Annotated in this window: 56 protein-coding genes, 1 tRNA gene and 1 pseudogene (1 of these 58 running past the window's edge); 34 read left to right on the forward strand and 24 right to left on the reverse strand. The window is 66.9% G+C overall.

Going from position 1 to position 54,830, the window contains the following annotated elements:
* Positions 1-481 (reverse strand): annotated as a pseudogene (gene fliI / locus ACE3P6_RS01295) (flagellum-specific ATP synthase FliI); the annotation flags it as partial.
* A gap of 84 nt (positions 482-565) precedes the next feature.
* On the opposite strand from fliI, the gene ACE3P6_RS01300 reads away from it, so the two are divergent.
* Genes ACE3P6_RS01300 through ACE3P6_RS01340 form a run of 9 tightly spaced genes read left to right on the forward strand, consistent with a single transcriptional unit; the run spans position 566 to position 5,087 of the window.
* A complete protein-coding gene (locus ACE3P6_RS01300) occupies positions 566-949 on the forward strand; it encodes a FlgB family protein (protein ID WP_374391166.1) in 384 nt (127 codons plus the stop codon).
* A gap of 8 nt (positions 950-957) precedes the next feature.
* Positions 958-1,341 (forward strand): flagellar basal body rod protein FlgC, encoded by a 384-nt coding sequence (gene flgC / locus ACE3P6_RS01305; RefSeq protein WP_374391167.1) that lies wholly within the window; start codon positions 958-960, stop codon positions 1,339-1,341.
* A 12-nt stretch (positions 1,342-1,353) separates the two neighbouring features.
* The gene (gene fliE / locus ACE3P6_RS01310) at positions 1,354-1,644 is read left to right on the forward strand and encodes a flagellar hook-basal body complex protein FliE (RefSeq protein ID WP_374391168.1); all 291 of its coding nucleotides are present in this window, start codon (positions 1,354-1,356) and stop codon (positions 1,642-1,644) included.
* Entirely contained in the window at positions 1,641-1,907 is a 267-nt protein-coding gene (locus ACE3P6_RS01315) for a flagellar biosynthetic protein FliQ (protein ID WP_333816094.1), read from the forward strand. Before fliE ends, ACE3P6_RS01315 begins: the two co-directional genes overlap by 4 nt.
* A 1-nt stretch (position 1,908) precedes the next feature.
* Positions 1,909-2,619 carry a flagellar hook-basal body complex protein gene (locus ACE3P6_RS01320; protein ID WP_374391169.1) on the forward strand — a complete coding sequence of 237 codons (711 nt, stop codon included), beginning with the start codon at positions 1,909-1,911 and terminating at the stop codon, positions 2,617-2,619.
* 9 nt (positions 2,620-2,628) lie between these two features.
* Positions 2,629-3,414 (forward strand): flagellar basal-body rod protein FlgG, encoded by a 786-nt coding sequence (flgG, locus tag ACE3P6_RS01325; RefSeq protein WP_374391170.1) that lies wholly within the window; start codon positions 2,629-2,631, stop codon positions 3,412-3,414.
* Positions 3,414-3,833 (forward strand): flagellar basal body P-ring formation chaperone FlgA, encoded by a 420-nt coding sequence (gene flgA, locus ACE3P6_RS01330; RefSeq protein WP_374371978.1) that lies wholly within the window; start codon positions 3,414-3,416, stop codon positions 3,831-3,833. Before flgG ends, flgA begins: the two co-directional genes overlap by 1 nt.
* A gap of 7 nt (positions 3,834-3,840) precedes the next feature.
* Entirely contained in the window at positions 3,841-4,560 is a 720-nt protein-coding gene (flgH, locus tag ACE3P6_RS01335; RefSeq protein ID WP_374391230.1) for a flagellar basal body L-ring protein FlgH, read from the forward strand.
* A gap of 2 nt (positions 4,561-4,562) precedes the next feature.
* Positions 4,563-5,087, forward strand: coding sequence for a flagellar basal body-associated FliL family protein (locus tag ACE3P6_RS01340; protein ID WP_374391171.1), 525 nt, complete (start codon positions 4,563-4,565; stop codon positions 5,085-5,087).
* A 61-nt stretch (positions 5,088-5,148) separates the two neighbouring features.
* Here the strand turns inward: ACE3P6_RS01340 and ACE3P6_RS01345 are convergent, their stop codons facing one another.
* From ACE3P6_RS01345 to fliL, 10 genes are all read right to left on the reverse strand, one after another.
* Positions 5,149-5,493 (reverse strand): hypothetical protein, encoded by a 345-nt coding sequence (locus tag ACE3P6_RS01345; protein WP_374391172.1) that lies wholly within the window; start codon positions 5,491-5,493, stop codon positions 5,149-5,151.
* Positions 5,490-6,566: a flagellar biosynthesis protein FlhB gene (locus tag ACE3P6_RS01350; RefSeq protein ID WP_374391173.1), complete on the reverse strand. Its 1,077-nt coding sequence runs from the start codon at positions 6,564-6,566 to the stop codon at positions 5,490-5,492. Before ACE3P6_RS01350 ends, ACE3P6_RS01345 begins: the two co-directional genes overlap by 4 nt.
* The gene (locus ACE3P6_RS01355; RefSeq protein WP_374391174.1) at positions 6,563-7,342 is read right to left on the reverse strand and encodes a flagellar biosynthetic protein FliR; all 780 of its coding nucleotides are present in this window, start codon (positions 7,340-7,342) and stop codon (positions 6,563-6,565) included. The genes ACE3P6_RS01350 and ACE3P6_RS01355 overlap by 4 nt, the downstream gene beginning before the upstream one ends.
* Positions 7,339-9,414, reverse strand: a complete 2,076-nt coding sequence (gene flhA / locus ACE3P6_RS01360) for a flagellar biosynthesis protein FlhA (protein ID WP_374391175.1) — start codon at positions 9,412-9,414, stop codon at positions 7,339-7,341. Before flhA ends, ACE3P6_RS01355 begins: the two co-directional genes overlap by 4 nt.
* Position 9,415: 1 nt before the next feature.
* A complete protein-coding gene (locus tag ACE3P6_RS01365; protein WP_374391176.1) occupies positions 9,416-10,090 on the reverse strand; it encodes a transglycosylase SLT domain-containing protein in 675 nt (224 codons plus the stop codon).
* Positions 10,091-10,166: 76 nt separating this feature from the next.
* Positions 10,167-12,311: a hypothetical protein gene (locus ACE3P6_RS01370; protein ID WP_374391177.1), complete on the reverse strand. Its 2,145-nt coding sequence runs from the start codon at positions 12,309-12,311 to the stop codon at positions 10,167-10,169.
* Positions 12,308-13,177: a flagellar motor stator protein MotA gene (gene motA, locus ACE3P6_RS01375; RefSeq protein ID WP_374391178.1), complete on the reverse strand. Its 870-nt coding sequence runs from the start codon at positions 13,175-13,177 to the stop codon at positions 12,308-12,310. The genes ACE3P6_RS01370 and motA overlap by 4 nt, the downstream gene beginning before the upstream one ends.
* A 63-nt stretch (positions 13,178-13,240) precedes the next feature.
* Entirely contained in the window at positions 13,241-13,801 is a 561-nt protein-coding gene (locus ACE3P6_RS01380) for a MotE family protein (RefSeq protein WP_374391179.1), read from the reverse strand.
* The gene (locus ACE3P6_RS01385) at positions 13,798-14,193 is read right to left on the reverse strand and encodes a hypothetical protein (RefSeq protein WP_374372001.1); all 396 of its coding nucleotides are present in this window, start codon (positions 14,191-14,193) and stop codon (positions 13,798-13,800) included. The genes ACE3P6_RS01380 and ACE3P6_RS01385 overlap by 4 nt, the downstream gene beginning before the upstream one ends.
* 8 nt (positions 14,194-14,201) lie before the next feature.
* A complete protein-coding gene (gene fliL, locus ACE3P6_RS01390) occupies positions 14,202-14,684 on the reverse strand; it encodes a flagellar basal body-associated protein FliL (protein ID WP_374391180.1) in 483 nt (160 codons plus the stop codon).
* Between the two features lie 116 nt (positions 14,685-14,800).
* On the opposite strand from fliL, the gene fliF reads away from it, so the two are divergent.
* From fliF to fliP, 4 genes are all read left to right on the forward strand, one after another.
* Positions 14,801-16,399 (forward strand): flagellar basal-body MS-ring/collar protein FliF, encoded by a 1,599-nt coding sequence (gene fliF / locus ACE3P6_RS01395; RefSeq protein ID WP_374391181.1) that lies wholly within the window; start codon positions 14,801-14,803, stop codon positions 16,397-16,399.
* On the forward strand, positions 16,399-16,980 hold the full coding sequence (locus ACE3P6_RS01400) for a flagellar biosynthesis protein (protein ID WP_374391182.1): 582 nt from the start codon (positions 16,399-16,401) through the stop codon (positions 16,978-16,980). The genes fliF and ACE3P6_RS01400 overlap by 1 nt, the downstream gene beginning before the upstream one ends.
* A gap of 7 nt (positions 16,981-16,987) precedes the next feature.
* Positions 16,988-17,257, forward strand: coding sequence for a FliM/FliN family flagellar motor switch protein (locus ACE3P6_RS01405; RefSeq protein WP_374391183.1), 270 nt, complete (start codon positions 16,988-16,990; stop codon positions 17,255-17,257).
* 62 nt (positions 17,258-17,319) lie between these two features.
* Positions 17,320-17,979, forward strand: coding sequence for a flagellar type III secretion system pore protein FliP (gene fliP, locus ACE3P6_RS01410; RefSeq protein WP_374391231.1), 660 nt, complete (start codon positions 17,320-17,322; stop codon positions 17,977-17,979).
* Between the two features lie 146 nt (positions 17,980-18,125).
* Here the strand turns inward: fliP and ACE3P6_RS01415 are convergent, their stop codons facing one another.
* The 3 genes from ACE3P6_RS01415 to ACE3P6_RS01425 form a co-directional block, all read right to left on the reverse strand.
* Positions 18,126-18,977 (reverse strand): 4-(cytidine 5'-diphospho)-2-C-methyl-D-erythritol kinase, encoded by an 852-nt coding sequence (locus tag ACE3P6_RS01415; protein ID WP_374391184.1) that lies wholly within the window; start codon positions 18,975-18,977, stop codon positions 18,126-18,128.
* Positions 18,967-20,682 (reverse strand): tetratricopeptide repeat protein, encoded by a 1,716-nt coding sequence (locus ACE3P6_RS01420; protein WP_374391185.1) that lies wholly within the window; start codon positions 20,680-20,682, stop codon positions 18,967-18,969. The genes ACE3P6_RS01415 and ACE3P6_RS01420 overlap by 11 nt, the downstream gene beginning before the upstream one ends.
* Before the next feature lie 128 nt (positions 20,683-20,810).
* On the reverse strand, positions 20,811-22,457 hold the full coding sequence (locus ACE3P6_RS01425; protein WP_374391186.1) for a 4Fe-4S dicluster domain-containing protein: 1,647 nt from the start codon (positions 22,455-22,457) through the stop codon (positions 20,811-20,813).
* Between the two features lie 277 nt (positions 22,458-22,734).
* Between ACE3P6_RS01425 and greA the strand changes: the two genes are divergently transcribed.
* From greA to gyrB, 11 genes are all read left to right on the forward strand, one after another.
* A complete protein-coding gene (greA, locus tag ACE3P6_RS01430; protein ID WP_374376997.1) occupies positions 22,735-23,205 on the forward strand; it encodes a transcription elongation factor GreA in 471 nt (156 codons plus the stop codon).
* A 15-nt stretch (positions 23,206-23,220) separates the two neighbouring features.
* The gene (locus ACE3P6_RS01435; RefSeq protein WP_374391187.1) at positions 23,221-24,255 is read left to right on the forward strand and encodes a hypothetical protein; all 1,035 of its coding nucleotides are present in this window, start codon (positions 23,221-23,223) and stop codon (positions 24,253-24,255) included.
* Positions 24,256-24,409: 154 nt separating this feature from the next.
* Positions 24,410-25,060, forward strand: a complete 651-nt coding sequence (locus tag ACE3P6_RS01440) for a peroxiredoxin (RefSeq protein WP_374374870.1) — start codon at positions 24,410-24,412, stop codon at positions 25,058-25,060.
* Positions 25,061-25,194: 134 nt separating this feature from the next.
* A complete protein-coding gene (gene mutM, locus ACE3P6_RS01445) occupies positions 25,195-26,046 on the forward strand; it encodes a bifunctional DNA-formamidopyrimidine glycosylase/DNA-(apurinic or apyrimidinic site) lyase (RefSeq protein ID WP_374391188.1) in 852 nt (283 codons plus the stop codon).
* A gap of 62 nt (positions 26,047-26,108) precedes the next feature.
* A complete protein-coding gene (locus tag ACE3P6_RS01450) occupies positions 26,109-26,885 on the forward strand; it encodes an enoyl-CoA hydratase (RefSeq protein WP_374391189.1) in 777 nt (258 codons plus the stop codon).
* A 221-nt stretch (positions 26,886-27,106) separates the two neighbouring features.
* Positions 27,107-27,376 carry a 30S ribosomal protein S20 gene (rpsT, locus tag ACE3P6_RS01455; RefSeq protein WP_374374877.1) on the forward strand — a complete coding sequence of 90 codons (270 nt, stop codon included), beginning with the start codon at positions 27,107-27,109 and terminating at the stop codon, positions 27,374-27,376.
* Between the two features lie 516 nt (positions 27,377-27,892).
* The gene (gene dnaA, locus ACE3P6_RS01460; protein WP_374391190.1) at positions 27,893-29,257 is read left to right on the forward strand and encodes a chromosomal replication initiator protein DnaA; all 1,365 of its coding nucleotides are present in this window, start codon (positions 27,893-27,895) and stop codon (positions 29,255-29,257) included.
* A 114-nt stretch (positions 29,258-29,371) separates the two neighbouring features.
* On the forward strand, positions 29,372-30,490 hold the full coding sequence (dnaN, locus tag ACE3P6_RS01465) for a DNA polymerase III subunit beta (RefSeq protein ID WP_374391191.1): 1,119 nt from the start codon (positions 29,372-29,374) through the stop codon (positions 30,488-30,490).
* 36 nt (positions 30,491-30,526) lie between these two features.
* Positions 30,527-31,621, forward strand: coding sequence for a DNA replication/repair protein RecF (recF, locus tag ACE3P6_RS01470; RefSeq protein ID WP_374391192.1), 1,095 nt, complete (start codon positions 30,527-30,529; stop codon positions 31,619-31,621).
* A gap of 4 nt (positions 31,622-31,625) precedes the next feature.
* Positions 31,626-32,246 (forward strand): LysE family translocator, encoded by a 621-nt coding sequence (locus tag ACE3P6_RS01475; protein ID WP_374391193.1) that lies wholly within the window; start codon positions 31,626-31,628, stop codon positions 32,244-32,246.
* A gap of 81 nt (positions 32,247-32,327) precedes the next feature.
* Positions 32,328-34,778 carry a DNA topoisomerase (ATP-hydrolyzing) subunit B gene (gene gyrB / locus ACE3P6_RS01480; RefSeq protein ID WP_374391194.1) on the forward strand — a complete coding sequence of 817 codons (2,451 nt, stop codon included), beginning with the start codon at positions 32,328-32,330 and terminating at the stop codon, positions 34,776-34,778.
* Here gyrB and ACE3P6_RS01485 read toward each other — a convergent pair.
* From ACE3P6_RS01485 to ACE3P6_RS01505, 5 genes are all read right to left on the reverse strand, one after another.
* Positions 34,775-36,598 carry a hypothetical protein gene (locus tag ACE3P6_RS01485; protein WP_374391195.1) on the reverse strand — a complete coding sequence of 608 codons (1,824 nt, stop codon included), beginning with the start codon at positions 36,596-36,598 and terminating at the stop codon, positions 34,775-34,777. The two genes, gyrB and ACE3P6_RS01485, sit on opposite strands and share 4 nt — an antisense overlap.
* A gap of 200 nt (positions 36,599-36,798) precedes the next feature.
* Positions 36,799-37,785 (reverse strand): uroporphyrinogen decarboxylase family protein, encoded by a 987-nt coding sequence (locus tag ACE3P6_RS01490; protein WP_374391196.1) that lies wholly within the window; start codon positions 37,783-37,785, stop codon positions 36,799-36,801.
* Positions 37,782-38,837 carry a DUF4037 domain-containing protein gene (locus ACE3P6_RS01495; RefSeq protein WP_374391197.1) on the reverse strand — a complete coding sequence of 352 codons (1,056 nt, stop codon included), beginning with the start codon at positions 38,835-38,837 and terminating at the stop codon, positions 37,782-37,784. The genes ACE3P6_RS01490 and ACE3P6_RS01495 overlap by 4 nt, the downstream gene beginning before the upstream one ends.
* A 27-nt stretch (positions 38,838-38,864) precedes the next feature.
* Positions 38,865-40,151, reverse strand: a complete 1,287-nt coding sequence (gene rhaI / locus ACE3P6_RS01500) for an L-rhamnose catabolism isomerase (RefSeq protein WP_374391198.1) — start codon at positions 40,149-40,151, stop codon at positions 38,865-38,867.
* A 10-nt stretch (positions 40,152-40,161) separates the two neighbouring features.
* On the reverse strand, positions 40,162-42,231 hold the full coding sequence (locus ACE3P6_RS01505) for a bifunctional rhamnulose-1-phosphate aldolase/short-chain dehydrogenase (RefSeq protein WP_374391199.1): 2,070 nt from the start codon (positions 42,229-42,231) through the stop codon (positions 40,162-40,164).
* Positions 42,232-42,389: 158 nt separating this feature from the next.
* Between ACE3P6_RS01505 and ACE3P6_RS01510 the strand changes: the two genes are divergently transcribed.
* The 6 genes from ACE3P6_RS01510 to rhaM all read left to right on the forward strand — a co-directional run bounded on the left by ACE3P6_RS01510 (position 42,390) and on the right by rhaM (position 48,355).
* Positions 42,390-43,190, forward strand: a complete 801-nt coding sequence (locus ACE3P6_RS01510) for a DeoR/GlpR family DNA-binding transcription regulator (protein WP_374391200.1) — start codon at positions 42,390-42,392, stop codon at positions 43,188-43,190.
* 41 nt (positions 43,191-43,231) lie between these two features.
* Entirely contained in the window at positions 43,232-44,278 is a 1,047-nt protein-coding gene (locus ACE3P6_RS01515) for a rhamnose ABC transporter substrate-binding protein (protein ID WP_374391201.1), read from the forward strand.
* 133 nt (positions 44,279-44,411) lie between these two features.
* Positions 44,412-45,923: a sugar ABC transporter ATP-binding protein gene (locus tag ACE3P6_RS01520; protein ID WP_374391202.1), complete on the forward strand. Its 1,512-nt coding sequence runs from the start codon at positions 44,412-44,414 to the stop codon at positions 45,921-45,923.
* Positions 45,924-46,080: 157 nt separating this feature from the next.
* Positions 46,081-47,088: an ABC transporter permease gene (locus tag ACE3P6_RS01525; RefSeq protein ID WP_374391203.1), complete on the forward strand. Its 1,008-nt coding sequence runs from the start codon at positions 46,081-46,083 to the stop codon at positions 47,086-47,088.
* Positions 47,085-48,041, forward strand: coding sequence for an ABC transporter permease (locus tag ACE3P6_RS01530; RefSeq protein ID WP_374391204.1), 957 nt, complete (start codon positions 47,085-47,087; stop codon positions 48,039-48,041). Before ACE3P6_RS01525 ends, ACE3P6_RS01530 begins: the two co-directional genes overlap by 4 nt.
* A complete protein-coding gene (gene rhaM, locus ACE3P6_RS01535; RefSeq protein WP_374391205.1) occupies positions 48,041-48,355 on the forward strand; it encodes an L-rhamnose mutarotase in 315 nt (104 codons plus the stop codon). Before ACE3P6_RS01530 ends, rhaM begins: the two co-directional genes overlap by 1 nt.
* Positions 48,356-48,419: 64 nt before the next feature.
* On the opposite strand, the gene ACE3P6_RS01540 is transcribed toward rhaM, so the two are convergent.
* Together ACE3P6_RS01540 and ACE3P6_RS01545 are read right to left on the reverse strand one after the other, a co-directional pair.
* Positions 48,420-49,772: an FGGY-family carbohydrate kinase gene (locus ACE3P6_RS01540; protein ID WP_374391206.1), complete on the reverse strand. Its 1,353-nt coding sequence runs from the start codon at positions 49,770-49,772 to the stop codon at positions 48,420-48,422.
* 68 nt (positions 49,773-49,840) lie between these two features.
* Positions 49,841-49,916, reverse strand: a tRNA-Arg gene (locus ACE3P6_RS01545).
* A gap of 264 nt (positions 49,917-50,180) precedes the next feature.
* On the opposite strand from ACE3P6_RS01545, the gene ACE3P6_RS01550 reads away from it, so the two are divergent.
* The gene (locus tag ACE3P6_RS01550; RefSeq protein WP_374391207.1) at positions 50,181-51,200 is read left to right on the forward strand and encodes a LacI family DNA-binding transcriptional regulator; all 1,020 of its coding nucleotides are present in this window, start codon (positions 50,181-50,183) and stop codon (positions 51,198-51,200) included.
* Between the two features lie 74 nt (positions 51,201-51,274).
* Here the strand turns inward: ACE3P6_RS01550 and ACE3P6_RS01555 are convergent, their stop codons facing one another.
* Genes ACE3P6_RS01555 through ACE3P6_RS01565 form a run of 3 tightly spaced genes read right to left on the reverse strand, consistent with a single transcriptional unit; the run spans position 51,275 to position 52,886 of the window.
* Positions 51,275-51,721 (reverse strand): NUDIX hydrolase, encoded by a 447-nt coding sequence (locus tag ACE3P6_RS01555; protein WP_374391208.1) that lies wholly within the window; start codon positions 51,719-51,721, stop codon positions 51,275-51,277.
* 3 nt (positions 51,722-51,724) lie between these two features.
* Positions 51,725-52,003 (reverse strand): NfeD family protein, encoded by a 279-nt coding sequence (locus ACE3P6_RS01560; RefSeq protein WP_374391209.1) that lies wholly within the window; start codon positions 52,001-52,003, stop codon positions 51,725-51,727.
* Between the two features lies 1 nt (position 52,004).
* Complete coding sequence (locus tag ACE3P6_RS01565) at positions 52,005-52,886, reverse strand: SPFH domain-containing protein (protein WP_374391210.1); 882 nt, start codon at positions 52,884-52,886, stop codon at positions 52,005-52,007.
* 182 nt (positions 52,887-53,068) lie between these two features.
* Between ACE3P6_RS01565 and ACE3P6_RS01570 the strand changes: the two genes are divergently transcribed.
* The 3 genes in view from ACE3P6_RS01570 to lpxK are tightly spaced (at most 3 nt apart) and all read left to right on the forward strand, a layout consistent with a single transcriptional unit that may run on beyond the window.
* The gene (locus ACE3P6_RS01570; RefSeq protein WP_374391211.1) at positions 53,069-53,314 is read left to right on the forward strand and encodes a DUF4170 domain-containing protein; all 246 of its coding nucleotides are present in this window, start codon (positions 53,069-53,071) and stop codon (positions 53,312-53,314) included.
* A gap of 3 nt (positions 53,315-53,317) precedes the next feature.
* Positions 53,318-54,511 (forward strand): 3-deoxy-D-manno-octulosonic acid transferase, encoded by a 1,194-nt coding sequence (locus tag ACE3P6_RS01575; protein ID WP_374391212.1) that lies wholly within the window; start codon positions 53,318-53,320, stop codon positions 54,509-54,511.
* Positions 54,511-54,830 carry the 5' portion of a tetraacyldisaccharide 4'-kinase gene (lpxK, locus tag ACE3P6_RS01580; protein WP_374391213.1) on the forward strand. It continues 667 nt past the right edge of the window, so the window shows 320 of its 987 coding nt (coding positions 1-320); its start codon is at positions 54,511-54,513; its stop codon lies beyond the right edge, outside the window. Before ACE3P6_RS01575 ends, lpxK begins: the two co-directional genes overlap by 1 nt.

Below are 54,830 nucleotides of genomic sequence, written 5' to 3' on the forward strand. Positions count from 1 at the left end.
CGATCCGCTGCCCGCGCACCAGGGGGAGGAGGGTATCGAAGATCGCCACCCCCGTCTCCAGCCGCCCGCCCAGCCGCCGCCGCGAGGCCGCCGGAGGCGCAGGGGTCCGCAAGGACCGCGACTGCGGCCCGCGCAGCAGGGGCCGCCCGTCCAGCGGCTGCCCGGTGGCGTCGATGATCCGCCCGACCCAGCTGTCGTCCGGTGCGATCTCGGCCTTGCCGAGCAGCTCCACCCGGTCGCCGATGGCCATCCCGTCGCCCGAGGCATCCGGCAGGACCGAGCACTGCCCCGGCGTCAACCGCAGCACCTCACCCCCCGCCACCTCGTCGCGGCTGTGGATCAGCACCCGGTCGCCGATCGCCGCCGCGTCGAGCCCCGTCACCTCGGCCAACCCGCGCCGGGTCTCCGCCACCCGCCCCACCCGTCGCACCGGAGCGCTTCCGGCGATTTCGGCCAACAGCCCATCGAAAAGACCAGCCACGGGATTCTCCCTTTGTTCGCTCTCAACCGTTTCTAAAGGAATCACTCTTAAGCCTTGGTGAAGCAGGTCGAGGGAGAAGCCCCGATGTTCGAGAAACTGGAACTTACCCGCATGGCGCAGGCGCTGGCCGCGCAGTCCGGCGCGCGCATGGCGGTGATCGCGGAGAATGTCGCGAACGCCGATACGCCCGGTTACAAGGCCAAAGACGTGCCCGCCTTCGCCGAGGTCTACGAGGCCGAGGGGCTGGAAATGCGCGCCACGCGACCCGGCCACCTGACCGCGCCGTCGCAGACCGCCGCGCCGGTCCCCGACATCGCGCGGGGCCATGAATCGCCCAACGGAAACAGCGTTTCGCTGGAGGCCGAGATGGTGAAGTCGGTCGAAGCCCGGCAGAACCACGACATGGCGCTGGCGATCTACCGGGCGACCTCGGATGTGATCCGGGCCAGCCTCGGCCGGCCACGGTGAGGTGAGCGATGGGCAACGACCTGATCTCCTCGCTCTCCTTCGCGGCCTCCGGCATGGAGACGCAGGCGATGCGGCTGCGGCACGTGTCGGAGAACATCGCCAACGCCGACACTCCCGGCTACCACCGCAAGGTGATGACCTTCGAACAGGCGCTGGACACCGGCCTCGTCGAGGCTGGTCCGGTGAAACTGGACCAGAGCGAACTCACGAAGATCTACGATCCGGGGCACCCGCTCGCGGATGAAACCGGTCACTACGACGGCTCGAATGTCGATCTGGTGATCGAAATCGCTGACGCGCGCGAAGCGCAGCGCAGCTACGAGGCGAACCTCAGGATGTTCGATCAGACGCGCCAGATGACGCAGAACCTGTTCGACCTTCTGCGGCGGTAAGGGAGATCCAGAATGGATGTGAAAACCTCTTTCGTCAGCCAGGCCTATGCGAATGCCCGTACCGCCGCCGCCCCACAGCCAAAGGCCGGGGCGGCGGAACAGGGCTTCGCCAAGCTGGCAAGCAACTTCATGGGCGCGCTTCAGGATCATGAGGCGACCGCCCGCGCCGCGATGACCGGCGGGGCCGATCCGCACGCACTGGTGCAGGCGCTGGCGTCGTCGCAACTCGCGGTCGAGACGGTGGCGACGGTCCGCGACCGCGTCGTCGAGGCCTATCAGGAAATCCTGAGGATGCCGGTATGAGCGAGCCGATGATCTTCGACCTCACCCGCCAGGCGCTCTGGGTCTGCGTGGTGATCGCGGCGCCGCTCCTCACGGTCGCGCTGGTGGTGGGCGTGGTCGTCGGCCTCTTCCAGGCGCTGACCTCGGTGCAGGAAATGACGCTGACCTTCGTCCCGAAGGCCGCGCTGATGCTGGGCGTCTTCTGGCTGTCGATGAGCTTCATGACCTCGACCCTCGTGTCCTTCTTCACCGACACGATCATCCCGCAGATCGCAGGAGGCTGAGATGGATGCCGCCGTCTATGCGACGCTGAACCGCCAGTCGGGCCTGATGCGCGAGATGGGCGTGGTGGCGAACAACATCGCCAACTCCTCCACCACGGGTTTCCGGCGCGAGGGGGTGGTGTTCTCGGAATTCGTGGCCGCGCTGGACGAGGACCCGTCGCTGTCGATGGCGCACGCCAGCGGGCGGCATGTGGACCTGTCGCAATCGACCATCGGCCAGACCGGCGGTCAGTTCGACTTCGCAATCCAGGGCGAGGGGTTCTTCCTGATCGACACGCCGCAGGGCCAGCGGCTGACCCGCGCGGGCAGCTTCACGCCGAACGAATCCGGCGAACTGGTGACGCCGGACGGCTACCGCCTGCTCGATGCCGGGGGCGCGCCGATCTTCATCCCGCCCGATGCGAAGGGTGTGGGAATGTCGGCGGACGGGACGCTGTCGGCGGGTGGCCAGCCCATCGCGCAAGTCGGGCTCTGGCAGCCGTCGGACCCGCTGTCGCTGCAGCATCAGTCCGGCACCATGTTCGCGGCCAGTGGTGTAGAGCCCGCCGAGGGCGCGACCGTGCTGCAAGGGATGCTCGAAGACAGCAATGTCGAGCCGGTGTCCGAGATCGCGCGGATGATCGAGGTCCAGCGCGCCTACGAGCTGGGGCAGAAATTCCTGGATGCCGAGGACGAAAGGGTCCGCGGCGTGATCACGACGCTGGGTCGATAGGAGACCACGATGAAGGCATTGCAGATCGCCGCGACGGGCATGGCCGCGCAGCAGATGAAGGTCGACGTGGTGTCGAACAACCTCGCGAACATGTCGACCACCGGCTACAACCCCCGCCGCGCCGATTTCGCCGACCTGACCTATCAGCAGATGGCGCGTCCGGGCACCGTTTCGGCGGCGGACGGCTCGATGCTGCCGACTGGCATCCAGATCGGCCTGGGTGTCCGGCCCGCCGCGGTTTCGGTGGTGATCGGCCAGGGCTCGCTGGACCCGACCGGGGGCGACCTGGACGTTGCCATCGACGGCAATGGCTACCTGGAAGTGCAGATGCCTTCGGGCCAGACCGGCTATACCCGCGACGGGGCGCTGAAGCGGTCGGCGGAGGGGCTGATCGTGACCTCGGACGGCTATCCGGTGGCGCCGGGCATCACCATCCCCTCGGATGCGCGGGGGCTGACGATCTCGCCCTCGGGCGAGGTCTATGCCGAGTTCGCCGACCGGGTCGACCCCGAGCTGATCGGGCAGCTGGCGATCTCGTCCTTTCCCAACGAAAAGGGGCTGGAGGCGGTGGGGTCGAACCTGTTCCTGGAAAGCCCTGCCTCGGGCGCGGCTTTTTCCGGCACGCCGGGACAGGACGGGCTGGGGACGCTGCGCCACGGCTATCTGGAAGGCAGCACGGTCGATGCGGTGCGCGAGGTGACCGAGCTGATCAAGGCACAGCGCGGCTACGAGTTGAACGCCAAGGTGATCACCGCCGCCGACCAGATGCTTGCCGCCACGACGCAGGTGCGCTGATGCTGCGGCTGGCTCTTCTTCTGGCGCTGGCAGGCCCGGTTTCGGCGGAAAGCCTGGTGGCGACCCGCACGATCCGAGCGAGGACGCTGGTTCTGCCGGAGGACGTGACGCTGGTCAGCGCCGAACTGCCCGGCGCTCTCAGCGATCCGGCGGCGGCGGTCGGGCTGGAGGCGAAGGTCGCGATCTATGCCGGCAAGCCGCTGCATCCCGGCGATCTCGGCCCGCCGACTTTGGTCGAGCGCAACCAGACGGTGACGCTGGTCTATCTCTCGGGCGGGCTGGCGATTTCGACCGAAGGCCGGGCGCTGGCGCGCGGGTCCGAGGGCGACGAGGTGCGGGTGATGAACCTCGGCTCGCGCAATACGGTCACGGGCCGGATCGGCCCGGACGGAGCAGTCTATGTCGGATGGAATGGGTAAGATGATGATGCGATCCCTGATGGTGGCGGTCCTTGCGGTTTCGGGCTGCGGCAAGCTGGAACAGGTTGGCCGCGCACCGGAGTTCACCGGGCTCGAGGGTACCGACCAGCACTACGCGATGTATTCGGCCGCCCTGCCCGAGGACGTGCCCGCCGGAGCCGCCTCGGATGGCTCCTCGCTCTGGACCGCCGGGACCGACAGCCTGTTCGGCGACCGCCGGGCCGCACAACGCGGCGACATCCTGACCGTGGTGATCGAGATCGACGACAGCGCCTCGATCTCGAACTCGACCGGGCGCAGCCGCAACGGCAAGATAAACGGGGGGGTCACCGATCTTCTCGGCATTCCGCAGAAGCTGGACGGGGCGCTGCCCGATGGTGCCAGCATGGCGGACGCGGTCAACATGGACTCCTCCTCGACCTTCAAGGGCCAGGGTTCGGTGGCCCGCAAGGAGAAACTGACGCTGCGTGTCGCCGCGACGGTGGTCGAGGAACTGCCGAACGGGGTCCTGCGGATCGAGGGGCAGCAGGAGGTCCGCGTCAATTTCGAGATGCGCGAGCTGATCGTGACCGGATATGTCCGGCCGAACGACATCTCGCGGCAGAACGAGATCACCTACGACAAGATCGCGGGCGCGCGGATCGCTTATGGCGGGCGGGGGCAGATCACCGATGTCCAGCAGCCGACCTACGGCCAGCAGGTCGCCGACATCGTGATGCCGTTCTGATCATGCTGCGGAAACTTCTTCCCGTCCTTCTTGCTGTGGTCGGCCTTGGCGGCGGGGTCGGCGCCGGTCTCTTCCTGCGCCCGGCGCCGGAGGCCGGGGACCACGCAGCCGAGGGTTCCGAGCCCGCCCCGGCAGGCGGGCATGGCGATACCGCCACCGAGGACGCCGAGGCGTCGGGCCATGCGGACGAGCCGGAGGACGGCGCGCCGGAATATGTCAAGATGAACAACCAGTTCGTCGTCCCAGTGGTGGAAGGCGGACGGGTTGCCGCGATGGTCGTCCTGTCGCTGTCGCTGGAGGTGGATGCGGGCAATACCGAAGCCGTCTACCAGCGCGAACCGAAGCTGCGCGATGTGTTCCTGCAGGCCCTGTTCGACCATGCCAATACCGGCGGTTTCTCCGGGTCGTTCACCGACGGCTCGAACCTCATCACCCTGCGCACCAGCCTGAAAGAGGCGGCGGCCCTGGTCCTGGGCACCGTGGTGAAGGACGTGCTGATCACCGACATCGCCCGGCAGGACAGCTGACCTTTCGCGCCTGTCCGATGCAGAAGAACGCTCCGGGCAGGCTGCGGTTCCAGACCATTTCCTAGCGCCGGGCCTTCAGCCGTTCGGCCAGGCCCTGCAAGGCCTGCACGCGACCGAAGGCACCTTGCGCGGCGCTCTGGGCGTCCATCCAGCCCGCAGTCTGCCGCGCGATCACCAGGTTCAGCTCGGACCGGCGCGCCTCGGCCCAGCGGTCGTAGGTCAGCGCAACTTTCCCGGCAAGCACCGGCGCAAGGTCTTCGGCGGGCCCGGCTGCCCGGTTGATCGCGGCCAGCTGCGCCCGGCTGCGCTCCAGTTCGGCCGCGGCGCTGTGCAGCTGGCCCAGCCGGTGATCGAGCATCAGCTGCGCCACTTCGGCCAGTCGGCCAAGATCCTTCGCCTTCGTCATCTCCGGCGGACCCTCCTGCGCATCGCTTCGGCAAAACGGATCGCGGCGGCGACGGCGCGGTAATGCTCGACCCGGATTTCCTGGCCGATCTCGACCGTCGCGTGGATCGCCCGGGCGGTCGGAGGGTCAGAGTGGATCGGGACGCCATGTTCGGCGGCACGTTCGCGGATCTTCCGCGCGATCTCGTCCACGCCCTTGGCCACGCAGACCGGCGCTCCACCCTTCGAACGGTCCCATTTCAGGGCGACGGCGTAGTGCGTCGGGTTCACCACCACGACATTGGCCGAGGCGACATCGGTCAGCATCCGGTTCGTCGCCACCTCCTGTGCGCGCTGGCGGCGGGCAGATTTCAGGTGCGGGTCGCCTTCGCTGTCCTTGAACTCGTCCATCATCTCTTTGCGCGACATGCGGTTGCGCTGGCGGTGACGGAAGACCTGCCACAGGTAGTCCACCCCGCCGAGCGCGAGCTGGATCAGGACGACGATGAACAGGAATTCCAGCACCAGCCGGGCCATCAGCGCCGCCGACATCGCGGGGGTCAGGTAGAGACTGGCGAGGATCTCCTCCAGCCGACCGGCAAGGAAGGTGTAGAGGATCAGCGAGACGATCCCGAGCTTGACCGTGCTCTTGCCGAATTCGACCAGCCCGTCGATGCCGAATTTCTGCTTGGCGGCAGCGATCACCGAGATGCGCGACAGCTTCGGCGCCAGTTTCGAAGGGGCGAAGACGATGCCGCGCGTGGCGAAAAGGAGGGCCAGCACCAGGACCGGCGCGACCAGCAGCAGCGCCAGCGGCGGGCCGGCCAGCGTCAGGATCATCCCGGCAATCGGTGCGCCGCCGCCGGAGGCGACGAGGGTCGACAGCCGGTCGGCCTGGTCGAGGACGACCATCCCGGCGGTTCCGGCGCGGGTCACCGCCCAGGTGCCCAGACTGAAAAGCGCCAGCAGGAAGCCGCCCGTCGCCGCCGCCGTCTGGAGGTCGACAGACCGGGGAATGTCGCCGTCCTTGCGGGCCTGGTCCAGCTTCTGCTGCGAGGCCTCGTGTTCCTTGTCGGCTTCGTCCTCGCCGCTCATGGCGCAACTGCGAAGGGGGCGGCCATCTGGCCGGCGAAGGCATCGAGCCAGGCGGCAAGGATCACCGGGGTCGCCACCGCCATCAGGGCCAGCGCGCCAAGTGTCAGGGCGGGGGCGCCGACCATCGAAACCATCAGCGCGGGCATCGCCCGGTTGATGACGCCAAGCGCCAGGTTGTAGATCAGCGAGGCGATGACGAAGGGCGCTGCCAGTGAGAAGGCCAGCGAAAAGGTCCGGCCAATGACCGCGAGCCCCCAGTCCGCCGCCGAAGCCGCAGACAGCGGGCCTCCGGGCGGAAGGAGATCATAGGAGAGCAGCAGCAGTTCGGCGGCGCGGACGTGGAGCCCAGTCACAAGGGCAAGCGCCACGCCGGCCATCACGAAGAGGTTGCCGACAGCCGGTTGCGGCTCCGGCGCGGCGCCCGAGAAGAGCTGCGACAGCGTCGTCGCCTGGGCGATCATCGCGGCGGCAGTCTGCAGCGCCACAATGAAAAGCCGCATCCCGACCCCCAGCAGGAGGCCCGCGACGACCTCTCCGCCAAGCGCCAGGACCGTGGGCGTCGCGTCTGGCCCGATCCGGTCGGCGAGGATCGGGGTCACGACAAGGGTGAAGGCCACGACCAGTGCGAGCTTGACGCGTTGGGGAACGGAAGGGTCTCCCAGGCCCGGCATCAACGCCACCATCGCGCCGATGCGGACGAAGGCCAGCGCGGCGGCCCATGCGATACCCTGGGCCAGACCCAGGAGCTGCGACAGTCCGGCGATCACCTCGCTCATGCCGGGACCTGGCCGATCAGGGCGGGCCGCGCGTCGGTGCCGATCTCCTCGTAGGACAGGACCGGCATGTGCAGTCCCTTGGCCTGGACGACCGTGCGCAGAAAGCGCCGCCGCCCGACCGAGGTGACGAGCGCCGGATAGACCCCGCCCTCCGCCGCCCGGTTGGCCTTTTCGGTCAAACCATTGGCCAGCTTGGCGAAAAGCTCGGGCGGCAGGGCGATGTCGCGCAGGCCCCGTTCGCTGTCGATCTGGTAGTTGGCGAAAGCCTTCTCCCAATCCGGGGCAAGCTGGATCAGCGGGACCGAACCGTCGGGTCGCTTCAGCTCGGCGATGATCTGGAAGCCGAGCCTTTGTCGGACATGCTCGCAGATCGCCTCGGGCGCGCCGAACGGACGGGCTTCGGCCACGGCCTCCAGGATCAGCGGCAGGTTGCGGATCGAGACCTTCTCGTCCAGTAGCAAGCGCAGCACGGCATGCAGGAGGTCGACCGGAACCTTCTCGGGCAGAAGCTCGTCCAGGAGCCGCCGGTTCGCCTCGGCCCGGACGGGATCAGAAAGCTTGACAAATTCGTCCAGCAACCGGCGCAGCCCCCGCAAGGTCAGAAGCCGCGAGAGATTGGCCTTCAGCACTTCCAGAAGATGCGTCGCCAGCACCTCGGTCGGCGAGACGACCGTCAGGCCGGACAGAGCTGCATCCTCCTGCTGTTCGGGGCGGATCCAGCGGGCTGGGGCGCCGTAGACCGGCTCGCGTGCATCAAGGCCATCGGGGGCCGGGGTGCCCTCGTTCAGCAGCACCAGCACGCGGTCGGGGTACAGCCGGTCGGAGACCCTTTCCACCCCCTGCAGGCGAATGCGGTACTGGCCGGGCGGCAGCGCGCTTTCGTCGGTCAGCCGGATCTCGGGCAGGATGAAGCCGAAGGCGGTCGCGACATGGTTGCGCATGTTGGCGATGCGGCTGTCCAGGCCCGTGGCGGGATCAAGCACCATCGCCACCAGGTTCGGGGCGAATTCGATGTGGATATCGTCGAAGTCGAGCACGTCACCGATGGACCGCGGCTTCACCGGCTCCAGCGTCGGCAGCGGGGCATCAGCTGGTTTCGATGCTCCGCGAACCCGATGAAAAGCCAGCCCGCCCAACACCAGCGCGGCAAGCATGAAGGGCAGGAAGGGCATCCCAGGAACCAGCGCGAACAGCGCCATCAGCGTCGCGACCGTGCCCAGGGCACCGGGATAGCGTCCCAACTGGGCGAAGAACGAGACATCCGCCGCGCCCTTCTGGCTGCCCTTGGCCAGCAGAAGCGCCGCCGCGACCGAGATGATCACCGCCGGGATCTGGCTGACGAGGCCATCGCCCACGGTCAGGATCGTGTAGGTCTCGAACGCGGTCGCGGCATCCAGCCCATGCATGAAGATGCCGACCACCAGCCCGACCACGATGTTCAGCCCGGTGATCAGGAGGCCTGCCACCGCGTCGCCCTTGACGAACTTCGACGCGCCGTCGAGCGAGCCGAAGAAATTCGTCTCGGCCAGTTCCTGCTCGCGCCGCCGCTTCGCCTCGTCGTGGTCGATCGCGCCAGCCGACATGTCGGCGTCGATGGCCAGCTGCCGCCCCGGCATCCCGTCCAGCGCAAAGCGCGCGCCCACCTCGGCCATCCGGCCTGCGCCCTTGGTGATCACGATGAAGTTGACGATCAGGAGGACGATGAAGATCACCAGGCCAAGCACGAGATTGCCGCCCATGATGAACTGGGCGAAACCCTCGATCACATGGCCCGCAGCATCGGTGCCGGTGTGGCCCGCACCGATGATCAGCTTGGTCGACGAGACGTTCAGCGCCAGCCGCAGCAGGAGCGAGGCGAGGAGGATCGTCGGGAAAGCCGAGAAGTCCAGCGGGCGGTCGATGAAGAGCGTCACCGTCAGCATCAGGATCGCGAGCGCAAAGGAGACGGCAAGGCCTACGTCCAGCATCCAGGCCGGCACCGGCAGGATCATCATCACGATCACGGCCATCAACCCGATGGCCAGGAGGATCGTGGGTCGGAAGATCGTCCGCAGCGAAAGGCCCTGGAGCATGTCAGGGCGCCCCGATCAACGGGCTGCCGCCGCTGCCGACCGGCACCAGCGAGCCTCGCGAGCCGGTGGCCCCGGCGACAAGCAGTGGAAAGCGGTTGGACCTGGGTGTCGCGGCGGGTTCGCCAGGGGCATCCGTAGCCCCGGCCTCACCGGTATAGGCCGCCTCGAAGTTGGCCTTGTAGCGTTCGGCGTATTCGGGCGTGGCCGAGTGATAGGCGGCTGCGGCCAGCGCCCAGTCGCCGGTGCGGGCAAAGTGTTGGGCCAGGAATCTGGCGGCGTAGATGGCGTTCTCTTCGGGGTCGAGCATGGCTGCAATTGAGGCAAAGCCTTCGGAATGCCAGCGATAGTTCAGCTGGAAACAGCCGAGGTCGAGGTTGGTTGCGCCCTGCTCCACCGCTTCCGCCGCGCTCGCCTCGGCTTCGGCGGCGGTGTCGAACCACCTGCCATCGCCGCCGAAGTTCACGGTCCAGGGCCAGGGCCGGTTGTCGCGCCCGGTCTCTACCTTGGTGATGGCCAGGAGGACATCATAGGGCACGCCGGTCCGGCTGGCGGCACTCGCCGCCGCATCAAGGCAGAGTCCCGCCGGGTCCTCGCGTGCCGGCAGGCCGGACGACAACAGGAGCGTGCAAGCAACGGCGGCGGGCGCAAGGCTTGGGCGGGTGGACCGGCGGGGCATCCTCGACTCCTCCCCCCGTGTTCTGCCGGGGTCGGGGTCAGCCTAGTGCACGAATCTTTCCGGCTGGTTACCGGCTTCACTCAACGGAAGGGGCGACGACGCTGGACAGCAGTGCTTCGATCGCGGCACGCGAGGTCGCGCTGGCCGCAATGGCCTGTTCCCCACGGCCAAGAGGGCCAGAGGAATCACCGGCGGGTGTTGCCGCCAGGCCTTCGGCCGTTCGCTGCCAGGGGCCGGGCAGCGTGGGATCGAGTGCCGCCCAGTCGCCCTTCCACGGACCAATCCGAGCGCTGGCGGCGGTGTCGCCGGTTGCTGCCAGGGCCTTTTCGGCTCCGGGCAGATCGCCAAGCTGCAGCAACGCCTCTGCCCGCAACGCTTCGGTGTCGGCATCGCGGAGACCCTCGGTCAGCGCAATGGCGCCTCGTGCATCACCGACCCCAAGCGCGGACCTGGCGGCCAGGCGGCGACGTTCGGGGGGGTCGTCCCTTGTTGATGGGCCAAGCCAGGCCTGTGCTGCGTCGGGAAACCCCAGCGCCAGCAAGCGGTCGGCAACAGCGAAGGCGGTTTCCGGCGAAACGGAAGGCGGACTCGCAGTGGCGGGCAGGACGGCCTCGGTCAGGAAATCATCGTCGCTCGCACGGCCTGCAGCCACCCGCCAGAGATCGGCCAGGACCTGTCCGACGGCGTCCGGGTCGCGGAAGGCGGCGACGGTCTGGCCCGAAAGCGCCAGCGCCAGAACGGTTGCGCGGTCCACGCCCGCCCCTTCGGAGGCCCCTGCGGACTCGCCGCGCAGGGCGAGAAGCGCTTCCACCGGCTCGGCACCCAGCGGATCGAGCGTGAGGAGATGGGCCTCGACAAGGGCGACAAGCCCGGCGGCCCGGTCGCCGTCCAGCGCTACGGCGGCTTCGGCATGCGCCTGCGCGGCCATAGCGTCGCCGCCTTCCAGCTCGGCCCGGGCATCCATCAGCGCGACGGTGGCCGGATCCGCCTGCGGTGTCCGTTCGATCGCATCGCGGATCATCCGGGCGGCCTCGGCATCGTCGCGGGCAAGGAACTTCTCGGCAAGAATCGGACCGAGGTGTCGCCGCAAATGCGCGGGCAACGCAAGAAAGGCCTGCAGGATGGCATCGCGATTGGCATCTGGACCGGGGGGCAGCCGGTCGCGCGCCAGAGCAGCCCAAAGCGCCGCCGGTCCTTCGCAGCCCAGCATGTCGGCAAAGGGCGTCTGTGGATCGGCTTCTCCATCGACGAGGCGGGCCATCGACCGAAGAAGGTCAAGCTCCCTGTCCTGCCCGGCAATACCAAGCAACTCGACCGTCTGCCGCGCCTCGGCGCCGAAGCCGAGAAACAGCAGGCGTCGGACGGCCTGGCGGATCGCCTGTGGGTCCGGGGCGTCGAATTCGCCGTAGAGCCCCGACCGCGCCTCGGCGAGCAGATCCTCCGGCGCTGTCTCCCGACCCCAGGCCGGCAGGTCGAGCTGAGCCGGATCGGCACAGACAGGATCCGGCGGGGGGCCATCGTCGTAGGCATCGGTCACCATCAGGCCGGGCTCCGCTCCGATGCTGATATTGGACCAGGGCAGCGCTGTGCGGTCGACCCCGGCCACCTTCGGCGGCTTTCCCGGCAGCTCCATGTCGACGATGCCGTCAGCGGCGCCCCGGGCGATCTGTTCGAGAAGCTCGTCGCGCAGAGGCTCCAGCGAGACCGCGCCGGTTTCCAGCGGCAGCGGCAGTGTCGCGGTGGGGCGTGCCCCAGCTTCGGTCTTGCGACTGGCAATCCAGTCATAGGCTGCGGGTTTTTCCGCCATTTCGGCCACGCTTGAAACGGCCCCTGCGAAAGGAGCTTCGAAGGCCGAGCCTGCCGGGGCAGGGCCGGGCTTGATGTCCAGGACGACCACGCCGGGCCGGTACTCGAAGGGAAATACATGGCAGTCGCAGCCGAGGCCCATGACAAGGGCGCCGCCGCCGGGGTCCGCTTCCAGCGAGGCGAGCCGGGTCCGGGGGATGCGCTGCCAGACCCCGGCCAGGTCGTATTGCGGCTGCGTATCCGCCTGGATCGCGAAGCCATAGCCGGTTTCGGTCCGGCCAAGCGTCCAGCCCACGGGACCGGGAAGCTCGATCACCAGGCGAGTGAAATCGTCATGTTCGCCCGAAAGCACCCGCGCGGTCTGCGCTGCTGCCTGTCCGGCCAACGCAACGAGGATAAGCAGTGCGCGGATCATGCCGCCTCCTGCTTCAGGTTGCGCATGGCGTCCTCCAGGTCGCCGAAACCGGGGCGCACATGATGCGGGGTGTTCTGGCGACCGACCTCGATGCAGATATTCGGGGGGTGGCGATGCAGGTTGGCGACCAGCACCTCGCGGATCAACTGGTAGAAGTGGATGTCCTCCTCGATCACCGTCTTCACCCGGGCGGCGAAGGGACCCATCAGCCCATAGGCGAGGAACACGCCCAGAAAGGTCCCGACCAGGGCGCCGCCGATCATCTTGCCCAGCACTTCGGGCGGCTGGTCGATCGAGCCCATCGTCTTGATCACGCCGAGAACCGCCGCGACGATCCCCAGCGCGGGCAGCCCGTCCGCCATCGTCTGCAAGGCATGGCTGGAATGCATCGCATGGTGCAGCGTCGCCTCCATCCGCTTGTCCAGCACTTCCTCCACCTGGTGCGGGTCATCGTAGTTCATCGAGGCCGCGCGCAAGGTGTCGCAGATCAGCTCCATCGCCTCGTGGTCATGCTGGATGCGAGGATACTTGCCGATGATCGCCGAGGTCTCGGGCGATTCGATGTGTTCTTCCAGCGCGACGGGATTGGCCCGCGCCAGGCGGATCAGCTCGAACAGAAGACACAGGAGGTCACGGTAGTCGCCGGGCTTCCATTTCGGGCCCTTGAAGACCTTGCCGACGTCCTTCAGCGTATGTTTCACCGCCGGAATGTCGTTCGAGATCAGGAAGGCCCCGATTGCGGCGCCGCCGATCATGATCATCTCGAAGGGCAGCGACTTGAGGATGATCCCCATCTTGCCCCCGGCCATGACATAACCGCCGAAGACCATGACGAGGATGACGGCGATGCCGACGAAGCCGAGCATTTTGGCGTCCTGTTTCGCGTTGCGTTGGGGCGAGTATCCGGGCGGCGGGTTAAGACTCTCTGACTAGTCCTTCGGCACATCGGCATTGCGCCCGGCGACGATCACGCTGACGCCATAGGCGGCCTCGGCGGACATGCCGGACAGGATGGCCGCGGCCGAATCGGGCGGCATCCGGCCCAGGAACCCGGCGGCGAATTCGGGGGACATCGTCTCGAACAGAGCCGCCGCATCCTTGGGCTTCATCGCCTGGTAGACGGCGGTCAGGTTCTGGATATCCTTTTCCGCCGCCCCGTCCGCCTGTGCCAGCGTGGCCTTGAGTTCGGCTTCCACAGCCTTCATCTCCTCCATCCGCCTGGTGATCGCGGCATCGGCCAGCGCAAGCGCCGCCAGCCGGTCCTTCAGCGAGGCCTCCTGCACGGCGATCCGCTCCTCGCGCAGGGTCAGCGCCTCGGAGAGCGCGCTTGGCATCTCGCAGGTCGCGTCGGGCGGCGCCTCGGCCGCACCCTCGCCCTCGGCCTTGGCCAGCGCGGCCCCGATCCCCGACCCCAGACGCAGGGCTCCGGACGAAGCGAAGAGCATCGCCACGATGAACAGCGCCCCCTGGCCGGCGCGGCGGCGGCTCATTCCGCAGCCTCCAGCGTGTCGCGCGGGCTGCGGCGGCGGACAAAGCGCAGGCGACGCTCCTCCTCCGGCAGCTCCTCGGCGACCGGACGCGGGGGTGCCGCCGCCGGATCGGGAAGGTCGTGCAGCGAGGCGACCAGCAGCTCCAGCTTGCGCGCCACCGACTCGCCCCGCGCGGTCAGCGCCTCCAGGCTTTCGGCCGAGCCGTTCGCCGCCCCGCGCGCCTTGTCCAGCGCCAGGGTCATGTCGTCGACCTGGGCCGAGAGCACCGCAATCGCACCGCCCATCCCGCTTTCCAGCGTGGTGAATTTCTTCAGCCGGGTCGACAGCACATGGCAGTAGATTGCAGCCCCGAACGAGCCCGCCAGCAGAAGAATGTCGGAAATGAGTTCCATGACCCGCCTCAGTTCAGCACGAATTCGGTGATCAGCAGGTCGCGCACCCGGCCCTCGCCGGTGACGACCTGGATGCGCCGCAGCATCTGCGCGCGCAGCCGCGCCATTGCATGCGGGTCCTCGATCGAGGCGGTGTCGATGGCGCGGAGGTAGCTGTTGATCACGTCCAGGATGCGCGGAGTCAGCGTCGTGACATCCGCCGCCGCCGTATCGACCACCTCCAGCTGCGCGGTGAAGCGCAGATGCTCGCTTCCCGAATCAGGCGCCAGCGAGACGACGATGGTTTCCAGCGGCACGAAGGCGATGCCCGTCAGCGGGCCGGGACCGTGTTCCGCCTTCGTCTCCGCCTCACCGTGGCCGAGGATCAGGCCGGAAAAGGTGGCGTAGAACCCGCCGCCGCCAAGGATCAGGGCCAGGACAAACCCGATCAGCACCGGCTTCTTCGACCGTTTCTTCGGGACTTCTTCCACCGTGGCTTCCGCCGTTGCCATCTTTCGCTCCACCGCTTCCGGATGAGAACGAAGATAGTCCAAAGGTCACTAACCGATTGTTAAGGCGAACCGATGAAATCTGGCGTCGCGGCAGAACGCCAAGCCGGAGAATCGTCTTGCAGAACGTGATCGACATCTGGACCTCGCTGAACCTGCGCCGCCGCGTCATCATCGTGGGCGCGACGCTGGCGATGTTCGCCGCCATTCTCGGCCTCAGCCGTATGGCGGGGCGGGCCGAGATGGGCCTCCTTTATGCGGGGCTGGAGCCTGCCGCAGCCGGGGAGGTGGTGGCCGCGCTCGACCAGCGCGGGGTCGCCTATGAGGTCAGGGGCGAGTCGATCTTCGTCGACGTGACCCAGCGCGATGCCCTGCGGATGGCGCTGGCCTCCGAAGGCCTGCCGGCGGCGGGCGGGGGCGGCTACGAACTCCTCGATTCGCTGTCGGGCTTTGGAACCACTTCGCAGATGTTCGACGCCGCGTACTGGCGCGCGAAAGAGGGTGAGATCGCCCGAACCCTTCTCGCCATGCCCGAGGTCAAGGCCGCCCGCGTCCATATCGCCAGCGCGCCGACCCGAGCCTTCCAGACGGAGGCAAAGCCCACCGCTTCGGTCACGCTGACGACGGTTTCCGGCGCGCTGACCGAGGCGCAGGCCCGCGCGATCCGGCATCTGGTGGCCAGCGCCGTCGCGGGCATGACGCCCGATGCGGTGCAGATCATCGACACCGTCGCGGGGCTGATCGGCGGCGAGGATGCGCAAGCCTTCGACACCGGCGATGCCGAGGACCGGGCCGCCGCGATCAAGGGCAATGTCGAACGCCTGCTGGCCGCCCGCGTCGGCGCCGGGAAGGCGGTGGTCGAAGTTTCCATCGACCTCGTCTCGGAACGCGAATCGATTACCGAGCGCAAGTTCGACCCGCAGGGCCGGGTGGCGATCTCGTCGGAGACGGAGGAACGCAGCGGGTCCAGCACCCAGCCGGGCGGCGAGGTGACGGTGGCCTCGAACCTGCCCGAAGGCGATGCCGCTGCGGGGGGACAGGGCAAGAGCCAGACTTCCGAGACCAAGGAGCGGGTCAACTACGAAGTGTCGGAAACCCAACGCGAGGTCCTGCGCACCCCCGGCGCGGTGCGGCGGATGACGGTGGCGGTCATGGTCGACGGCGTGGCGACCATCGCCGCCGATGGCACGCGGACCTGGGCGGCCCGTCCCGAGGAGGAGCTTGCCACCTTGCGCGAGCTGGTGGCCTCGGCCGTCGGGTTGGACGAGGCGCGGGGCGATGTGCTGACGCTGAAATCGCTGGAATTCCAGCCGGTCGCTATCCCAGAGGGCACCGAGGCGACTGCGGGCTTCCTGCCGCCCATCGGCCAGATCGATGTGATGTCCATGATCCAGACCGCTGTCCTTGCTCTGGTGGCGCTGGTCCTGGGCCTGTTCGTGATCCGGCCGGTGCTGACATCGGCCAATCGCGCCGCCCTGCCCGCGCCCGAGGCGCCGCTGGCCCTGCCGCCGGCACTGGGGTCGGGTGCGATGGCGATCAGCGGCGTGGTGGACGACGGGTTCGACTACGGTGCCTTCGCCAGTTCCGGCGGGGGGCAGATCGAGGGCGAGGCCAGCGAAGAAGACCCGGCCACGCGCCTGCGCCGCCTGATCGAGCGGCGCCAGACTGAATCCATCGAGATCCTGCGCGGCTGGATGGAAGAAGAGGAGCCCGCGTGATGCCCGCCCTGCGTCTGGAGGTCTTCGATACCGCCCCGGCCCCGGACGGCTCGATGCTGCCGCTGGTCGAGGCGACGGCGGTCGAGGAGGCCAAGGTCGCCTCTTTCGAGCAGGGCTACTCGGCGGGCTGGGATGATGCCGTGGCAGCCCAGCAGGGTGACCAGACCCGCATCCGGGCCGATCTGGCGCGGAACCTGCAAAGCCTGTCCTTCACCTTCCAGGAGGCGCGGATCCATGTCTTGCAGGCGATCCGGCCGCTGATCCTGCAGATGGTCGACCGGCTTCTCCCCGAAGTCGCGCGCGAGGCGCTGGCCCCGACCGTGCTGGAGGCGGTGATGCCCCTTGCCGAAGGCCTCGCCGATGCGCCGCTGACGCTGGTGCTGAACCCTTCCGTCCGCGGACAGGTCGAGGACCTGGTGTCCCAGGCGACCGGCCTGCCGATGGTCATCGACGAAGAGCCGACGATGCCCGAGGGGCAGGTCTACATCCGCCTCGGGGCCGCGGAGAGCAAGGTCGACCTCGCCCAGGTGACGGCCGACATCGCCATCGCCGTCCGCGCCTTCTTCAACCTCCACAGCTGAGGACATCATGGAAGACATCACTGACGCCAACCCCTTCAGCCAGGTTCCGATCGAGGTCACCATCTCGGTCGGTCGGGCGCGGCCTCTGGTGCGCGACCTCCTGCGGCTGTCGAAGGATGCGGTGCTGCAACTCGACCGCCGGGTGGACGATCCGGTGGAGCTCTATGTCGGCGACCGGCTGATCGCGCGGGGGGAGCTGACCGAGCTGGAGGGCGACAATGCCGGGCAGCTGGCGGTCCGGCTGACCGAGGTCGCCAACCTGCGGGGCGGGTTGTGAGGCTGGGCATCGGCCTTGCCGTCGCGCTGACGCTGCTGGCGGGGCCAGCGCTGGCGCAGCAGATGTCGATCGACCTCGGCGGCGGGGCGGGGGAGTCGCTGTCGCTCCGGTCGGTGCAACTGCTGCTGCTGGTCACGGTGCTGTCGATCGTGCCGGGACTCGCGGTGATGGTGACCTGCTTTCCCTTCATCGTCACCGTGCTGTCGATCCTGCGGCAGGCCCTTGGGTTGCAGCAGGCGCCGCCGAACATGCTGATCATCAGCCTGTCGCTGTTCCTCACCTGGTTCGTGATGGACCCGGTCTTCACCGAGGCCTGGGTCAAGGGGATCGAGCCGATGACGAACGGGCAGCTGGAGGTGGGGCCGGGCTTGCAGGCCGCCATCGCGCCGTTCCGGGTGTTCATGGCGGGGCGGGTCGATGCGGAGACGCTGCAGACCCTGCAGGACCTCCGCTCCACCGCCGCCGTCACCCCCGCCGACGCACCGCTTTCGCTGCTGGTGCCGTCCTTCCTGCTGTCGGAAATCCAGCGGGCCTTCGAGATCGGCTTCATGATCTTCCTGCCCTTCCTGATCATCGACCTCGTCGTCGCGGCGATCCTGATGTCGATGGGGATGATGATGGTCCCGCCCGCCGTCGTCTCGCTGCCGTTCAAGCTGATCTTCTTCGTGGTGGCGGATGGCTGGGCGCTGGTCTCAGGGGCGTTGGTGAGGAGTTACTTCTGAGGCGGTCGGGGGAGTGTCCACGGTGGACAGAATTTTGGGAGTAATGATTTCAAGGCTTTGCGCGCGGACGTTCAGGATCGGTTAACCATCGGGCGGGCGGGGGAAGGGTGCGTGAGATCATGCACCCTACGCCGGGGAGCACCGCTTCAGCTCTGAATTTTTCCCGGAGTGATCCACCAGCCGGGATGCGCGGCGGCGAGGGAGCGGGCGGCGGCGCGGGCGGCTTCGGCGCTGGCGTAGAGGCCGAAATGGGTGCCGCCGGAGCCGGACATGCGGGCGAGGAGGCAGCCAGGGGTGACGGCGAGGGTGGACTGGACCTCCGACAGGATCGGCGACACGGCGCGCGCCGGGGGAATGAGGTCGTTGCGGGTCTGGTCGGCCAGCCATGTGGCGAAGGCTCCGGCGGAGGCCAGTGCCCCAGACGGCAGGTCGGGCAGGGGCGGGTTGTCGCGGCGGGTCAGGGCCGCGAAGACCTGCGGGGTCGGGACGGCGACGCGCGGGTTCGCCAGAACGCACCAGAGCGCGGGCAGGGGCGGCAGCGGTGCAAGCATCTCGCCGATGCCGCTCATCCGGGCGGGGCGACCGGCGAGGCAGACGGGAACGTCGGCGCCAAGGCGCAGGACCTCGGCATCCGGGGGCAAGGGCCGCCCCGTCAGCCGCGCCAGCGCCCTGAGCGTGGCCGCCGCATCCGCCGAGCCGCCGCCGATGCCGGAGGCAACCGGCAGGTGCTTGTCCAGCGTCAGCGCCGCATCGGATACGCCCATCGACCGGGCGGCACGCAGGACGAGGTTTTCGGGTTCGGCGGCAAGGCCCGCGCCCTCCGGCCCCGTCACCCGCAGTGAAAGCCCCTGGCCCGGCGCTGCGCTGACCCGGTCCGCCACATCGGCAAAGACCACCAGGCTGTCGAGCAGGTGATAGCCGTCCGGGCGGCGACCGGTGACGTGCAGGCAGAGGTTCAGTTTGGCGGGCGCGGCTTCGCTGACCGCGTCAGTTGCCATTCTCGGCAGCCTTGACCGCAGGCTTCGCGGTGCCCTCGTCGGCCATGACCACGTCCAGGCCCACTTCCAGCTTGCGTTGGATGCGGGTCTTGTCGGTCTCGGTCGGCTCGAACGACAAGGCGCGGCGCCACTGGAAACGGGCCTCGAGCTTGCGGTCGTTCATCCAGTAGACATCGCCCAGGTGGTCGGTGACGATGGGATCGACCGGCTCCAGCAGCGAGGCCTTTTCCATCGGCTTCAGCGCATCGGCATAGCGGCCAAGCTTGAAATAAGCCCAGGCCAGGCTGTCGATGATGTAGCCCTGCTCCGGGTCGGCGGCGACGGCCTTCTGGATCATCCCCAGCGCCTCGTCGAGGTTCTCGCCGCGGTCGACCATGCCATAGCCGAGGTAGTTCAGCACCTGCGGTTGGGTCGGGTTCAGGTCCAGCGCCTTGCGGAAATCGGCTTCCGCCGGGTCCCAGTCCTTTGACTGTTCGTGGCAGATGCCGCGATAGAAATAGAGCACCCAGTTTTCCTGGCTGGCGGCCTTGGCCAGATCGATGGCCGCCGAATAAGCCACCTCGGCCTCGTCGAAACGGTCCTCGGCGCGCAGCAGGTCGGCCAGGGCGAACTGCACGCCCAGAAGATCGCCATGCGACTTGGCCAGCGTCTGCAGCGCATCAATGGCGGCATCGGTCTTGCCCTGCGACCGCAGGGCCCCGGCGCGCCCGACTTCGGCGGTGACATAGGTGGGGGAGTCCGGCGGGAAGGCGGCATAGGTCTCGGCGGCAAGGTCATGCTGGCCAAGCTCCTCCAGCACGTCCGCCGTCATCAAAAGCGCATCGGAGTGGTCGGGCCGAAGGTAGCCCGCCACACGCAGGTGGAGGAGCGTGTAGACCGGGTCCGCCTCGCCGTTCAGGGCGGTGGAGATGGTGAAGAACACCTCGGCGATCCCGTCCCGGGCCGAAGTCACGGTGTCGAAGGGGATCGGTTCGCCAGCTTTCAGCCGGGCGCGGATCGGGTCGACGACCGGATCTGGCGCCGTGCCGAAAGCCTTGTCCAGAAGCGCCAGCGCATCGGCATTCCGTTCCAGCTGGCTGAGGATCTGGGCATGGGCGAAAACGCCGCGCCGCATCACCGTGATGGTCCCGCCAGCCTTGCCGGAGAGGATGGCATCCGCACCCTCGAAATCGCCGACCGATGCCAGCGCCAGCGCCTTGTGGTAGAAACCGAAGGCCTCGTAGCCCTTCTTCTTCGTCAGGGCGTCGAAGTCGGCAATCGCTTCGGACATCTTGCCTTCGCCGACCTTGGCCCAGGCCACCACCAGCGAATTGGCGAGATCGCCAAGGTCGCGGCCACCGTCGGTGTCGGCGATGATGGCGGAATAATCCTCGCGCTTGGCTTCGTCAGCCATAAGAGCAAGCTCGGCAAGCTGGCTCGGATCGCCTTTCAGGCCCTTGCGCAGTTTGGCGGCGTCGATGGCAAGGGAGAAGTCGCCCAAGCCAAGCTCGGCCAGGATCGCGCCGTCCAGAAGCTGCGGGTTTTCGGAATCGGCGATGATCGCCTTGCCGTACCAGCCGGATGCGGACCGGAAATCATTCTCGGTCTCGGCGACGCGGGCGGCGAGGTAGGCGCCGCTGTCGATCTTCTCCTCGGCCCGGAGCGGCGCGGCAAGGCTTGCGGCCAGGATCAGCGCGGTCAGGGTGCGGGTCATGGCGGAACGCATCGGCCTCTCCTTCAGGGTCGGGGCGAAGGTAGCCCGGCGTCGGGGCGCGCGCAATGCAGAGGGGCCCGACCTTGTGGCCGGACCCCGGGGATTTGGACAAGCTTTCGTGAGTCGCGCGGGTTCGGGCGTCACATGTTGGGGTAGTTCGGGCCGCCACCGCCCATCGGCGTGGTCCAGGTGATGTTCTGCGACGGGTCCTTGATGTCGCAGGTCTTGCAGTGGACGCAGTTCTGGAAGTTGATGCGGAAGCTGGCGTCCTGGCCTTCGCCCAGCACTTCGTAGACGCCCGCCGGGCAGTAGCGCTGCGCCGGTTCGGCGTATTTCGGCAGGTTGACGGCGATGGGGATGGAGGGATCCTTCAGGACCAGATGGGCGGGCTGGTTCTCGTCATGGTTGGTGAAGGAAAAGGCCACGTTGGTCAGCCGGTCGAACGAGAGCTTGCCGTCGGGTTTCGGGTAGTCGATCGGCTTGAAGTCCTTGGCAAGGCCGGTGGCGGCGGCGTCGGATTTCTTGTGGCGAAGCGTGCCGAAGGCGGTCAGGCCCAGGGTGTTCAGCCACATGTCGAGGCCGCCGCCCATCAGGCTGGCGGTCAGGCCGAAGCGCGACCACAAGGGCTTCACGTTGCGGACCTTCTTCAGGTCCTTGCCGATGGGGCCTTGGCGGACCTCGGTCTCGTAGGTCGTCAGTTCGTCGCCCTGACGACCGGCGGTGATCGCGGCATGGGCGGCCTCGGCGGCGGCCTTGCCCGACAGCATGGCGTTGTGGTTGCCCTTGATGCGGGGCACGTTGACGAGGCCCGCCGTGCAGCCCAGAAGGGCGACGCCGGGCGCCACCATCTTCGGGATCGACTGCCAGCCGCCCTCGGAGATCGCGCGGGCGCCATAGGCCACGCGCTTGCCGCCCTTGAGGAGGTCCGCGACCATCGGGTGATGCTTGAAGCGCTGGAATTCCATGTAGGGGTAAAGGTGGGGGTTCTGGTAGTTCAGGTGGACGACGAAACCGACATAGACCTGATTGTTTTCAAGGTGATAGATGAACGACCCGCCGCCCGCGTTCTTGCCCAAGGGCCAGCCCATCGTGTGCGTGACGGTGCCCTCGCGGTGTTTCGCGGGGTCGATCTCCCAGATTTCCTTCATGCCGAGGCCGAACTTCTGCGGGCAGTGGCCTTTGGACAGTTCGTATTTCGCGATCACCTCTTTCGCGAGGCTGCCGCGCACGCCTTCGGACAGGAAGACATATTTCCCGCGCAGCTCCATGCCGGGTTCGTAGGAGGGCCCCGGCTCGCGGGTTTCGGGGTCGCGGCCGAATTCGCCTGCGACGACGCCGACGACGGTGTCACCTTCATAGACCAGTTCGGAACAGGCCATGCCCGGGAAGATCTCGACGCCCAGGCCTTCGGCCACGCCCGCCATCCAGCGGCAAACATTGGCCATCGAGACGATGTAGTTGCCGTGGTTCGACATCAGGGGCGGCATCGGCCAGTTCGGGATGCGGATCTTTCCTGCCGGGCCGAGGAGGTAGAAGTTGTCCTCTTTCACCGGCGTCTTGATCGGGGCGCCCATGTTGCGCCAGTCGGGCAGCAGGGCATCCAGCCCCGAGGGATCCAGCACCGCGCCCGACAGGATATGCGCGCCGACTTCGGAGCCCTTTTCCAGCACCACGACCGACCGCTCCGGGTCCAGCTGCTTCAGCCGGATCGCCGCCGAAAGGCCCGCAGGCCCCGCGCCCACGATCACCACGTCATAGTCCATCTTCTCGCGTTGGATCGCAGTCATTGCTTGTCCTTCCCGGCGGCCCTGGAACCTGCCCTGAATCCTGGCGTCATGCGGCCCCCTGTTGCCGCAGGCGAGACGCAACGTCAACCATGACGCAACATCACACCCTCAAACGCCCCGGCGCGCGAAACTTTCTGTCTTGCCTACGACGGAGTGTTGCGCGGTCGCGGCATCACCCCTTGCAATTGTGCACTCCATCGGGTGTGGTGACTCAGAGCTGTCCGAAGTCATGGGTCGCACCCCGGCCCGTGGCTTCTTCTTTTACTGTGGAATGCCGATGGAAAAGATCCCGATGACCCGGCGCGGTTTCGATGCGCTGGATGCTGAACTCAAGCAGCTGAAGACGGTGGACCGTCCGGCGATCATCCGGGATATTGCCGAGGCGCGCGAACATGGCGACCTGTCGGAAAACGCCGAATACCACGCCGCGCGGGAAAAGCAGGGCTTCATCGAGGGCCGGATCAAGGAGCTGGAAGGCACCTTGTCGCTGGCCGAGGTGATCGACCCCGCGAAACTGTCCGGCGCGATCAAGTTCGGCGCCACCGTCACGCTGGTCGACGAGGACAGCGAGGATGAGAAGACCTACCAGATCGTCGGGGAGGTCGAGGCCGACATCGAGAACGGGCTTCTGAACATGCGCTCGCCGCTGGCCCGGGCCCTGATCGGCAAGGAAGACGGCGACAGCGTCGAGGTCAAGACGCCGGGCGGGACCCGGTCCTACGAAGTCCTGTCGATCCGCTATATCTGACCGGGAGGCACCGGGGTGAAACCGCCGGTCAAGGATCTGCCGAAGGGGGATGCGGGGCTGGCCGACGGTCCGCTCGCGCAGCTGAACGACCCGCCCCGCCGGGGGATGGAGGTTGCGGGCGTCGGCCTGAGCCTGGTCTGGGTGCTGCTGATCCTGGTCTATGTGCTGGTCACGCCGCCGGGCAGCGAGACGCGGACGCTGGGCCTGGTGATGACCCTTCTGATGGTCTTCCTGCCCATCGCGCTGATCTGGGCGGTGGTGATCACGCTGCGCTCGATCCGCGAGCTTCGGGCCGAAGCCAAGCGGTTGCAGGCCACGGTCGATGCGATGCGGTCGAGCTATGTGCAGGCGCAGGGCCAGGGCAACGGGCTGAAGCCTTCGGTGGAGCGCAAGATCGACGAAATTGCCGCTTCGACCCGGCAGGCTGAGACGGTGCTGGCGACATTCAGCTCGCGGCGGGACAGCGCGCTGTCGGTGCCCTCGGCGGATCGCAAGGCCGCGCTGGTGACGCCGCAGGCTGAACCGACCGCCGAGGAACCGCGGTTGGCGCTTGGCACCCCGGCCGAGGAATTCCGCCCGCCGCTGTCGGTCGCTGATTTCATCCGCGCTCTGCAATTCCCCGAAACGCCCGAGGACAAGGAGGGCTTCCGCGCGTTGCGGCTGGCGCTGGAGGACCGGACCTCGTCCAAGTTGATCCGGGCGGCGCAGGATGTGCTGACGCTGCTCAGCCAGGACGGCATCTACATGGACGACCTGCAACCCGACCTGTGCCAGCCGGACCTGTGGCGGCGCTTTGCTGCCGGTGAGCGAGGCCGGTCCATCGCGGCGCTGGGCGGCATCCGCGACCGGGCCTCGCTGGCGCTGACGGCGGGACGGATGAAGTCGGACCCGGTCTTCCGCGATGCGGCACACCATTTCCTGCGCGCCTTCGACAAGACCGTCGCGGCCTTCGAGCCGAACGCGACCGATGCCGAACTCGCCGATCTGGCCGACACCCGCACCGCGCGGGCCTTCATGCTGTTCGGCCGGGTGACGGGAACGTTCGACTGAGCTTGCCGGTTCCGGGACGGAACGCCTGTGCTGTTCCTGCGGTTCTGGCTGGAAAGACCTTCCTATTTGACCCCGGATTGACGCGGGGGGATGAAACCCTGTTCCGATCGGCCTATGTTCGCCACCAGACAGGATTCCAACCGAAGAGGTTCACATGGCCGTCCGCATCAACGATATCGCCCCCGACTTCACCGCCGAAAGCACGGCAGGGACCATCCGGTTCCACGACTGGCTGGGCGACAGCTATGCGATCATCTTCAGCCACCCGCGCGATTTCACCCCGGTCTGCACCACGGAATTCGGCGCGGTCGCGCAGCTGGCCGACGAATGGAAGAAGCGCAAGACCAAGGTGATCGGCGTGTCGGTGGATTCGGTGCAGGACCACGAGAAATGGAAGCGCGATATCGAGGCCGTCGGCGGCGCTTCGGCCGATTTTCCGATCATCGACGATTCGTCCCTGACGGTGGCCAAGGCCTATGACATGCTGCCTGCGGACTACTACCTGCCGACCGAAGGCCGCACGCCGGCCCATTCGGCGACGGTGCGGACGGTCTACATCATCGGGCCGGACAAGAAGGTGCGGCTGACGATGACCTACCCGATGTCGGTGGGCCGCAACTTCGCGGAAATCCTGCGCGCGCTGGACGCAGTGCAGAAGACCGACGGCGTGCCGCTGGCGACGCCCGCCAACTGGGTGCCGGGGCAGGATGTGATCGTCGCGCTGTCCCTGAACAACGATCAGGCGAAGGAGCGTTTCGGCGAGCTGGACATCAAGCTGCCCTATCTGCGCTTCGCCAAGGCCTGAGCCTTGCGGGGGGTGCCTTCGGGCGCCCCTTTCCTTGGCGCGGCAAGACCCCGACGCGGCCGCAGGTGCACAAGCATGTTGTGGGTTGCGCCGCGTTGCGGGAAAAGGCGGAAGCCGTCCTGCACGAGGTCTGAATGCCCGAACTGCCCGAAGTCGAAACCGTCCGCCGTGGCCTGCTGCCCGTGCTGGAGGGCGCGGTGATCGCGCGGGCCGAGGTCAACCGCCCCGACCTGCGCTGGCCCCTGCCGGACCGGATGGCAGAGCGGCTGACGGGGCAAAAGGTCGCAGCCTTGCGGCGGCGGTCGAAATACCTGCTGGCCGACCTCGCATCCGGCGAGACGCTGCTCGTGCATCTGGGGATGTCGGGGCGGATGCTGGTCTCGGGCGCCCGGATTGGCGGCTTCCACCACGATCACCCGGCGCCGCAGAAGCATGACCATGTGGTGCTGCACATGGATTCCGGCGCGCGGATCACGTTCAACGATGCCCGCCGCTTCGGGGCGATGGACCTGGTGCCGACGGACCGGGCGGCGGAGCATATGCTGCTGAAGGGGCTGGGGCCGGAGCCCTTCGGCAATGATTTCAACGAGCCATATCTCGCCGGGCGGCTGAAGGGGCGCAGGACCCCGATCAAGGCCGCGCTTCTGGACCAGGGCATCGTCGCGGGGCTGGGCAACATCTATGTCGCCGAGACGCTGTATCGCGCGCGGATCAGCCCGCTGCGGCTGGCGGGGGATCTTTCGCAGCCCGAAGCACATGCCCTCGTGCCGATCATCCGCGACGTGCTGGCCGAAGCCATCGAAGCGGGCGGGTCAAGCTTGCGCGACTTCCGGCAGGCGAATGGCGAGCTTGGCTATTTCTCCAAGCATTTCCAGGTCTATGACCGCGAAGGCCAGCCCTGCGAGACCCCCGGCTGCTTCGGCACGATCACCCGCACCGTGCAGTCCGGTCGGTCCTCCTTCTGGTGCCCGGCCTGCCAGAGGTGACTTGCCAAGCCGCGCAGGGGTGGTAGGAGTCCCCCTTCCTGACTGCCATGAAGGAGGCCGACATGGCCTATGATACGCTGATCGTCGAGATCGAGGACTATGTCTCGGTGATCCGGCTGAACCGCCCCGAAGCGATGAACGCGCTGAACTCCACCCTGATGCGCGAGCTTGCGGCGGCGGTGACGGCGGCGGAAGCGAATGACCGGGTGCGCTGCATCGTCATCACCGGCTCGGAAAAGGCCTTTGCCGCCGGGGCCGACGTGAAGGAAATGGCCGAGAAGGGCTTCATCGACGTCTATTTCGATGATCTCTTCGGCCCCGAGGCGCAGGTCATCGCCCGCGCAAGGAAGCCGGTGATCGCGGCGGTGTCCGGCTATTGCCTGGGCGGCGGTTGCGAGCTGGCGATGCTCGCCGATTTCATCATCGCCGCGGATACGGCGAAATTCGGCCAGCCCGAGATCAACCTTGGCATCGTCGCCGGGATGGGCGGCACCCAGCGGCTGACCCGGGCGGTGGGCAAGTCGAAGTCGATGGACATGCACCTGACCGGCCGTTTCATGGATGCCGCCGAGGCCGAGCGGTCCGGGCTGGTCAGCCGGGTCTTCCCGGCAACGCGGCTGATGGAAGAGGTGATGAAGGCTGCGGAGAAGATCGTCGAGAAATCGGCTGTCACCGCGATGGTGGTCAAGGAATGCGTGAACCGGGCGCAGGAAACCAGCCTGGCCGAGGGTCTGCTGTTCGAGCGCCGGATGTTCCACGCGATGTTCGGCACCGAGGACCAGAAGGAGGGCATGGCCGCCTTCCTGGAAAAGCGCCAGCCGCAGTTCCGCGACCGCTAGCGCGGGCCGCCGCGTTCGACGCACGTCCCCGTCGGAGAGCCGCCGTGAGGAACGAAGGTCCCGACGAGCAGGGGGCTTTCCTTTCCCGCCGAACTGCCCTATAGGCCGCCCCACATGCGCGTGGGCCCGCTTAGGCAAGAAACAGACCCTTCCCTCGGGATGGGGCCTTCTGGTCTTTCGTGCGACAGATTTGAAACCGATAGACCGCAAGGAAGCCTAGAATGGCCAATACTGAACAGTCCAAGAAACGCGCCCGCCAGTCGGAAGCCCGCTATGCCGTCAACAAGGCGCGCCGTTCGCGCATCCGCACCTTCCTGCGCAAGGTCGAGGAAGCCATCGCCTCGGGCAACGGCGAGGCTGCTGCCGCCGCGCTGAAGGCCGCCCAGCCGGAACTCGCCCGTGGCGTGACCAAGGGCGTGCTGCACAAGAACACCGTTGCGCGCAAAATGTCGCGCCTCGCATCGCGCGTGAAGGCCGTCGTCAAGGCCTGACCGGCCCGACGGACCGAATCCGGAACAGCGAAGGGCGTGCCTGCAAAGGCGCGCCCTTCGGCATTTTCGCGCCGGTCCCGGCAGCGAAACCAGCCCTCCGTTGCCGATTTGCCAGAGCCTTCGGATTCGATTTTGGGGAATCTCTGTCAAGCGCGTTGTTCGGTTGCAGACGCCGCGCGCGGCTTGCTAGCGTGACCCTGCGATTCACTTCGTCCTGGGGGACATGAACGGGTTGCAAAGGGAAGCTGCTGCACGGATTGGGCGCCTGCCGCGCCATTGGATCTGAGTTTTCCTTTTGCGATCAAAGAGTTGGAGGCAGCATCCAAGCTGCCCCATCACGCGATGCCTGGCTGCTGGCGATCCGGCAGGTGTGGCATGCGTTGTTCCGTCCCGCTGACAAGCCGGTGTTCCCTTGGCCCGCAGGCGGCCTATCGGGCGGCTTGGTCGGGGTGGCTCGTCTGGGACGGAACAGGGCAGGGCCGGATTGCACCGGTTCGTATTTTGACAGGTCAAAGAATGACAAATGAAACCTGGGGGCAGGTTCGGGAAGAGCTGATCAAGCGGGTCGGCAAGCATAATTACGCAACCTGGATCGAACCGCTGAAGCTGTCGCAGCTGAAGAACGGCGTTGCGCGCTTCGAAGTGCCGACGATCTTTTTCGGCGACTGGGTGCAGCGCAACTACGGCGACCATATCCGCTCGCAACTCGCCAGCACCGGAGCCACGGTTGACCGCGTCGAGTTCGCCGTGGGGGCCGCGCCTGCCTCCGCGCGCCCTACCGCCAAGCCCGCCGCCAAGCCTGTCGCCAAGCCTGTCGCTCAACGCGCCGCAAACGAGGACCTGCCGGGCGCGCCGCTGGATGCCCGCTTCACCTTCGACAGCTTCGTCGTCGGCAAGCCCAACGAGCTGGCCCATGCCGCCGCCCGACGGGTGGCCGAGGGCGGGCCGGTGACGTTCAACCCGCTGTTTCTTTATGGCGGTGTCGGTCTCGGCAAGACTCACTTGATGCATGCCATCGCGCATGAGCTTCAGGCCCGCCGCCCCGAGCTGCGCGTGCTGTATCTGTCCGCCGAGCAGTTCATGTACCGCTTCGTGCAGGCGCTGCGCGACCGGCAGGTGATGGATTTCAAGGAGCTGTTCCGGTCGGTCGACGTGCTGATGGTCGACGACGTTCAGTTCATCGCGGGGAAGGATTCGACACAGGAGGAATTCTTCCACACCTTCAATGCCCTGGTCGATGCGAACAAGCAGATCGTCATCTCCGCCGACCGCGCGCCGGGCGAGATCAAGGACCTGGAGGAGCGGATCAAGTCGCGCCTGCAATGCGGGCTGGTGGTGGACCTGCACCCCACCGACTATGAGCTTCGCCTCGGCATCCTGCAGCAGAAGGTCGACCACTACCGCAACCAGTATCGCGGGCTGGTGCTGGCCGATGGCGTGCTGGAGTTCCTCGCGCATCGGATCACCACCAACGTCCGCGTGCTGGAGGGCGCCCTGACCCGGCTTTTCGCCTTCGCCTCGCTGGTCGGTCGCGAGATCACGCTGGACCTTGCCCAGGACTGCCTGGCCGATATCCTGCGTTCCTCGGACCGGAAACTTTCCATCGAGGAAATCCAGCGCAAGGTGGCCGAGCATTACAACGTCCGCCTGTCCGACCTGATCGGCCCGAAGCGGCTGCGGACCATCGCCCGCCCGCGGCAGGTGGCGATGTATCTGTCGAAGCAGCTGACCCCGCGCAGCTTGCCGGAAATCGGCCGTCGCTTCGGTGGCCGGGATCACACCACGATCATGCATGGCGTGCGCAAGATCGAAGAGCTGATGACCACCGACAGTCAGCTTTCCGACGATCTGCAGCTTCTGCGCCGTCTTCTGCAGGGTTGAGATCGGGGCCGCCCTTGACGGCCCCGACAATCCTACGCACAGTCCACAAAACGGTTGTGACCCGGTGAAAACCGGACAAATTCGCTGTCCCTGACGGGTCGGCAGGGGGATATGATGAAGCTCAGCATCGAACGCGCCACTTTGCTCAAGGCGCTGGCGCAGGCGCAATCGGTGGTCGAACGCCGCAACACGATCCCGATCCTCGCGAACGTGCTGATCGAGGCCGAGGGCAACCAGGTTTCCTTCCGCGCCACCGACCTGGACATCGAGGTGGTGGACCGCGCCCCCGCGATGGTCGAGCGCGCCGGGGCGACCACGGTTTCCGCCGTGATGCTGCACGAGATCGTCCGCAAGCTGCCTGACGGCGCGCTGGTGAACCTGGCCGAGGACGCCGCCTCGGGCCGGCTGACCATCATGGCGGGCCGGTCGACCTTCAGTCTGGCGACCCTGCCAAAGGAAGACTTCCCGGTGATGGCGACCAGCGAATATTCCTCCAACTTCTCGGCCAAGGCGCCGGACCTGCGGCGGCTGTTCGACAAGGCGAAATTCGCGATCTCCACCGAGGAGACGCGCTATTACCTGAACGGCGTCTACATGCATGTCAGCCAAGGCGAAGGTGGCAAGGTCCTGCGCTGCGTCGCGACCGACGGCCATCGTCTGGCCCGCATCGACGCACCCCTGCCGGAGGGCGCCGACGGAATGCCGGGCGTGATCGTGCCGCGCAAGACGGTGGGCGAGTTGCGGAAACTGCTGGATGATGACGAGGCGACCATCGCCGTCTCGGTTTCCGAAACGAAGGTTCGCTTTGCCACGCCCGCCATCACCCTGACCTCGAAGGTCATCGACGGCACCTTCCCCGACTATACCCGCGTCATCCCGACCGGGAACACCCGCAAGCTGGAAGTGGACGCGTCCGAATTCGCCAAGGCGGTCGACCGGGTGGCGACCGTGTCGTCGGAGCGTTCGCGCGCGGTGAAGCTGTCGCTGGAGGAGGACCGGCTGGTGCTGTCGGTCAACTCGCCGGACAGCGGGGCCGCCGAGGAAGAGCTTGCCGTGGCCTATGGCGACGAGCGGCTGGAGATCGGGTTCAACGCGAAATACCTTCTGGAAATCGCCAGCCAGGTCGACCGCGAGAATGCGGTGTTCCTGTTCAACTCGGCCGCCGACCCCACCCTGATGCGCGAAGGCAATGACACCTCGGCGGTCTACGTCGTCATGCCGATGCGGGTCTGACCCGCGCTTAGACGTCTGGTCTGAAAGGGAAATCCGGTGGGCGGTCTGGCGATCGAAACCCTCGCCTTGTCGCATTTCCGCAGCCACCGGGCGACGCGGCTGGTCTTTGACACCCGCCCTGTGGCCATTGTCGGGCCGAATGGTGCGGGCAAGACCAATGTGCTGGAGGCAGTGTCCTTGCTGTCGCCCGGTCGGGGCCTGCGCCGTGCCGGAGCCGAGGACCTGGCCCGCAAGCCCGAGGCGGTGGGGTGGAAGATCAGCGCCCAGGTCCGGGGCCTTGGCGCGTCGCATGAGCTGGAAACCTGGGCCGAACCCGGCGAGGCGCGGCAGGTCCGCATTGACGGCAAGGCCGCCACGCAGGCCAGCCTTGGCCGGGTGCTGCGCGTGTTGTGGCTGGTTCCGGCGATGGACCGGCTCTGGATCGAGGCTGCCGAGGGCCGCCGCCGCTTCCTTGACCGGCTGACGCTCAGCTTCTTCCCCGAGCATGCCGAACAGACGCTCACATACGAAAAGGCGATGCGCGACCGGAACCGGCTGATCAAGGATCAGGTGACGGATGCGCAGTGGTATGCGGCGCTGGAAGCCCAGATGGCCGAGGCGGGCGAAGCGATCACCGCCCACCGCCGCGCCGCCATCGCCCGCATTGCTGCCGCCGCCGATCCGGCCAGCGCCTTTCCCTCTGCCGAGCTGAAACTGACCGGGCCGGAGGGCAGTGAGGAACCGCACGACCTTGCGCTTGCGCTGGCCGAGGGCCGTCGCCGTGACATCGCTGCCGGGCGCACCCTGATCGGCCCGCATCGCGCCGACCTGCTGGCCCGCTACACCGCCAAGGATGCGCCCGCCGACCAGTGTTCGACGGGGGAGCAGAAGGCGCTGCTGATCAGCCTGATCCTCGCCAATGCCCGTGCTTTGGCGCAGGACCTGGGCCAATCGCCGATCCTGCTGCTCGATGAGGTTGCCGCCCATCTTGACGAGGTCCGGCGCGCCGCGCTCTACGACGAAATCTGCGCGCTTGGCGCACAGGCCCTGATGACCGGCACCGAAGCCGGGCTTTTTGCCGCCCTGGGCAACCGGGGCCAGTCCTTCACCGTCCGCGAGTCCGGGGCCGGTTCACAGATCACGATGGAATAACCGAATGAGCGTTTCGTTTCATGAACTCCTCCTTTACGCGCTTGGCATGGCGGGCCTCTGGGCGGTTCCCGGGCCGGTCTGGGTGGCGCTGACGGCCCGCGCCCTGTCGGGTGGCTTTGCCGCCGCCTGGCCGCTGGCGATCGGTGTCGCCATCGGCGATCTGGTCTGGCCGCTGACCGCGATCCTGGGCCTTACCTGGATCGAAAGCGCCTATGGCGACTTCCTACAGGTCCTGCGCTGGGTGGCGGCGGCGATCTTCCTGGTCATGGGATACCTCTTGATCCGCAAGCCCGCCGCCACCCTGAACGCCGACAGCCGCCTGACCCGGCCCGGCATGTGGGCGGGCTTTTCGGTGGGCGTCGCGGCGGTGATCGGCAACCCGAAGGCGATCCTGTTCTACATGGGGGCGCTGCCCGGCTTCTTCACGCTGGAGCGCCTGACCGCCCCCGATGTGGCGGTGATCATCGCGATTTCGGCGGCGGTGCCGATGGCAGGGAACCTGGGTCTGGCCCTTTTCCTTGACCGGGCGCGGCAGCTGCTGTCCAGCCCGGAAAGCGTGCATCGGCTGAACGTCGGCTCGGGTATCCTGCTGATCGGCGTCGGGTTGGTGATCCCCTTCCTGTAGCTACCAAATCTGGTGGCTCAGGGGTGACATTCCCGCCCCGAACCGCTATAAATCGCGCGCAACGACAAGGGTTCCCCACGCATGGCCGAAGCGCCCAAGAAGCCCGCCGAATACGGCGCCGATTCCATCAAGGTTCTCAAAGGGTTGGAGGCTGTTCGCAAGCGGCCCGGCATGTATATCGGCGACACCGACGATGGCTCGGGCCTGCACCACATGGTGTACGAGGTCGTGGACAACGGCATCGACGAGGCGCTGGCGGGCCACGCGACGGCGGTGGTGGTGAAGATCCACGCCGATGACAGCGTTTCCGTCTTCGACAACGGCCGCGGCATCCCGGTCGACATCCACCCCGAGGAAGGCGTTTCGGCCGCCGAGGTCATCATGACCCAGCTGCACGCGGGCGGGAAGTTCAACAACACGGATGAGGGCGGGAACGCCTACAAGGTCTCGGGCGGCTTGCACGGCGTGGGCGTGTCGGTGGTCAACGCGCTGTCGGAATGGCTGGAGCTGATCGTCTGGCGTAACGATACCGAATACCGGGCGCGGTTCGAGGATGGCGAGTGCACGGTGCATGTCCACGAGGTCGGCCCCGCCCCCGGCAAGCGCGGGACCGAGGTGCGCTTTCTTGCCTCGGCCAAGATCAACCGGCCGGACGGGACTTTCTCCAACCTTGATTACAGCTTCAAGACGCTGGAAACCCGGCTGCGGGAGCTGGCCTTCCTGAACTCCGGCGTGCGGATCATCCTGGAGGACGAACGCCATGCCGAACCGCAGAAGGTTGAGCTGTTCTACGAAGGCGGCGTGCGGGAATTCGTGAAATACATCGACCGCTCGAAAACCGCCGTCATGCCGGAACCGATCTACATGGTCGGCGAGAAGAACGGCATCGGGGTCGAGGTCGCGATGTGGTGGAACGACAGCTACCACGAAACCGTATTGCCGTTCACAAACAACATTCCGCAGCGCGACGGCGGCACGCATCTGGCCGGATTCCGCGGCGCGCTGACCCGGACGATCACCGGCTACGCCCAGTCTTCCGGCATCGCCAAGCGCGAGAAGGTGGATTTCACCGGCGACGACGCGCGTGAGGGGCTGACCTGCGTCCTTTCGGTCAAGGTGCCGGACCCGAAATTCTCCAGCCAGACCAAGGACAAGCTGGTCAGCTCCGAGGTCCGCCCGGCAGTCGAGAACCTGGTCAACGAAAAGCTGGCGGAATGGTTCGAGGAGAACCCCGGCCCCGCGAAGATCATCGTCGGCAAGATCGTCGAGGCCGCGCTGGCCCGCGAAGCCGCCCGCAAGGCGCGCGAGCTGACCCGGCGCAAGACCGCACTGGACGTGGCCTCGCTGCCCGGCAAACTGGCCGATTGCCAGGAGCGGGATCCGTCGAAATCCGAACTCTTCCTCGTCGAAGGCGACTCGGCGGGGGGCAGCGCCAAGCAGGGGCGCAGCCGCAGCAATCAGGCCGTCCTGCCCCTGCGCGGCAAGATCCTGAACGTGGAACGCGCCCGCTTCGACCGGATGCTCTCGTCGCAGGAAATCGGCACCCTGATCACCGCGCTTGGCACCGGGATCGGTCGCGATGAATTCGACATCGGCAAGCTGCGCTACCACAAGGTCGTGATCATGACCGACGCCGACGTCGACGGCGCCCATATCCGCACGCTGCTGCTGACCTTCTTCTTCCGCCAGATGCCGCAGCTGATCGAGGGCGGCTATCTCTACATCGCGCAGCCGCCGCTGTACAAAGTCGCGCGCGGCAAGTCCGAGGTCTACCTGAAGGATCAGGCCGCCTTGGATGACTATCTGGTCGAGATGGGCACCGAAGGCGCGGTCCTGCGCCTGACCGACGGCACCGAGATCGCGGGCAACGACCTCGCCCGGGTGATCGAAGGCGCGCGCCAGTTCCGCCGGGTGCTCGACGCCTTCCCGACGCACTATCCCCGCGCGATTCTGGAACAGGCGGCGCTGGCCGGGGCTTTCGACCCGGGCCGGGCGGATGACGACCTGCAACTTGTCGCCGACACGGTGGCCAAACGCCTGAACCTGATCGCGCCAGAGTTCGAGCGCGGCTGGCAGGGCCGGATCACCCAGGACCACGGCATCCGGCTTTCCCGCATCCTGCGCGGGGTCGAGGAGTTGCGCACGCTCGACGGCGCGGTCCTGCGCTCGTCGGAGGCGCGCAAGCTCTCACAGCTGGCGGGCCAGCATCGCGATATCTACCGCGACCCCGCGCGCCTTGTCCGCAAGGACCGCGAGCAGGCGATCCACGGGCCGATCGACCTGTTGAAATCCATTCTGGCCGAAGGCGAGAAGGGCCTCACGCTCCAGCGCTACAAGGGCCTTGGGGAGATGAACCCGGATCAGCTCTGGGAAACCACGCTCGACCCCGAGGCGCGGACGCTGTTGCAGGTCAAGGTCGACGACCTGGCCGAGGCGGACGACATCTTCTCCAAGCTGATGGGCGATGTGGTGGAGCCGCGCCGCGATTTTATCCAGCAGAACGCGCTCAGCGTCGAGCATCTGGACTTCTAAAGCCACCCCAGCGGGTGTGCCGAGAAGCCGTGGCAGGCCGACCCGTCGGGGAAGTCGATCGACCAGTTCTCCGGCGTGGTCGGTCGGCCTTCGCGCGCCCAGCGGCCCCAGCGGGCGGCGATGATGGCGTGGATGTCCTTGCGGCGGCAAAGCTGTTGCAGTGCAAGGAAAAGATAGTGGTGCATGAAGGGGCTGGCGAGGGCAGGCTGGCCTGGCAGGGCCTCATCCCTCAGGTCCAGTGACCGCGCAATGATCCGGTCCGCCAGCGCGCTCGCCTCCGGCCCCTCGACCATCCCGGTCAGGATCAGCAGCGCCAGAGCCAGCTGGCTTGCCGCCTCCCCGCCGGGACTTTCGCGCCAGCCGTCCGCAGCGCGATGCCCCTGCAACGCCTGAGCCAGATCACCTGCCTGTGCTGCCCAATCCGCCGTCCGGCCCACCTTCTCCGCCAGCCCCGCCGCCAGCCTTAGCGCATGCAGGTTCCGCAGGTTCAGGGTGAGGTTCGGCTCCGCCCGGCTCATCGGCGACCAGTCGAGGAAAAGCCTGCGCCCCGGCGGATTGCGCAACAGGCCGTCCGGCCCCAGGTGCGTCGCCATCCGCTCCAGCATGCGGGTCAGCGTTCCCCAATGTCGCTGCCAGATCGCTTCCGGCTCGGAAATACCGGGATGCGTCGCGCAACCGGCCAGAAGTTCGACCCAGCTGAAGTTGTAATCCGTCACCGCATAGGCCGGAACCTCCCCCGGCAGCACGCTCGGCAGGAACCCCTCGGCATCCGCGCCTTCTGCCGCCATGTCGATGGTGAAGAGCAGCGGTCGGGGATCGTCGGAGATCGCCCGCAGCGCCCAATCCTGCGCGACAGCATCGCCAACCCACAGGCTCGACTCGCGCCAGACCCCGTCGACAAAACCATCCTGCAGGCAGTTGAGCGTGGTGCGGCGACACAACTCCGCGACGGCCTTAAGTTCCGGGTGCAACGAGGGCAGGGGCCGTTCCTCCACCGGCGTCACCGGCAGGCGGACATGGAACCTGGGCGCGAGAGAAACGCCGCCGCCCTCCAGCGCAAAGACCAGATAGCGCGCGCCGCGGGGCGTGAAGCCCTCCACCAGCTGCCAACCGGGGCGCAGGGTGAAGCGGTCGGTCGGGCGCATCCGGCAGTAGGTCGCGGGGTCGGAAAGCAGGAGGTCGCCCTCCCGCAGCTTCTCGGCGTAAGAGATCAGCAGGCGCTCTCCCCCCGAGGCGGTCACTTCCACGCCCGCCAGACAGGCGCGGCTTTCGCCCAGGTCGAAGATCCAGATCGCCGAGGCCCCGCGTGGGAGAAGGGCGGGGGCGGGGGTTTCCGAGGAAAGTGAAAATGCTTTTCGCAGGTCGCTGTGCGGATCATCCGACACCGCAACTGCCGGACCCACCCGCACCTGCCAGGGCCTATCCAGAGCCTGCACGCCCTCCACCGGCAAGGCGGTTGCGCGGGGCCGCAGGCGATGCCAGATCGGTCCTTCCGCCTCCTGCACCACCCGGACGGCATCCCAGGCAGAGGCGTCGGCTTCGATCCAAGCCTCCTCCAGCCCAAGGTTGCGGTCCTCGATGCCCGTTCCGTAGATCGACACCCGGTCCACCCGATCCGACCACGACGCATCCCGCCGCGCCTTCCAGCCCGGTCCGGTGGTCAGCACGACCCGTCCGGCCAGCTCCAGCCAGCCGATCAGCCCACAGGCGCCGCGATGGACATAGGCGAAATGAGAATAGCCGGGGGAATAGACCTGAACCGCGATCCGGTTCACGCCGAGGCGCAGGTGGTTTCCGATCAACCGTTCGTCAACGGCCATCGATGTAGGCCAGGACCGCTCTGGGCCGCGACCGACGAACACCCCGTTGATCCAAAGGCGATAGCGGCTGTCGGCGCACAAGCGAAGGATCGCCTCTGCAGGGATAATATCGATCTCGATATCCGCACGAAAGTTCACATAAACGTCGCGCAAGTCGAACGGATGCGCCGGGCCGATCCAGTGCGTCCCGTCAGGAGCCTTCACTGCAGCGTCCCGTATTGCGCTGCCAGCTTGTTCACCAGCCGATAGGCCCGGACCAGCCGCGCGGGCGGAATGTCCGGCTGGATGAAATGCCCGCCGTTGAAGATGAACCCGCCGCCGGGGGCATAGATGCCGAAGCGTTCGGTGATGTACTCGTCCAGCTCGTCGCCGTCGTATTTCAACAGCCCGTCCACCACGTCGAGCGAGCCGTAGATGACGATCTTGTCGCCCCATTTCGCCTTGACCTCACGCGGGTCCATCCCGGCGCTTTCCTGCACCGGATGCCAGGAGGTGTAGCCCATCTCGATGATGTCATCGACGACTTGCAGGATGTAGCCGTCCGAATGCAGATTGACCGGCATCCCCCTGGATCTTGCGTGCTGCACCACCCGCATCGCATAGGGCTTGATCAACTTCCGCCAGGACTTCGGCGAGAACAGCATCGTCCCGTTCGATCCCCAGTCGTCCGAGAGCGTCATCATGTCGACGCCCGCCTCGATCATCTGGTCGACCTGCACGCACAGCCAGTCGGCGTAGCGGTCGAAGAAACCGGCCATCAGGTCGGGGTTGCCGCCCAGGTTCATCCAGCAGTTCTCGATCCCGAGAAAGCTCGAAGTCCCCTCCACCATCCCCCAGCAATGCGCCAACACGCAGCGCTTGCCCTTGTGGTCGCGGATCGCGGTGGCGATGTTGGTGCCGCCGAAATCATAGTTCCAGTCGGTGAAGTTCAGCCATTTCGGATCGCGCGGGTCCTCCAGCGGCACATCGGCCAGCTCGTGGATGTCGAAGCGGCGGCCGTGCTGGTTCGGAAAGGGCATCAAACCGACGAAGACGTCGATCCCGAATTCCTCGATGAACTTCTCACGCGGGCCGTAGTCTGCCTCCAGCCGCTCCAGGAACTGCTTCTGGTAGAGCCAGCAGTCGATGGGCGTGCGGTCCACCGGCTGGTGGTTGATCGTGGCCATCACCCGTTCATAACCGTTCATTCGCATTCCTCCAGAAGCAGCATGCGCCGCCAGTCCTCCAGCCCCACCCCGGCGACGAATTCGGAATGGAACCCCTCCCAATGCACCTGTTCCCATTGCGGAACCACGCCCCGGATCTCGACCGGACATTTGCGGATCAGCTCGGCATAGGCCGATTCCAGCAGCCGGTAGCCCGAGGTTGCCGAGACCCTGTAGCGCGGATGCGGGGCGATCAGCCCGTCTTCCACCATCGCCTGATCCAGCACGTCCGACATCTGGTGCAGCAGGTCGAGCTTCCGCTCCCACGAGGTCGAAAGCTTCGGGGCTTCCTCGACGATGGCGGCCAGCCGCGCGCCCATCCGGGGCAGGCGGTGGAACATCGTGGCCAGCCACTTGTCATAGGGGTAGTATTGCCGGTCCAGCAGGAAGGCCATCTGTACGCCCCAGCGCAAGGAGCGGGCAAAGGTGGTACTGGCGTAAAGCTCGTTCTCGCGCAGCAGCGCCCGCTTCAGCGCATAGACCCCCATGCCGCTGAAATACCGACACCAATGCGCCAGCCGCCGCAGCCGGACCTCCTCCGGGTAATAGCCCGCCAACGCCTCCCGCACCGCCGAGAATCGGCCCGAGGGGTCATGCCAGACCTCCCCGGCGGTGATGTGCATCACGTCTTCCTCGGGGATCGACAGCCATTGTGAATAACTGTTCGGCGGCGCATCAAGCCCGATGGTCGACCGCAGGTGATGCTCCAGCGATCCCAGCGCCACGCCCTTGGTCCGGGTATAGCCCTCGCGCAACTCCCGGCCCCGCCACGCGGACGGCAACCCTTCGGCCAGCGCATCCTCGATCGCCGCCCCGCGCGTGTTCATCAGCTCTTCTGGCAGCAGGACGTTCACCCGCAGCCCGAAGTGGTGGTCGGCGGAATACACATCGTCCAGCCGCAGCACCTCCGACCCGTAGCCGAAGACACCTGCGGCCATCTGCGCCGTCTCCGCCGGGAAACGGGCGGCCAATAGGGGCAGCACCACCTCATCCCAGAAGGCGTGGCTTTCGTCGATGATCGAGTGCTTCTGCATCCAACCGGCCTCCCCTCCGGCCCGAACTCAGACGATGCCGGACGAGGATCCCTTCACCTCGGGCCGCTCCTTCGCCACCCGGTCGCGGTAGCCGCTGGCGCGATAGGCCGCGATGGGGTCATAAGCCCCGCCCTGCCGCATCCGCGCTTCCGCCAGGATCGGCGAGACATCGGTCAGGAACCCGGCTTTCAGCGTGCGATGCGCGGCCATCACGTCGTTGGCCTCCTGCGCCTGCGTCAGAGCCTTTCTGTCCACCAGAGAGGCCTGAACATAGGCGCGCGCGATCTCCACCGCCGACGCCATCAGGCTTTCGATCGGGTCGGTGACGTTGTGGCTCTGGTCGATCATGTAGGAGGGCGCAAAGCCCTTGGCCCCGCGCAATTCCGCCTCGACCAGTTCGTTGAAGACCAGGAACAGGCGGAACGGATCGACCGAGCCGCTATCCAGATCGTCATCCCCGTATTTGGAGTCGTTGAAGTGGAACCCCGCCAACCGCCCGACATGGACCAGCCGCGCCACGATCTGCTCGATGTTCACATTGGGCGCGTGGTGGCCAAGGTCGACGAGGCATTTCGCCTGCGGCCCCAGATGTTGCGCCGCCATCAGCGACGAACCCCAGTCGCTGATCACCGTCGAATAGAACGCCGGCTCATACATCTTGTGCTCGATGAACATCGCCATATTCGGGGGCAGGGCCGCATAGACCTGTTCCATTGCCGACAGATAGGCCTCGAACATGCCCCCAAGGCTCTGCTGCCCGGCAAAGTTGGTCCCGTCGCCGATCCACACCGTCAGCGCAGGTGCGCCAAGGGCCTTACCGATCTCGATGCATTCGATGTTATGCGCCACCGCCTGCGCCCGGATATCCGAACGGACGTTCGCTAACGATCCAAACCGATACGAAAGCCTCTCATCCGCCTGGTCCTGGAAGGTGTTCGAATTCACCGCATCGAACCCCAGCCCGTACTGCGCCGCCTCTTGCCGCAGGGCGTTGTAGTCGGAAACCTTGTCCCACGGGATATGCGGGCTGACCGTTCGCGTCCCGCGCGTCAGCTGCTGGATCACCCCGCAATCGGCCAGCTTGTCGTGGATATTGCGCGGCTCTCCCTTGCCGGGGAAGCGGGCGAAGCGCGTCCCCCCGGTCCCCACACCCCAAGTCGGCACCGCGACCGACCAGGCCATTGCTCGGATCACCAGCGCCTCGATGTCCACGCCCCGGCGCTGAAGCTTACGCCCCAAAGCGCCGAACTCATCCTCATGCGCCACCCGCGCGGCGTCGTTCAGCGACCCGACCAGATCTTCGGAAATCAGCATCCCCGCCCCCTCAGCGCGTGAAGGACACGGCATTGCCCGCGTCCACGTTCAGGAAATTCCCCGTCGATTTCGCCGAGAGGTCGGAGGCGAAGAAGAAAACCCCCTCCGCGATATCCTCGGGGAAGACCGACCGCTGCAACAGGCTCCGCTTGCGGTAGTGCTCCTCCAGTTCGGAAACCGCGATCTTGTTGGACGCGGCGCGCTGCTCCGACCACTCACCCTTCCAGATCTTCGATCCGCGCAGCACCGCATCCGGGTTCACCACGTTGACCCGGATCCCCAGCGGCGCGCCCTCCAAAGCCATGCAGCGCGCGAGGTGAATCTCCGCCGCCTTCGCCGTGCAATAGGCGCTGGCACCCGGCGACGCCGCCACCCCGTTCTTCGACGAGATGAACACCATCGACCCGCCGATTCCCTGAGCCTTCAGAACGCGATAGCCCTCACGCCCCACGAGGAAATACCCCGTCGACAGGATGTCCATCGTCTTGTTCCACATCGCGAGGGTCGTATCCTCGACGGCTGCCGCGCTGGTGATCCCGGCATTGTTCACCAGCACATCCAACCCGCCGTACTCGGCCACCGTGTATTCCACCGCCGCAATGACCGCCGCTTCGCTCGTCACGTCCATCAGCACGCCGCGCACCATGTCGCGGCCATAACGCTTGCCAAAGCCCGCCACGACCTCGTCCAGCGCGGTCTGGTCGATGTCGGCCAGCACCACGTTGCACCCTTCGCGCAGCAGCCGTTCGGCGCTTGCCGAGCCGATCCCGCCCGCGCCGCCGGTGATGAAGGCCACCCGGCCTGCCATCGGCTTGGGCTTCGGCATCCGCTGCAGCTTGGCCTCTTCCAGCAGCCAGTATTCGATGTCGAAGGCCTCCTGCTCCGGCAGGCCCTGATACTGCGAAACGCCCGAGGCCCCCCGCATCACGTTGATCGCGTTGACATAGAACTCCGCCGAGACCCGCGCCGTCGCCTTGTCCTTGGCGAAAGACAGCATCCCCACGCCCGGCACCAGATAGATCACCGCATTTGGGTCGCGCATGGCGGGGGAGTTGGGCCGCTTGCAGCGGTCGTAGTAGGCAGCATAGTCGGCGCGATAGCCCGCGATCAGCCCGTCCAGCGCGCTCGCATCTGCATCGGCGGGCACGATCAGCGGCTTGATCTTCGTCCGCAGGAAGTGGTCGGGGCAGGACGTCCCCATCGGCGCCAGTTCGTCCAGCGAACGGGAGTTCACGAATTCCAGCACCTCCGGCGCATCGGTGAAATGCCCCACCATATGCGCACCGCCCGAAATCCGCCCCCGGATCAGCGGCATCAGCCGTCGCGCCGTGGCCCTCCGGTCCTCCGCCGCCAAGCCCGGAACCATCTCGCCCCCGAACACTGGCCGCTTGACGTTCGCGTCCAGCCAGACGGCGGCCTTGTTGATCATCTCCAGCGTCAGCAGGTAGCAGTCCTTCGCCGTGTCTGCCCAGGTGAACAAACCGTGCTGCCCCAGCACCACGCCCTTCAGCTTCGGGTTCTCCTCGGCCATCCGGCCCAGCTTGATCCCCAGGTCGATCCCCGGACGCTGCCAGGGCAGATAGCCAAGCTCACCGCCGAAAATCTCCTGCGTCAGCCGCACCTGATCGGCGCTGGCCGCAATCGCGATCACCGCGTCGGAGTGGACATGGTCGACATGGGCGTAGGGCACGAACCCGTGCAGCCAGGTGTCAATCGACGGCGCGCGGGGGTTCAGGTTGAAGATCGTATGCCCCAGCGCCTCGACCATCGCGTCTTCCTGATCCAGCCCCCGGTACTGCGCCCGCAACTGCATCAGCCTGGACATGTACAGCGTCGCGAACCCGTCCAGCTTCATCGACCCGATGTCCCCGCCCGAGCCTTTGACCCACAGCACCTCCACCGCCTCACCGCTCAGCGGATCGGTGGCGGCAACCTTGGCCGAGGTGTTGCCGCCGCCGAAGTTGGTGATTCGCAGGTCCGATCCCAAGAGGTTCGACCGATAGAGAAGCTTGCCCGGCTCATCCAACGTGGCGGCGGAAGCGTCGTCCCACAGGGACTTGAGGGTGATTTCCTGGGTCATCGGTCCGAACTTTGGCTGAAAGGGTTTGTCCCGCAGGATAGGCGGCAAACGCTCACAGTCAATCACAAAGGCGCATTCTGCATCGCAGAGACTCTTCCGCAACGCAGCATTGCGATTGTTTGTTGACGGATATGAGCGATTCTGACAGCCTTCCACTCATGATGCACGAACGCGAAAGATGGCAGCTGATCCTGACCCGCCTCCGGGACAAGGGGATCGTCCGGGTGGCCGACCTGGTCGGGATCACCGGTGCCTCGGTCGCCACCCTGCGCCGCGACCTTGCCAAGCTGGAAGACTCGGGCCAGCTGAGGCGCGTCCACGGTGGGGCGGAATCGGTCGCCTCCGGCCAGACGCCGCTGACCGCGCCGTCGTTCGACGCCAGCCAGACCCTGAACGCCGACCTGAAGCGGGCCGTCGCACAAGGTGCGGCAAATCTCTGCCAGGACGGCGATTCGATCATCCTGAATGCGGGCTCGACCACCTGGTTCATGGCGCAATGCCTGCGCCAGCACCGGATGCAGGTTCTGACCAATTCCTTCCCCATCGCGCAGGAGCTGATCGCCCATTCGGCGAACCGCGTCGTCCTGCCTGGCGGCGAGCTTTACCGCGAGGCCGGGATCATCCTGTCGCCCTTCGACGAGGATGCGATCCAGCACTTTGCCGCGTCGAAGATGTTCATGTCCTGCTATTCGGTCACGCCGCTGGGCATCATCGAAAGCGACCCGCTGGTGGCGCGTGCCGAGGCGAAGTTGCTGAGCCGCACCGAAAAACTGGTCGTCGTCGCCGACAGCACGAAGTTCGAGGCGCGCGGCAACATGGTGGTCTGCCCGCTGAGCCGTGTCTCGACACTTGTCACCGACACCGGCGCACCGCCGCACATGCTGGATCACCTGCGCCAGCTGGGTGTCGAGGTGATCCTGATCGACCCAAAGCAAGCGAAGGTCCTGACCGCAGCCTGAAGAGGGGGCGGCAGGAAAACCATAACGGGAGGAACTGACAGATGATGATGAAACTGACCGGCTTGGCATTCGCCGCTGGCCTTGCGACCCTGATGGGCTCGACCGCGATGGCCGAACCCGTCACCGCGACCCCCGGACAGGCGGTGAACGCCGTCCTGCTGCCGAAATTCCTCGGCATCCTGCCCTTCGACCAGGCCAACCGCGGCGCGCAGGAAGCCGCGAAAGAGCTTGGTTCGACCGGCACGCTGGAATTCATCGGCCCGACCCCGGAAAACTCCGCCGCCGGGCAGATCGAGATGCTGACCACTGCGACCACCCAGAAGCAGAACGTGGTGATGCTGTCGAACAACGCGGGTGACCAGATCGCGCCTGCCGCCGAAGCCGCCGCCGCTGCGGGCACCAAGGTCGTGACCTGGGACAGCCCGATCCCGAACGGCGCGGGCGAAGCCTTCTTCGTGGCGCAGGTCGACTTCGGCTCGATCGGCACGGTGATGGCCGACATGGCCTTCGACCTCGCCGGTGGCGCGGGCGAATTCGCCGTGCTGTCCGCCAGCCCGGATGCCGCGAACCAGAACGCCTGGATCGACGCGATGAAGAAGGTCCTGGCCGAGGACGCCAAGTACAAGGACCTGAAGCTCGTGGATGTCGTCTACGGCAACGACCAGTCGGAAGAGTCCTACAACAAGGCCCTCGGCCTCGTCGACAAATACCCCGACCTCAAGGTGATCATGGCCCCGACCACCGTCGGCATCGTCGCCGCCGCCAAGGCCATGCAGGACGAGGGGCTGTGCGAGAAGGTCAAGGTTTCCGGCCTCGGGCTGCCTGCCGAAATGGTCAGCTATTCGCTGAACGGCTGCGCGCCGCAGTTCGCGCTGTGGAGCTTCGTCGACCTCGGCTACCTGACCTACCAGGCCTCCTATGCTCTCGCCACCGGAGCCATCAAGGGCGAGGTGGGTGAGGAATTCACCGCCGGCCGGATGGGGAGCTTCAAGATCGAGGAAGACCCCGGCCGCGCCGGTGCCAAGCGCATCCTGATGGGGCCGTTCACCGTCTACACCAAGGACAACGTCGAAGCCGCCGCCAACTGAGGCGCTACAGACGGCCCGACACCTCGCCGGACCTGTCCCGGCAAAGCACCTCCCTCCCCCCTTTGTGGGGGAGGGATGGGGTGGGGGGCACCCGGCCTCCACTCGCTGACCTCTTCAAATCGGAACCCGCCCCGTGACCCAGCCGGTCCTGGAACTTCAAGGCCTGTCGAAAAGCTTCGCCGCCACCCAGGCGCTGAAGGACATGAGCCTTTCCGTCCTCCCCGGCGAGGTCCACGCCATCGTCGGCGAAAACGGCGCGGGAAAATCCACGCTGATCAAGATCATGACCGGCGTCCACCAGCCCGACAGCGGCACGATCCGGGTCGAGGGCCAGCCCGTCACGCTCAAATCCACCCAGGCCGCCCAGGACGCAGGCATCGCCGCGATCTACCAGGAGCCGATGGTCTTCCCCGACCTCAACGTCGCCGAGAACATCTTCATCTCGAACCGCGCCAAGGGCCGGATCATGCGCTGGTCCGATCTGACCCGCGAGGCCAATGCCCTCATCGCCCCCCTCGGCGTGAAGCTCGACGTCCGCCGCGCCGCTGCGGGCCTGACCCTCGCTGAACAGCAGACCGTGGAGATCGCCCGCGCGCTGTCCCTGAAGGTCAAGGTCCTGATCATGGACGAACCGACCGCCAGCCTGTCCGCCCATGAGGTCGCCCGCCTCCTCGACATCGCCCGTGCGCTGAAGGCGCAGGGGGTGGCCGTGATCTACATCTCGCACCGGCTGGACGAGATCTTTCGCATCGCCGACCGCGTCACCGTGATCCGCGACGGCCAGCACATCTCGACCAAGCCCATCGCCGAGGTCACCGAGGACGGTCTCGTCAAGGACATGGTCGGCCGCGCGCTGGAAAGCTTCGCCGTCAAGACCGCCGCCAACCCGCATGGCGAGACCCTGCTCTCCGTCCGCGACCTCGGCCTTCAAGGCACCTTCCGCGGCATCACTTTCGATCTCCACAAGGGTGAGGTCCTCTGCCTCGCCGGTCTCGTCGGCGCCCGGCGCACCGATGTCGCGCTCTCCCTCTTCGGCATCGCCCCGGCGACGGAAGGCACCATCATGCTGGCCGGTCAACAGGTCCGCATCACCACCCCGCAGCAGGCAATGGACCTTGGCCTCGCCTATGTCTCGGAAGACCGCCGCAAGCTTGGCCTCGCGATGCCCTTGTCGATCCTCGCCAACATCTCGCTGGCGAGCCTCAAGAAACTCCTGAAACCCTTCGGCCTGATCGACCGCCAGGCCGAGGCCGCGATGTCTGAGGCCTACCGCAAGCGCCTCGCCATCCGCTCCCCCGACAGCCTGATCGAGGTCGGCAAGCTCTCCGGCGGCAACCAGCAGAAGGTGATGCTGGCGAAATGGCTGGAGACGAAGCCAAGGGTCCTCATCTTCGACGAACCGACCCGCGGCATCGACGTCGGCGCCAAGGCCGAGGTCCATGCCATCATCCGCCAACTCGCAGCCGAAGGCGTCGCCATCCTCGTCATCTCTTCCGACCTGCCCGAAGTGCTGGCTCTCGCCGACCGTGTGCTGGTGATGCGCGAGGGTCGCCAGGCCGGCATCCTCCCTATCGAACAAGCCACGCAAGAGCGCGTCATCGCCCTCGCCGCCGGACAGGCCACAACCGAGCGGCCCGCAGCATGACCGCGCGCGCCCATGTCCTTTCACATTTGCCCAAATATCCCCGCCGGAGGCATCCCGAGCCGGTTGCGCGTTCTTCACGCGCAGAGGCGAGACAAAAGGCCTGCGCGTCAGCGCTCAATTCAATAGCCGCCCCGACCCGCGCCACCGGGGGGCAGGAATGACGACGCTGCTCACCCGCGCCTCGCCGCAGACCCTGCGCCTTCTGGCCCTTGGCCTCGCCCTGCTGGCGACCATCCTCTTCTTCGCCACCCAGATCGAGGGCTATCTCTCCCCCCGGATGTTCACCCGGATCAGCACCTCCGCCGCCGTGGTCCTGCCCATCGCGGTCGGCCAGGCCATCGTGATCATGACCCGCAACATCGATCTCTCCGCCGGGTCGGTGATGGGCGTCACCGCCTACATGACCGGGCAGCTTCTGAACGCCATGCCCGACCTGCACCCCGTCCTCGCCGTCCTGTTCTGCATGGCGCTCGGCGGCGCGTTCGGCGCGTTGAACGGCATCATCATCGCCTTCGGTCGCGTCCCGTCGATCATCGTCACCCTCGGCACGCTCGCACTCTACCGCAGCTTCCTCGTCGAATGGTCCGACGCCAAGACCATCACCACCGCCAGCCTGCCGCAATGGCTGGTGGACCTGCCCTCGGCCAACGCCTTCTCCATCCTTGGCCTCGACATCCGCGTCACCGTCCTGATCGCGATTGCCGCCTGCCTCGTCAGCGGCCTCGCCCTCACCTTCCTCCGCCCCGCGCGCCGCTTCTATGCCGTGGGCTCCAACCCCGACGCCGCCGTCATGGCCGGGATCAACGCCCGCCGCGTGGTCCTTACCGCCTTCATCATCAGCGGAGCCTTCGCCGGCCTCTCCGGCTTCCTCTTCCTCGCCAAGTTCGGCAACATCACCGTCGTCGCGGGCCTCGGCTTCGAACTCAAGGCCATCGCTGCCGTCGTCGTGGGGGGCGTCTCCATCATGGGCGGCTCCGGCTCGATGATCGGTGTCCTGATCGGCGCGCTTCTGGTCGACACCATCGACAACTCGCTCACCCGCTGGGCCGTCGTAAGCGAATTCTGGCGCGATGCCCTGCTCGGGGGGCTGATCATGGCCGCAGTCACCCTCGACACCCTCGCCAGCCGCCAGCTCACCAAGCTTCGCAAGGGGGGACAGCAGTGACCAAATTCCTCACCCCCTGGGAAACCGGCCTTCTCGCCGTCTTCCTCGCCACCCTTGCGCTCAACGCCAGCTTCGCGCCGGAATTCCTGACGGTGCAGAACCAGATCAACCTGTTCCAGCTTTCCATCGAGAAGATCATCGTCGCGCTGATCATGACCCTCGTCATCATCAATGCCGAGATCGACCTCTCCGTCGCCTCGATCATGGGGCTTTCCGCCGCGCTTTTCGGCTATCTCGTCAACGCCGGAACGCCCGGGGGCCTCGCCATCCTCATCTGCCTCGCGGCGGGTCTGATCGCCGGTCTCGTCAACGCCACCCTCATCGCCCGCGTCGGCATCCCCTCGCTGGTCGTCACGCTGGCCATGCTGATCGGCTTCCGCGGCCTCGCGCGCGTGCTGGTGAAAGACAACTCGCTTGGCAACTTCCCCACCTGGTTCACCGACCTTGGCCAGAAAGGCCTGATCGGGCCGATCCCGCTCTCCATCCTCCTCTTCTTCGTCCTCCTGATCCTCCTCGGCATGACCCTCCACCGCTCCGGCTTCGGGCGCCAGGTCATCGTGATCGGCACCAATGCCGAGGTCGCCCGCTTCTCCGGCCTGAACGTCGTGCGGGTGAAGACCACCCTCTTCCTGCTCTCCGCGCTGATCTCCGCGCTCTGCGGCCTCCTCTACGCCGCCCGCCTTGGCTCGGTCAGGGGCGACACCGCCTTCGGCTTCGAACTCGACATCATCACGATGGTCCTTCTGGGAGGCGTCAGCATCTTCGGCGGCAAGGGCAGCATGACCGGCGTGTTTCTCTCGATCCTCATCATCCTGAACCTCAGGAACGGCATGGGCCTGATGAACCTGACCGGCCACATCCAGACCGGGGTGATCGGCATCCTGCTGATCGCCTCGGTCCTGCTGCCGAACCTCCTGAGCGACTTCCGCGCTCGCCGCAGAAAGGACGCCTGATGCAACGCCACGCCTTCAAGATGCACCTCAACCCCGGGATGGAGGCCGAATACACCCGCCGCCACGACAAAATCTGGCCGGAGCTGGTGCAGCTCCTCAAGGACACCGGCATCTCGAACTACTCGATCCACCTCGACCGCGAAACGCATACCCTCTTCGGCTACCTCGAACGCCGCGACGGTCACACGATGAACGATCTGCCCAACCACCCGGTGATGAAGAAGTGGTGGGCCTACATGGGCGACATCATGGCGACCAACCCCGATGGCTCCCCCGTCGCGATCCCGCTGACGGAAACTTTCTACCTGCCCTGACCGCTCCTCGTTCGGCTTCGCCTCCTCCTCGCCCGCGACGAGAAGCGAAGCGCACGAGGAGCAGTCACCAGCGCGCCACCGCCTCCCGCCACGCGCCGACATACCCGGTCCACAGCGGATCACTCTCCGGTCCCACCTCCAGCGCCGCAGGCCCCTTCGCCTGTAACGGCCCCGCCAGCAACGCCGCCCCCAGCCCCGTCCCGGCGCCCTGGCCCGCGCCGCGCACGACCCGCCCCGTCGCCGTCGCCAGCATCCGCAGGAAAGCGAGGTTGCCGCCGAAGGCCCCCTCCACGATCACCGGCCCCTCGGCTCCCGCCAGCGCCAGACACTCCGCCCCCATCAGCGCCGCAAAGAAGGACGCCGCCGCCATCCGCGCCCCGCCATCCGGCTCACCACCCACCCAACCGAACCGTTTCCCCGGAAACGGCCCAGTGTCAGGGTGCAGGGACGGCATCGCCATCACCCGCCGCTCCAGCACCCCACGCAACTCCCCATCGGACGGCTCGACGATCCGCCCTCCCATGATCTCCTCCATCTCGCGGCCCCCCATGAACCGCGCCGTCGGCACCGGCTGGCCCAGTGCGTTCACGTTCACCAGCACGTCCCGCGCGGGGTCCAACTCCACCGCCCGCCCGCCCAAGGCCATCACGATCATCCAGGTCCCGGTCGACAGCACCCCGCAGGGCGCCTCCGCAAGATGCGGCACCAGCGAGGCATTGGAGTCATGAATCCCGCACAGCACCGGCGTCCCCACCGGCAATCCCGTCGCCGCCGCCACCTCCGGCAGCACCGGTCCCAGCACGTCCGCCGCCTTCCGCACCGGCGGGAACAACCCCTCCCAGCCCATCCGCGCGACCAGTGACGAAAACCGCCCCTGCCACGGGTTCCACAAGTCCGTATGGCAACCCAGCGAGGTCGCCTCGCTCGCCGCCACGCCCGACAGCCGGAACGCCCAGTATTGCGCCAGCATCAGCGCATGCCACGCCGTCGCGAACTCCGCCGGAAACGCCCGCTCCAGCCAGAACAGCTGCGCCCCCACGTTCAGCCCGCCCGGCAAGCGCGGAGATCCTGTCTCCCCAAACCCCGGCCGCACCGTCTCATATTCGGCGTCGACAAGGTCCGGCCCGTCATGCTCGTAGTCCAGCATCGGCAGCGCCAACCCGCCGCCTTCATCGACCAGAACACAGGCCGCCCCATGCGTGGTGATCGACACCGCGTCCACCCCGCGCGCCGCCGCCAGCTGCAGGCCGGACAGCACGAAAGCCCACAGCGCCTCGATGTCATGATGCGGATAAGGCCCGTCGCGCCGGACCGCGTTCGGGGATCGCGCCAGCACCTCCTCGACCCCGGTGGCAAGGTCGACGACCAGCACCTTGGCGTTGGTCTTGCCGATGTCCAGAACCGCAATCCGCCGCATCCGCCTGCCCCCGAGAACCCCTCAAGGCCAAGCCTATCCGATTGATTTCGTGGAAGGAAGCGTCACGATGGTGACCCCGGATGGATTCGAACCATCGACCTGCCGCTTAGGAGGCGGCCGCTCTATCCCCTGAGCTACGGGGCCCCGTATCTGGGCCTGCGCCCGTCATGCGACGAAACCGTGTCGATTTCAACCATCGGCAAAAGAAAAGGGGAGGCAAGTTTGGCCCACTACCTCCCCCTTGGTCCGTCGCATCCAGTTTGAGAGCTTGGCTAGGATGCGCCAGATATTGCCAGTTCGAAGCCGCGCCTCGATGACTGTTAGCGGTAACAGTAGCAGGAGAAACCGGCTTGGACAAGCCTTCTCTTTGGCGCTAACAAGGGATTGCCGCAGCAACGGAACCGCGTCTTGACCAAACCCACGCCCGACCCGCGCCACACCCTCACTCTTCGCGACGTGTCCGAAGCATCGGGGGTCAGCGAAATGACGGTCAGCCGGGTCCTGCGCAACCGGGGCGACGTGTCCGCCCCGACCCGGGAAAAAGTGCTGGAGGCCGCCCGCACCCTTGGCTACGTCCCGAACAAGATCGCCGGGGCCCTGGCCAGCCAGCGGGTGAACCTGGTCGGCGTGGTGATCCCGTCGCTGTCGAACATGGTCTTCCCGGAAGTGATGACCGGGATTTCCGAAACGCTGGTCGGCACCGGCCTGCAACCCGTGGTCGGCGTCACCAACTACCTGCCCGACCGCGAGGAATCGGTGATCTACGAGATGCTCAGCTGGCGCCCCTCCGGCATGATCATCGCGGGCCTCGAACATTCCGCCGCCTCCCGCGCCATGCTGGCCCGCGCGGGCATCCCGATCGTCGAGATCATGGACATCGACGGCACGCCCATCAACCATGCCGTCGGCATCTCGCACCGCCGCGCCGGACGGCAGATGGCCGAGGCGATCGTCGCCGCCGGCTATCGCAAGATCGCCTTCCTCGGCACCCAGATGCCGAACGACTTCCGCGCCAAGAAGCGGCTGGAGGGCTTCGAGGAGGCCTTGGCCAAGGCTGGCCTGTCGCTGGTCGACCGCGAGTTCTACTCTGGCGGCTCGGCGCTCCTGAAGGGCCGAGAGATGACGGCGGCGGTGCTGAACCGGACGCCGGACGTCGATTTCCTGTATTTTTCCAACGACATGATCGGGGCGGGGGGACTGCTCTACTGCCTTGCGCAAGGCTTCGATGTTCCCGGAAGCATCGGTCTTGCCGGGTTCAACGGGGTGGAACTGCTGGACGGCCTGCCGCGCAAGCTGGCGACGATGGACGCCTGCCGGTTGAAGATCGGTCGCAAGGCCGCCGAGATCATCGCCAGCGCCCCGTCCTCTCCTCAAGTCGAGGAACTGTTCCCGACGCTCGAGCCGGGGGACACGATCCGCCGGTCGTAGGGTGCGCTGTAGCGCATCCTACACAAAGCGAAAATGCTACCACCCGGTGAACGACCACAGCCAACCCATTGAAATCACGTCGGCCCGTCATTCCGCCCAGCGTGGACACCGGCGAGGTCCGCCCACACGATCCGCGTCCGCCGCTGCAGCTCCGGCACCGCCCTTGGGTGCCCCAGGAACCCCTCGACCGGCATCAGTTCCCAACCCTGCCCTTCGTCGCCGAAGCGGATCTGGCCGACCTCGGCCCGGCTCAGCCAGCCCCCGAAGAAGACCGAGACTCGCCCCGTCTCGACCATCGACGGGAACTCCCGCCGCCAGACCAGCCGGTCAGGGGGCAGCCGCAGCCCGAACTCCTCCCACAGCTCGCGGAGCAGGCAGTTCTCCGGCCCGTCCTCCCCCTCGCGCCCGCCGCCGGGCAGGTCCCAGAGGCCGGGCCAGCGCAGGCCCGGTTTCTCGTCGCGCAGGTAGGTCAGCACCGAGGCGCCGCAGAACAGCGCCGCCTTGGCCCCGGTGAAGTCCATGCCTCAGGGGTTGTCGTTGATGTCGCGGTCCCAGATCTTCACCTGGCCCTCGCGCACCCCCATCGTCCGACGCAGGACCAGCCAGGCCGCGATCGAGACCACGGCGAAGATCAGGACCAGCGCCGGCACCCCGGCGGGGATGCCGATCCCGACCAGGATGCCGGTCAGGACCGCCCCGATGGCGAAGCCGAGGAAGATGAACCCCGGCACCATGATTTCCAGAACTCCCAGTGCGAAGCCCAGGATCACCCAGGCCCACCAGGTTGCGGCCAGTGCTTCCATCTCAGCCCCGTCCTTTCAGCATCTTGAACGCATCGCCGAAGGCCTCCAGCGCGTTGGCGGGCACCAGGATCGTCTGCTTGCCCTGGCCCGAAGCCACAGCCTGCAAGGCCTCGACCTGCTTCAGCGCGACCTGGAACTGCGCGGCTTCCAGCCCGTTCTCCTTGATCGCACCCGCGATGACGCCAGTGGCATAGGCTTCGGCATCCGCTGTCACACGGCGGGCCTTGGCGGCCTGTTCGGCGGCGTAAAGATCGGCATCCGACGCCAGCTCGACCGACCGCTTCTTGCCCTCGGCCTCCATCACCTGCGCCCGCCGCGCGCGTTCGGCGTTCAGCTGCTGCAGCATCGCGGCGCGGGTCGCCTCGTCCAGGTTCACGTCCAGGATTTCGGCCCGGGTCACTTCGACGCCCCAGTCATCGACCATCGCCGTGACCTGCTCGCGCACGCGTTCGATCAGTTGCGCCCGGTTCGACTGCACCTGATCCAGCTCCAGCTTGCCGATCTCGGACCGGACGATCCCGGCCACGGTGGTGGCAATCGCCCCGTCCACGTCGCGGATACGATAGACGGTCTTTTCCGGTTCGGTGACGCGGTAGAACACCGAGGTCTCCACCTTCACCAGCACGTTGTCGGCGGTGATGGCGTCCTGGCTGGCGTTTGGCAGCTGGCGTTCCAGAACGGAAACCTTGTGCGCGATCCGGTCAAGGAACGGCACCACGAAGTTGATCCCCGGCCCCAGAACCGCGCGCAGCCGACCGAAGCGTTCGACGACATGCTTTTCCGACTGCGGCACGATCCGCACGCCAAGGAAGATGCACAGGATGAAGAAAAGTGCGATGGCCAGGTAGACCCCGGGCCAGCCGATGAGAAAATCTGCGTTCACGTCAACTCCTCCATTTCAAATCCGCCGCAGCCTTGCCTGCAGCCTTGACGGGAATGTGAGGCCAGACGCCGCCTCGCGCAAGTCCCCCATACCCTGCCACCGGTCCGCCCACCCTGCCTTGGACTTCCCCCTTCCGGCGGAACCGGATAGGGTCCGCGCGGTCGAACCAGACGGAGCCAACGATGACCCAGCGCCTGCATCTCGTCTTCGGGGGCGAGCTGACGGACCCCCAGACGAACGTCTTCCGCGACGTGGGCCAGATCCACATCGTCGGCATGTTCCCGAACTATGAAAGCGCCTATCGGGCCTGGAAGGGCGAGGCGCAGCGCACGGTGGACAATGCCCACATGCGCTATTTCATCGCGCATATTCACCGGCTGCGCGACGAAGCACAGCCGGGTTCGGCCACCGAGGAGCTGGGCGACTGACGCATGGCCTCTCCGCTTGGCCTGACGCTGTACAACCTGGGCCAGCGGCGCGAGCCGGGCGAGGGCGCATCCCGCCCGCCCCGGCCCGCCGGGCGGCTGATCTGGCTGCACGCGCCGGGCGAGGGGCTGGTCAGCCCGATGCGGGCGCTGGCCCGGCGTCTGGTCGAGGAAGACGGGCTGCCGGTGCTCCTGACCGCGCCGGTCGAGACGGAGCCGTTGCCGGGGGTGGTCCTGCAGCCTCCGCCGGTGGACAGCCCGGTCGATGCGCGTGCCTTTCTCGACCATTGGCGGCCAGAGATTGCCCTCTTCGCCGGAGGCCAGCTTCGCCCCGCCGTCATGCACGAGGCGGGCGAGCGGCAGATTCCGATGCTTCTGGTCAACGCCAAGGCCCCCGCCTTCCTGCGTGAACGCGACGGCTGGTATCCCGGCCTGATGCGCTCGGCGCTGGTGCGATTCCGGGCGATCCTTGCGGTGGACGAGGCTGCGGCGCGGGCCTTCCGCAAGGGTGGCGCCGCGCTGTCGGCAGTCGCCGTGACGGGGCGGATGGAGGAAGAGGGCGTCGTCCTGCCGGGGCTTGAAGCCGAGCGCGCCTCGCTGGCCCGGCTTCTGGCCGCCCGCCCGGTCTGGTTCGCGGCCGGTGTGACCGAGGCCGAGGAAGAGGCGGTGCTGCAGGCCCACCGGAAAGCCCTGCAACATTCGCATCGCTTGCTCTTGATCCTGATATCCAAGGACCCCGCGCGCGCCGCCCTCCTTGCCGCGCGGTTCGAGGCAGAGGGCTGGGCCGTCGCACAGCGTGCGCAGGACGAGGAGCCCGAACCCGAGATCGAGGTCTTCATCGCCGACAACCCGGCGGAATACGGGCTTTGGTATCGCCTCGCCCCGGTGACTTTCCTGGGCGGCAGTCTTTTCGGCAAGGGTCCGACCCGCAACCCGATGGAGCCGGCGGCGCTGGGGTCGGCGATCCTGCACGGCCCGCGCACCGGAACTGCCGGGCCGGTCTTCGTCCGGCTTGGCGCGGCACGGGCGACGCGGGCGGTCGCGTCGGCCAGCGATCTGGGCGAGGCGCTGGGCGAGCTGCTGGCGCCCGACCGCGCGGCGCGGCTGGCGCAGGCGGCCGGGGGCGTGGTCCGCGAGGGGGCCGAAGTGACCGAGGGTGTCCTGACCCGCATCCGCGCCATCATGGACGGGGAAACCTGATGCGCGCGCCCGGCTTCTGGTGGCGTGCGCCGGACCGTCCCGGCCTGCTTCCCCGTCTTCTTGCCCCGCTCGGCTGGATTTACGCCGCAGGCACCGCGCGCCGGTTGCGTCAACCGGGCCATGTCCCGCAGGTCCCGGTGATCTGCGTCGGCAACCTGACCGCCGGGGGCGCGGGCAAGACCCCTACCGTCATCGCCCTGATCGAGCGCCTGACCGCCCGGGGCCGCAAGGTCCATGTCGTCAGCCGGGGCTATGGCGGGCGGCTCGAAGGCCCGGTGCGGGTGGAGGAGACGCGCCACCGGGCCGAAGAGGTGGGCGA

Origin of the sequence: Tabrizicola sp. (assembly GCF_041911175.1) — a bacterium.
In the GTDB taxonomy this organism is placed as follows: Bacteria; Pseudomonadota; Alphaproteobacteria; order Rhodobacterales; family Rhodobacteraceae; genus Tabrizicola.

Bases quoted from the DNA above. Each gene is read 5' to 3' on its own strand.
- ACE3P6_RS01300 (WP_374391166.1), top strand. From the start codon at position 566: ATGTTCGAGAAACTGGAACTTACCCGCATGGCGCAGGCGCTGGCCGCG.
- flgC (WP_374391167.1), top strand. From the start codon at position 958: ATGGGCAACGACCTGATCTCCTCGCTCTCCTTCGCGGCCTCCGGCATG.
- fliE (WP_374391168.1), top strand. From the start codon at position 1,354: ATGGATGTGAAAACCTCTTTCGTCAGCCAGGCCTATGCGAATGCCCGT.
- ACE3P6_RS01315 (WP_333816094.1), top strand. From the start codon at position 1,641: ATGAGCGAGCCGATGATCTTCGACCTCACCCGCCAGGCGCTCTGGGTC.
- ACE3P6_RS01320 (WP_374391169.1), top strand. From the start codon at position 1,909: ATGGATGCCGCCGTCTATGCGACGCTGAACCGCCAGTCGGGCCTGATG.
- flgG (WP_374391170.1), top strand. From the start codon at position 2,629: ATGAAGGCATTGCAGATCGCCGCGACGGGCATGGCCGCGCAGCAGATG.
- flgA (WP_374371978.1), top strand. From the start codon at position 3,414: ATGCTGCGGCTGGCTCTTCTTCTGGCGCTGGCAGGCCCGGTTTCGGCG.
- flgH (WP_374391230.1), top strand. From the start codon at position 3,841: ATGCGATCCCTGATGGTGGCGGTCCTTGCGGTTTCGGGCTGCGGCAAG.
- ACE3P6_RS01340 (WP_374391171.1), top strand. From the start codon at position 4,563: ATGCTGCGGAAACTTCTTCCCGTCCTTCTTGCTGTGGTCGGCCTTGGC.
- ACE3P6_RS01345 (WP_374391172.1), bottom strand. From the start codon at position 5,493: ATGACGAAGGCGAAGGATCTTGGCCGACTGGCCGAAGTGGCGCAGCTG.
- ACE3P6_RS01350 (WP_374391173.1), bottom strand. From the start codon at position 6,566: ATGAGCGGCGAGGACGAAGCCGACAAGGAACACGAGGCCTCGCAGCAG.
- ACE3P6_RS01355 (WP_374391174.1), bottom strand. From the start codon at position 7,342: ATGAGCGAGGTGATCGCCGGACTGTCGCAGCTCCTGGGTCTGGCCCAG.
- flhA (WP_374391175.1), bottom strand. From the start codon at position 9,414: ATGCTCCAGGGCCTTTCGCTGCGGACGATCTTCCGACCCACGATCCTC.
- ACE3P6_RS01365 (WP_374391176.1), bottom strand. From the start codon at position 10,090: ATGCCCCGCCGGTCCACCCGCCCAAGCCTTGCGCCCGCCGCCGTTGCT.
- ACE3P6_RS01370 (WP_374391177.1), bottom strand. From the start codon at position 12,311: ATGATCCGCGCACTGCTTATCCTCGTTGCGTTGGCCGGACAGGCAGCA.
- motA (WP_374391178.1), bottom strand. From the start codon at position 13,177: ATGCTCGGCTTCGTCGGCATCGCCGTCATCCTCGTCATGGTCTTCGGC.
- ACE3P6_RS01380 (WP_374391179.1), bottom strand. From the start codon at position 13,801: ATGAGCCGCCGCCGCGCCGGCCAGGGGGCGCTGTTCATCGTGGCGATG.
- ACE3P6_RS01385 (WP_374372001.1), bottom strand. From the start codon at position 14,193: ATGGAACTCATTTCCGACATTCTTCTGCTGGCGGGCTCGTTCGGGGCT.
- fliL (WP_374391180.1), bottom strand. From the start codon at position 14,684: ATGGCAACGGCGGAAGCCACGGTGGAAGAAGTCCCGAAGAAACGGTCG.
- ACE3P6_RS01400 (WP_374391182.1), top strand. From the start codon at position 16,399: ATGCCCGCCCTGCGTCTGGAGGTCTTCGATACCGCCCCGGCCCCGGAC.
- ACE3P6_RS01405 (WP_374391183.1), top strand. From the start codon at position 16,988: ATGGAAGACATCACTGACGCCAACCCCTTCAGCCAGGTTCCGATCGAG.
- fliP (WP_374391231.1), top strand. From the start codon at position 17,320: ATGTCGATCGACCTCGGCGGCGGGGCGGGGGAGTCGCTGTCGCTCCGG.
- ACE3P6_RS01415 (WP_374391184.1), bottom strand. From the start codon at position 18,977: ATGGCAACTGACGCGGTCAGCGAAGCCGCGCCCGCCAAACTGAACCTC.
- ACE3P6_RS01420 (WP_374391185.1), bottom strand. From the start codon at position 20,682: ATGCGTTCCGCCATGACCCGCACCCTGACCGCGCTGATCCTGGCCGCA.
- ACE3P6_RS01425 (WP_374391186.1), bottom strand. From the start codon at position 22,457: ATGACTGCGATCCAACGCGAGAAGATGGACTATGACGTGGTGATCGTG.
- greA (WP_374376997.1), top strand. From the start codon at position 22,735: ATGGAAAAGATCCCGATGACCCGGCGCGGTTTCGATGCGCTGGATGCT.
- ACE3P6_RS01440 (WP_374374870.1), top strand. From the start codon at position 24,410: ATGGCCGTCCGCATCAACGATATCGCCCCCGACTTCACCGCCGAAAGC.
- mutM (WP_374391188.1), top strand. From the start codon at position 25,195: ATGCCCGAACTGCCCGAAGTCGAAACCGTCCGCCGTGGCCTGCTGCCC.
- ACE3P6_RS01450 (WP_374391189.1), top strand. From the start codon at position 26,109: ATGGCCTATGATACGCTGATCGTCGAGATCGAGGACTATGTCTCGGTG.
- rpsT (WP_374374877.1), top strand. From the start codon at position 27,107: ATGGCCAATACTGAACAGTCCAAGAAACGCGCCCGCCAGTCGGAAGCC.
- dnaA (WP_374391190.1), top strand. From the start codon at position 27,893: ATGACAAATGAAACCTGGGGGCAGGTTCGGGAAGAGCTGATCAAGCGG.
- dnaN (WP_374391191.1), top strand. From the start codon at position 29,372: ATGAAGCTCAGCATCGAACGCGCCACTTTGCTCAAGGCGCTGGCGCAG.
- ACE3P6_RS01475 (WP_374391193.1), top strand. From the start codon at position 31,626: ATGAGCGTTTCGTTTCATGAACTCCTCCTTTACGCGCTTGGCATGGCG.
- gyrB (WP_374391194.1), top strand. From the start codon at position 32,328: ATGGCCGAAGCGCCCAAGAAGCCCGCCGAATACGGCGCCGATTCCATC.
- ACE3P6_RS01485 (WP_374391195.1), bottom strand. From the start codon at position 36,598: ATGGCCGTTGACGAACGGTTGATCGGAAACCACCTGCGCCTCGGCGTG.
- ACE3P6_RS01490 (WP_374391196.1), bottom strand. From the start codon at position 37,785: ATGAACGGTTATGAACGGGTGATGGCCACGATCAACCACCAGCCGGTG.
- ACE3P6_RS01495 (WP_374391197.1), bottom strand. From the start codon at position 38,837: ATGCAGAAGCACTCGATCATCGACGAAAGCCACGCCTTCTGGGATGAG.
- rhaI (WP_374391198.1), bottom strand. From the start codon at position 40,151: ATGCTGATTTCCGAAGATCTGGTCGGGTCGCTGAACGACGCCGCGCGG.
- ACE3P6_RS01505 (WP_374391199.1), bottom strand. From the start codon at position 42,231: ATGACCCAGGAAATCACCCTCAAGTCCCTGTGGGACGACGCTTCCGCC.
- ACE3P6_RS01510 (WP_374391200.1), top strand. From the start codon at position 42,390: ATGATGCACGAACGCGAAAGATGGCAGCTGATCCTGACCCGCCTCCGG.
- ACE3P6_RS01515 (WP_374391201.1), top strand. From the start codon at position 43,232: ATGATGATGAAACTGACCGGCTTGGCATTCGCCGCTGGCCTTGCGACC.
- ACE3P6_RS01525 (WP_374391203.1), top strand. From the start codon at position 46,081: ATGACGACGCTGCTCACCCGCGCCTCGCCGCAGACCCTGCGCCTTCTG.
- rhaM (WP_374391205.1), top strand. From the start codon at position 48,041: ATGCAACGCCACGCCTTCAAGATGCACCTCAACCCCGGGATGGAGGCC.
- ACE3P6_RS01540 (WP_374391206.1), bottom strand. From the start codon at position 49,772: ATGCGGCGGATTGCGGTTCTGGACATCGGCAAGACCAACGCCAAGGTG.
- ACE3P6_RS01555 (WP_374391208.1), bottom strand. From the start codon at position 51,721: ATGGACTTCACCGGGGCCAAGGCGGCGCTGTTCTGCGGCGCCTCGGTG.
- ACE3P6_RS01560 (WP_374391209.1), bottom strand. From the start codon at position 52,003: ATGGAAGCACTGGCCGCAACCTGGTGGGCCTGGGTGATCCTGGGCTTC.
- ACE3P6_RS01570 (WP_374391211.1), top strand. From the start codon at position 53,069: ATGACCCAGCGCCTGCATCTCGTCTTCGGGGGCGAGCTGACGGACCCC.
- ACE3P6_RS01575 (WP_374391212.1), top strand. From the start codon at position 53,318: ATGGCCTCTCCGCTTGGCCTGACGCTGTACAACCTGGGCCAGCGGCGC.